This is a genomic window from Pseudomonas sp. FW305-28, assembly GCF_017351395.1.
Classification (GTDB): domain Bacteria; phylum Pseudomonadota; class Gammaproteobacteria; order Pseudomonadales; family Pseudomonadaceae; genus Aquipseudomonas; species Aquipseudomonas fluorescens_AA.
In genome coordinates this window covers 1-50,113 of record NZ_JACNDD010000032.1, presented here as the reverse complement: position 1 = coordinate 50,113, position 50,113 = coordinate 1, and the positions used below count along the sequence as shown (strand labels likewise).

The window sequence follows — 50,113 nt, the reverse complement described above, 5'->3', positions numbered from 1 at the left end:
GGCATCGGCCCCAACGAATTAAAGATCCACACGACCACCGCTACGGCCGCCAGCACCGCAACCACAATGCTGATAAACACCCATTTAAGGATTTTCAACCCTTTCGACGGCTGGGACGCAGGGAAGAGAGCCTCTTCCGAGAGCCTCATTTTTTCGGCGCAGCGCGGGCAAGCAGCGTTTTCGTCAAGAATGACGGACCTGCATTGATCACAGATTTTCATGGGGCGAGGCTCATAAGAAGGGGGGGCCATCATGGGCGGTGATGATGCGTTGAAACGACCGGGGATCGATAGGATTCATACCGGCTGGGTCCCAGGGAGGAGGGCGCAAGGGGAGCGCCGCGTATCCGGTCGCGCTGATCCTACACCAAGGTCCGGAGGCTGCTAAGGGGCGGAATGTAGACTGCGTCAACTGTCAGGCAAGTGTTTGGGTCTATGCTTACCTTGCCCCTCTTGAATCAGGCCCCCCCATGCACGAACACCGAACGGTCCACAAGGAGTACGCGTGAGACATTCGATATCGGTTGCAGCGCTGCTTTGTCTCTTGCTCGGCACGGTTGCCAGGGCCGAGCAGTATCAGATCGTCACCGAAGAATGGGCACCGTACAACTATCTGGAAAACAACCGGCTCACTGGCATGACCACCGAGATCGTCCGGGCCATCATGGCGCTGACCGGGGATGACTTCGAGGTGTTGCTGCAACCCAGCATGCGTGCCACCCAAATACTCAAGCACCGCCCCAAGACCATCATGTACTCCCTGTTTCGCACGCCGGAACGCGAGTCGTTGTACAAATGGGTCGGGCCAATCGTGGAAGAGTCCATCCACCCCTATCAACTGGCCAAGGCGCCGCCGGTGAACTCCCTGGAACAACTGCTGCACGCCCCGCAGATCACCACGCGACATGCCGGCCTGGTGCCGACGATGCTGTTGTCGCTGGGCTTTAACAACCTGGACAAAAGTGCCACCGAAAGCAAGCTGCTCTATCGCATGCTGCTTGCCGGGCGCACCGACATCATCGTCGGCGACACCGATGCGGGCGTGGTCTACTACAGCCGCCAGTTGAATATCGCGCCGGGCACGCTGCGGAAAATTCCTATCGAGCTTTATCGTTCGTCGTTGTATATCGCTTTTAGCTTGGACTCTGAAGACGAAGTGGTCGCGGCATGGACCAAGGCTTTGGAGCAGTTGCGGCGATCAGGGGAGCTGGGGCGGATTCAGCGGCGGTATGAGCAATAGAAGAGCGGAGCCGGCGCAATGCCCGCCTGACGACGGGATGCAGAAAACCGCTCCGCGATCCACTCAGCCACCACAGTCGCAACTGAGCCTGCGATGACGGATCAGCGTGTATAGGGGCCTTGCAAGTTCACCTGATTGCCAAGGAACCAGCCAAACCAACTGGCGACACCGAGCCAGGGATCGGTCCGGGCCATGATGTCCATCAGGTTGACGTTCAGTGTGCCGGTGAGGTCCGTCATCATCGCTGTCGTTGGATAGCTTTTGACGATATTGCTGTCGCTCCAGATGATCGCGAACTCGTAATACGTCCCCTCGACATAGGTGCCCTCGGGGGCTCTGGGAATGGTGAGTGTCGAGTAAGCATCATATCCACTGCCGCTGAGCGGGTCGGGGCAGGCCCAGGCGATTGCCCAGAAGAGCGGCATCAGGTTCTGGTAGGCCTGCAACATCAGCCCGTTGGCCATGGCGGTAGCGGTGGAGCTGTCGCCGTCCGAGGTCGAGGAGCCGCCGTTGTTGCCAGTGGGTATCGGCAGGTTGCCGTTGTCGGCGTAGTGGTAGAAGTTCATCAGGCGCCCGTGGTCGCTGACGATGGTCGTGTAGAAGTTGCTTAGGCTCGTGTTGCTCGCTTCGAAGGAGTCGGCGACCTGCTCCCAGTACTGGCCGATGGTGATCGAGCTGGACGTTCCGTCGAGGCTGCTGGTGATCACCCGGATGACATCGGTCACGGCAACCACCGCAAGATTGGCCCAGGGGGCGACGGCTTCGGGGAAAAACCACACCAGCGAGTAACCGAGATCCTTGAGCAGTTGGACGAAGTCCAGCAGCGTGCTGTCGTCGGTCTTGGCCTGCATGTTGGCGATCGCGGCGCTTATCAGGGTATTGGCCGTGCTCTGGGCGGTATTCAGGGTGCCTTGGGTGTAGGTGTAGAGCGATTGAAGTTGTTCGACAGCGCTCATTTCCTGCCAGACCGTATAGATGATCTGGAGCCAGTCATCGGCGGCCACACCCGTCGGCGCAGCGGGGGCGGTGGGAGAAAAGCTGTAGTTGCCACTGGCGTCGAACTGCAACCAGGTGGCGAGCTCGGTGGTGACGGTGTTCGGGGACCAGTCCGGGGACGTCGCAAGCCCACGTGGATCGAGTGGATCGTTGGAATTCGCGCCATTGATGATGTCGCCGAGTGTAACGCACAGCGCCGAGTAGGCATTGTTGAAATCAGGCCAGGCCATGGCGGGTTGATCGACGATGGATTGCAGCAAGTCCATGGTTGGCTGCTGTGGCGCGAAGCAGATGACGACGTCGTGAGTAAAAATGGTGTACCAATCGCTTTCCACGTCGTACCTGGCGGAGCAATAGCCAAAGGTGCCCGCGCCGCACACACCACCGTAGCGCATGGCCCAACGGTTGGCCGCGACGGCCAGAACACTCATGTTCGAGTCCATCAGGTTCGCGCTGTCCAAGGGTTCGAGAATGCCCGCCAGGATCTGATCCATCAGTGCCGCACGACCCGCCTTGAGTACCTGGATGCCGGGGGTGTTGCTGAAGACGTAGACGCCTCGGTAGTTCTGCCCATTCTCGACCGCCATCTCCCAGCTCGGGATGCCGGCCACGTAGGCGTTACCGTTGGCGTCGCTTTGCGTCAGGGCATAGGCATGGGCGGCAGCGGCCCAACGCCGCTCGTCAGGATCGCCGGTCTGGTTCGAAGTCAGCGTGAGGGGCGGCTGATTGCCGTAGGCGCTCGCCAACGCGGCGTTGAGTTCGTCGTCGCTGGGCTGCAGCAGCGTGACCTGGGTGCCCACCGGGAACAGAAACGCCCCGACGACGGGATTGCCGTTGTCTTCAGAGCCGGTTTCCCACGACGGGATCGCGAACGCGTAAAGCGGGTTGCCGTCATCATCCTGCTGGCTCAGCGCCCAACGAAGAATGCCGTTTGCCCAGTAGCGGTAATCGATGAAGGAGCCGGTCAGCGGAGGATTGATGTCCGAGAGCATCTGGAGCACGTCACTTTGCAGAATGTTCTGCCAGACAACCGCCACGCCGGTACTTTCGATGCCGCCATTGGTGGGTGGAACAGCGGCAAATGCAGGGGCGATGGCACGTTTCGTATGCTCGGAATCGTCGAGATTGAACATGAGAGATATCCCTATCTGCGAGGCAACGTCGTGTTTGGGTGATGCGCTTGTGCGTGCAGTGACGTGACGGTGCTATGAAGTCTAGTCCGGTATTTGTACTTGGCGAGTGAGCCGGGCGTCGGCGAAGCCCCTGTAGTCGCGCAATGTCGTTACACATGCGGCTCTGCCAGTTTTCGTACAGTCCCTGGTGTCTCGAGAAATTTGTGGCTTTAACTGGCCAGAGTGATCACACCCTGGGCCGCGAGGACGAGATCGGCTGCCCGCTCGCCAATGACCACGCAAGGCGCCATGGTATTGCCGACGGTGATTCGCGGCATGACCGAGGCATCCGCGATCCGCAATTTCTCGATGCCATACACGCGCAACTGATGGTCGACCACAGACATTTCATCTCGGCCCATTTTAGCGGTGCAGGACGGGTGCCAATAGGACACGGCAGAATTGCGGATGAACTGCTCCATGGCGCGGTGCGCTTTCGGTCCGGGCACCACCTCGCGCTTTACCAGGTCGTTGAAGGTTTCGCTGTTCCCGAGTGCCCTGCAGAGGTCGATCGATGCAAACGCCGCCGCCATGTCCTCGGGCGCGCTCAGCGAGTTCGGCTCGATGAGCGGAGCATCCGACGGCCCGGCGCCCGATAGGCGCAGGCGCCCTCGACTGACAGGCCTGGCCAGCCCTGCGAACATCGTCCAACCCTGTTGCGGTGGCTGGATACCCACTTCAGCAGGAGAGGGCACCGCAAATTCAAGCTGGCAGTGCAGCAGGTCTGGCGCGTCCAGGCGACTGTCGCTTTTCCAGTACAACGTGGTTTCACAACCGCCGCCACCCACCGCCTGGGGTTGCAGGTACTCCCAGGTACAGCCAAAGGCAACATGATCCTGAAGATTCTGACCCACACCGGGAAGGTGACTGATCGGGACGATGCCATGGGGGCGCAGTTCACTTTCCGGGCCGATGCCTGACTGCATGAGCACCTTGGGCGTGTTCACCGCGCCCATGGACAAGACGACTTCGGCTTCGGCATAGAAGCGGTACCGTTGCCCTTCGATGATCACTTCGACACCGACCGCCCTTGTGTCCCTAAGCAGGACACGGGCTACCAGCGCGCCGGTGAGGACGGTCAGGTTCGGTTGGTGCAGCCGTGGTCGGACATAGGAATCGTAAACGGATTCGCGCCTGCCCTGGTTGATGCGTAGATCGGTGATCGCGGCCCCGCCGGGGCCTTCCATCATCGCTCCGTTGGGACTGTCATATCGGGGGATACCCAAACGACTGGCCGCTTCCAGGGTTGCCCAGGCGAGGGGTTGAGGCGAGTCCGGCTGCTCGACATGCACGGGGCCACCTGAACCACGCCGTGCGGCATCCGGGCTGCCGTGCCAGTTCTCGATCCTGCGGTAGTAATCCAGCACCGAATCGTATCCCCAGGCGCAGTCGCCGGACTCGGCAGCGAAGTGATCCCAGTCCGATCGATGCCCGCGTGCCCAGACCATCACGTTGATGCTGGAGCCACCTCCAAGTCCCTTGCCCATGTTCAAGGAAAGACGACGCCCGTTGAGGTGCGGATTGGGTTGCCCTGCGAATGCCCAGTCGCGCTCTGAACCGAGGTTCAGCGGCCACTGCGCCGGCTCTGCAACTTCAGGGCCGGCGTATTCGCTGCCTGCTTCAATCAACAACACGCGTGCGTTGTCCTGTTGGGCAAGACGGGCCGCAACCACGCAGCCCGCCGTACCCGCACCACACACGATGAAGTCGTAGTTCCGATCACGCCGATGATTCATGCGTCCGTCCATATCGATGCAGCGGTTGGGCTCAGGGTTATCGGGGGTGTCGTGCCGCAGCGATCACTGCTCGCCGACGCTTTTCACGGCCTCGAGAATCACCTTGGCCACTTCGGCCGGCTGCGATTGCTGGGGCACATGGCTGGTGTGCACCTGCGCCAGGGTGGCGCCGATACGCTTGGCGGCGGAACGCTGGACATCGGGATGGATCATCCGGTCCTCGGTGGCGAGCAGATACCAGGACGGTTTGGTCTTCCAGGCGGAGACGGTCGTTTTGTCCTCGAACGCGGATGCCTTGATGGGGCCTTGCGTCGCGGTCATCACGGCGGTCTGCGCCGCTGGAAGATCCTGGGCGAAGTCCTTGGCCATGCCTTCCGGGGTCAAGTAGAGGAAACCGTTGCCGTCAGCTTTGATCTGACTGATGCCCGGGGGCGTGGGCGCGCCTTTGCCTTGTTCGCCGCTGGTTTGACCGGCATCGGGAGCGAAGGCGGCGACGTACACCAGGGCACGGACTTTCTTGTCGCTGCCGGCCTGGGTAATCACGGTGCCGCCCCAGGAATGACCGACCAGCACGACCGGGCCCGGCTGATTGTCCAGCGTTCTTTGCGTGGCAGCGACATCGTCGGCAAGCGAGGTGAGCGGGTTTTGCACGACCGAAACGGCGACCCCCTTGGCTTGCAGAAGCGGCACGACCTTGGCCCAATCGGAGCCGTCGGCGAATGCGCCGTGTACGATGACCACCGAAGGCGTTGTATCTTGGGCCTGGCTGATACCGGCGGCCAATGTGCTTGCAAGGGCGAAGGCGACGGTGACGGCTTTTGATCTGAATGTTTTCATGGGATGAACTCCTGTGTGGGAGCTCAATTCTGCTGACTGGCCTGCTTCGTGGGCATCGGTCATTTATCCGACCCCAAGGCATTTTCATGGATAGTGCGTTGCAACTGGACATTTCATTGAGCGCAGCGCTGCAGGCGATCGGCCAGGTCGGGGACCTCAGCATGGGCCAGCCACTCGGGCATTCGCGACGCGTTGCCGCACTGGCGCGCAGTCTGGCGCAGGCCTCACACGGCGATGGCGAGCACCTGAGGGTGGCGGAGCAGGTCGCCTTGCTGCGCTGGTCCGGCTGCACCGCCAACGCCGAAGGGTTTGCGGATCTGCTCGGTGATGACGTCGACGGCCGCCGTGCGATGCTCGACCTGACCCTGAGCAAAGAGGCCATGAACGCGGTGCATCAGGCGACCCCGCTGGCCGTCGTGCACTGCGAGGTCTCCGGCGAAGTCGCGAAAACCCTCGAACTGGGGGCCGCTGTCGAGGCAGGCTTGTGCCGCGTATTCGAAACCTACGATGGGACTGGCCGGCCGCTGGGCTTGACCCATGAGCACATTCCGGAGGTCGCCTATCAGGTGGTGCTTGCCGGTGATCTGGACATTCTCAGTCGAGCACATGGCTTGGACGCGGCGCTGCGCTGGATCCGCGACCAGTCGGATCGGCGCTATCCCGCTGCCCTCGCGTCGTTGCTCATGGATAACGCCAGGGCGTGGCTGGCAGACCTGGATGGTCGCTCTCAAAACCCGGTCCATGGGGAGGCCGAACGCTCCGTCTCGCTGACCTTGGTGGGGGACGTGATTGACTTGAAGCTACCCTGGCTGGCGGGGCATTCGCGGCGGGTGGCGCATGTCGCCATGGAGGCTGCACGCTTGTGGGGGCTAGGTGAACCCACCCTGACAGCGCTCGGAAAGGCGGCGCTTGTCTACGGTCTGGGTCGGGCAGCCGTTTCCAACCAACTCTGGAACACCGCCGGGGCGCTGCCTTATAGCGCCGCGGAGCGGGTGCACCTGGTTCCCTACTGGACGCAACAGGCGCTGAGGCCTATCGGTGAACTGGCCGTGCCTGCCGAGATTGCCGCCCATGCCTACGAACGGCTCAACGGCAGTGGCTACTTTCGAGGTGTGATGGGGGATGCGCTGTGTGCCGAGCATCGGCTGCTAGCCACTTCCGTAGCCTGGGTCGCACTCAGGGAAGCCAGGCCCTGGAGGGCGGCCCACGGCGAATCGGAGGCGGCCAGACTGCTGGAGCAGGATGCCGCCAGTGGTTTGTTCGACAAGGCTGTATGCGAAGCGGTTATCGCCGCTGCACGTGGCGAGCGTCGGACTCATCAGCCGAAGAGTTCGTTACTCACCGCACGGGAGTGTCATGTGCTCCTGGAAATCAGCCGTGGCGCCAGTAACAAGCAGGTGGCGCGGCTGCTGGACATCAGTCCGAGCACCGTTCGCACACACATGGAAAGCATATTTCGCAAACTGGAATGCTCGACCCGAGCTGCCGCGACCCTGAAGGCATTGACGCTGGGCTTGATCTCCTGATGCCAAGGCGCGCAGGTTGAACATTCGAAGCTCGGTAACAGGAGGTCCGGCAGGCCTTCTCCTTTGACGTTCAACCTCGTACGGGGGAGGTCCGCGACCTGCGTGTGTTCGCTTTTGGTGTTATTGAAAGTCATTATCATTTGATATATTCTCGCGACTCCTCCTCGCTTGAGTCGCTTGCGTGTCCAGGCCATCCGATCCTCATTCCACCGACGGCCAGTTCGAGAGCCATTCGAGTGAACTGCTGCGCTTCCTCACACGGCAGGTGAAGTGCGCAGAACTGGCGGCCGACCTGCGCCAGGAGACTTGGTTGCGCTTTCGCCGGCGCGAGTCCGAGCAAGAGATCGGCAATCTTCGTGCGTTCCTCTATCGCATCGCGCGCAACCTGATCATCGACTACCGCCGTCAGCAAAAATCCCGTCCCGTCGAGGAGGAGATATCCATCGAATTGGTCAGTGCCCAGCCGGGTCCGGAGCGAGCGGCAAGCGACGCCCAGCGCCTGGAACGACTGCAGCGCGTGGTCCAGGATTTGCCACCGCACCTGCGCCAGGCGTTGTTGTGGAATCGCCTGGACGGGCTGACCCAGCGTGAGATCGGCGAGCGCCTGGGGGTCTCGGAAAGCATGGCCGGACGCTATATCCTGAAGGCCCTCGAACACTGCCAGCAACAGATGGACCCGCAGCCGTGAATCATCCTTCGCTTCTCGATCAGGCCCGGCAATGGCAGGTGCTGCTGCATTCTGGCCGCGCCACCGCTGCCGATCGCGCTGCCGCGCAGGCCTGGCGTCAGGCGGCGCCCGAGCACGAGCAGGCGTTGCGTGAGGTGGAAGGGCTGTGGTCGTTGCTCGGCCAGATAGAACGTCCGGCCGAGCAGCCTCAGGTGCGCGTGCTGCGTCGTCGTCGACAGTGGGCGGCTCCACTGGCCTGCGCTGCGATGCTGTTGCTCGCCCTGTGGCTACCGCGCGGCACCTGGATTGGCCTGTATGCCGACATCAGCACCCAGCCGGGGGAGGTGCGCGAGGTGCGTCTGGCCGATGGTTCGCTGTTGACCCTCAACGGCGATTCGGCGCTGGACTGGCAGTTTGTCGATGGTCGCCGTGAGGTCAGGCTGTACCGCGGTGAGGCGGATTTCCAGGTCGCCCATGACCCGGCCCGGCCGTTCATTGTCAGGGCCGGCGAGGCGCGCATCCGCGTCACCGGCACGCGCTTTGATGTGCGTCTGGAGGAGGGCGGTGTCGACCTTGCGGTAAGCGAGGGCCGCGTGCTGGCCTCCAGCGAGGGGCGCGAGCCGCTGCCGGTGGTGGGCGGGCAGCAGGTGCAGTGGCGTGGCGGGGCGCTGCAGGCGCCGCAAGCACTGGATGCGCGTCAGCGCTTGGGCTGGCAGCGCGGCAAGCTGGTGTTCCGCGACCAGCCGCTGGAGCAAGTGTTCGCCGAGCTTGAGCGCAGCCAGTCTGCGCGGGTGCTGTTTGTCGACGAAGACGCTCGCCGGCTACAGGTGACCGGCGTGTTCGCCCTTGATGATCCACAGGCGGTGTTGAGCGCTGTGGAAACCACCTTGCCTGTGCGTCTGGTGCGCCTGCCGGGGTTGATCCTGGTCACGTCCCGCCGCTGAGGCCCGCGCCTGTCCCTCCAAAAAAAAGAAAATATTTAGGCGGCGGTGGTTCAGAAATCATCGCCGCCTTCGTCTTCCGTTCCTGCAAATGCGACTTCTTCGTATTGATAGTCAAGGACACCAGCATGCGGTCGACCCCCTTCCTCGCGGCGCTAGCCGTTCTTCCCCTGGCCATTGCCGCCGCACAGGCGCAAGCCGTCCAGCTCGACGTGCCTGCCCAGCGGCTCGACGCGGCGCTCACCGATTTCGCCGAGCAGGCCGACGTGCGATTGCTCTATGACGCTGGCCTGACCCGTGGCAGCGCCATGGTGCCGGCACTCAAGGGCGACTATTCGGTGGTCGACGGCCTGCAGCGGTTGCTGGAGGGCAGCGGCCTGACCTTCCAGGCCGGCAACGACGGCACCATCACCCTGGTGCCGCTGCCCGAGCAGGGCGTGCTGGAGCTGGGCCCGACCACCATCAGCGGGCTCGCCGAAGGTCGTGTCGACCTGCCGGCCGAGTACGCCGGCGGGGAGGCGGCGCGGGGTGCCCGCATCGGCGTGCTGGGCAACCAGGACATGCAAGATGTGCCCTTCGCCTTCTCCAGCTACACCTCCGAGCTGATCGAGAAGCGCCAGGCGCAGACTCTGGCCGATGTGCTGGCCAGCGATCCGGGCGTGCGTCAGTCGTTCGGCTTTGGCAACTTCTCCCAGGTGTTCGTCGTGCGCGGGTTCCAGCTGTTCAGCGACGACATTGCCTTCAACGGGCTGTACGGCATCCTGCCGCGCCAGATCATCTCCACCGAGTCGGTCGAGCGGGTCGAGGTGTTCAAGGGGGCCAACGCCTTTGTCAATGGCGTGTCGCCGTCGGGCAGCGGTGTCGGCGGGGCGATCAACGTGGTCTCCAAGCGCGCCGAAGACACCCCCACGCGCAGCGCCACCCTGGACTATGCCAGCGACAGCCGAGTGGGCGGGCACCTCGACCTGGGCCAGCGCTTCGGCGAGGACAACCGCTTCGGCGTGCGGGTGAACCTGGCCCAGCGCGAGGGCGAGACCGCGGTGGACGATGAGCACTCGCGCTTCAGCCTGGCCACCCTAGGCCTGGACTACCGGGGTGACCGTCTGCGCCTGTCCGCGGATCTCGGTTACCAGAAACAACGGGTCAATGAGGGGCGCTCGGTGGTCTACCTCACCACGACGGGACCTACCAGCACACTCAACGGCAAGACGCCGTCGGCACCGGACTCCGACCACAACTACGCGCAACCCTGGAGCTGGTCTCAGCTCGAAGACACCTATGGCATGTTCAGCGCCGAGTACGACCTGTCGCCCACGTGGACCGCCTACCTGAGCGCAGGCGGCAAATACACGCGGGAGAACGGTGTCTACGCCTCCAACTACGTCTACGGCGCGAATGGCGATGCCCGTATCGGCCGCCTCTATTCGCCGCTGGACCAGGAAACCCTGAGCGCCGTCACCGGGCTGCGCGGCGAACTCGCCACCGGGCCGGTCAGCCACAGCATCAACCTGGCCGCCAACGGCATCTGGCAGGAAAAGCGCAACGCGTTCGAGTCCACCGCGGCGGGCAGTCGTGGCTTCGGCAATCTGTATGAGGGCCAGCCCGTCGCCGAGCCACCGGCCACCAGCGTCTCCGGCGATATCCACGACCCGGACGCCACCGCCAAGGTGCAGAACCGTAGCCTGGCGGTCTCCGACACCCTGGGCTTGCTCGACGACCGCGTGCTGCTGACCCTGGGCGTGCGCCGCCAGTCCATCGGCGCCGACGCCTGGAGCGCGGCCAGCGGTGCCCGCACCTCCAGCTATCAGGAAAGCATCACCACGCCGGCCTATGGCCTGGTGATCAAGCCCACCGAATACCTGTCGCTCTATGCCAACCGCGTCGAGTCTCTGCAACAGGGCCCGACCGCGCCGGCCGCCGCACTCAACAACGGCGAGATGTTCGCCCCCTATCGCTCCAAGCAGACCGAGGTGGGCGCCAAGCTCGACTGGGGCACCTTCGGCGGCAGCCTCAGCCTGTTCCGCATCGAGCAGCCCCAAGGCGTGCTCGGCGGCGACGGCTACTACCGGGTGGATGCCGAGCAGCGCAATCGCGGCGTGGAACTGAGCCTGTTCGGCGAACCGCTGGACGGCCTGCGCCTGCTGAGCGGCGCCACCTGGACCAAAGCCGAACTGCGCGGCACCGCCGGCGGTCGCGACGATGGCAACCAGGCGGTAGGCGTGCCGAAATTCCAGTTCAATCTGGGCGCCGACTGGGATGTGCCCGGCTTGCCCGGGGCGAGCCTGAACGGTCTGCTATTGCGCACCGGCGGCCAGTTCGTTGACAGCGCCAACGAATACAGCATCCCCGCCTGGACCCGCGTCGACCTGGGCGCGCGCTATCGGACGAAAATGGATGGCCGCAGGGTGACTTTCAACGCGATGCTGGAGAACGTTGCCGATGAGAACTACTGGGCCTCGGCCAACGGTGGTTACCTGACCCAAGGGGCGCCGCGTACGCTGAAAGTGTCGGCTACTGTTGATTTCTGAGGTTGTTGGCGATTAAAGAGGTGCCGTTGCAAGTTGTGTGATTACGCTAAAGGCGGTTTCACTAAACGCTCCGAGAGGCTGCATTTGTGGCCTCTGTTGTTATTGCTGTGAGATTGGGGCGATTGGCGCTTTTCGCTAGGCAGGAGCCGGCCAGAAGCTGCCACTCAAAGCGACTCGATAGTTCCCACCCGACCGTGCATCATCATGCTCCCCACGATCCCGTCTTGGCAGCGAGGCCGTAGGTGCAGTACCTGCCCGCCCGCAAAAACAAGCCTTTTGAAATGGAAGTCATCTCATGTTCGTACGTAACAAACTGGTTCCGGAGTTAATGGTCACCCACCTGGATAGCAGCCTAGTTTTTTGGGTTTCTCATCTGGGGTTCAACGTAGCTTATCAACGTCCGGATGATGGATTTGCGTACCTTGATTTGAATGGTGCTCAAGTAATGCTTGAGCAGGTTGATCCAGACGCGGGTCAATGGCTGACTGCGTCGTTGACCAAGCCGTTTGGAAGAGGCATCAACCTACAGATTGATGTAGAGGCTGTCGCACCCATCATCCAGAAACTTGTTCAGGCTGGATGTCCACTCTATCGAGAATGCAAAGACACCTGGTATCGGGCTGACGACATAGAAGTAGGCCAACGCGAATTCATCGTTCAGGATCCCGACGGTTATCTCGTAAGGTTGGTAGAGCGGTTGGGTGAGCGACCGGCTTGTTCAATATGAATCTGAGCCAAGCCGACCGTCAGCAATGGGTCGATAGCAGTCGGTCGCGAGTGACCGCTATCGACCCATAGCAGTCCTTCAGTGAGGGCTGCGAACAATTTGTGAGAAGCGGAAGCTGTGACGGATGCTCTCAATTGACGTATGTTCTAGGAATACGCCGTCATCACGGCATCAGCAAATACATAATCAACACGGAAGTACATATACACCATGAAGAAATGCTTCAATGCAGAACAATATGGGCTATTAATTCAATGTTCCCAGAGAGAAGATTTCTCAGAGTGGAATGATTATGTCTCGCAAACCCAAGACATTATCGACTTTCGAGATGCAAATCTGGAAGGTATAAAGATTGTTGACGCAAAATTCATAAACTCCAATGGCAAGGGAGCGAATTTTTGTGATGCCAATCTAAAAAGTGCAAAATTAGAAGGCGTAGATATGTCCGACTGCCTATTCTTAAATGCCGACATGACCGGTATTGAGGCGGCCGGATCTATATTTCAAGGCTCTAAATTTGACAGGGCACAAATTTCTAACGCCTTTTTTGCACTGTGCCATTTCAATGAGGCAAGCTTTCAACAAAGCAATTTGATTTCGGTGAGATTTTTTAGCTCAAATTTTTACGAGTGTAGCTTCTACAAAGCAGACCTCTCGGACGCACAGTTTCAAGGCGGCGGTAGAAATCCACTCCTAAACGGAGAGTCGAGATTCAATTTATGTGGGGCAATTTTTGCAGATGCGAAGTTTACAGCTAGGACTTACTTCCATCTTGCGAATGTTTCGAGGGAAACAGATTTTAGAACAGTAACGTTTGAGAACGCCTGTTACTCTGCTGGGCTTCGCCAAACTCTTCAGTACTGTAATCGTAGGCATAACTGGATTGCATGGTATGAGAAAACCGGAAAAACAAAAAGCTTTCTAGCTAAATTGTTCTGGATGGCGTCGGATTATGGGAGATCTCCTCGGCAAGTCGCAATATCATTTTTGATCGTATGCTTGTCCTACTCACTCCTTTACTGGTTAATACCCGGATCAACATCAGGAAATGAAGGAGGCGATTTAAGTATAGTGCAGAGCTTGTATTTTTCCGTCGTCACCATGACAACTCTTGGTTATGGAGACATTGCTGCCAACAAGTCAAGCTGGCTATCCCAAGCGCTAGTCATAACGCATGTCCTATTTGGTTACGTGATACTAGGGGCTCTGCTTACCGTACTATCGAATCTGTTCACTTCTGATGGGCCACCGGAGGGGCTGATAAAACATCCTATTACGGCAGGTACCCTTACCAGGCTCCATATACCTGATACTAACAGAACTTCAGCCGAGAATGAGCCCTCTCCGGTTTAGGTGTATTGTGTAGCAGCTATTGGCATCCATCGCCACATAGCGGTCACAATATGATCAAAACATGTGATATATGATTTTTACATGCTTTGATCACTTTTCAGCCAACTAAGCCAATGCTCCGGAATTTACTCTGGGCCCAATTGCATTGGCTGTTTCAACAAACCCGATAAGAAAACGAAATCCCAAAGGTTTGCCTCTTTAGCGGTAGTCTCCGGGTCTTCACGCTGCCATGTCCAGTCATCCATATTGTTATGGCAGAGAAGCTATATCATGTGATGCCATTGCTAAAAACATATTCGCAACCCGATCTGTTGGCCCCTCGTATAGGACTTGAAAGAAAGGGAATGGTGATCCAGATGCACAGAAGTGCTCTGCCCATCACCAGATGCGCAAAGAATGACGTTCATCTCAGTCTCATCACCCGCCATCGCTGCCGGCACGAACACTAACCCGCCGTCACTCACGCCGTAGGACCGTCGCCGTTCAGGAAAACTCTTTCCATCTGGATTGGAAACGCAGAACCAGTGAATCTTGTTCATTTAGTTATTCTCGAATGGCAGTAAAGTGGAGTAAGGCAGTTCGTCGCCCTCAACCGCGGCAAGCACCTGGTCTGCCTCCCAGCCGTGTAATAGAGGATCGACGGGTTTGCCACATTTGGGACAGAAAGCAGGCTGTCCGTCGGTAAGGTAAAGCATGTAGAGAGACCTTTCGCTTAACCTGACCAAGGTTATGCCATGCTCTGGCATGCCTGGCGTATTCTCAGGCCTCCCGTTTAAGCCTGTCCCTAGCATCAGCCTCTACCTTGGTACGACATTCCGCCTGGCTTTAAACATGTACGTCAATGGGGTGCTGTAGCTGACGATCTGGCGATTTTCGTCAGCTCCTCGAGTAAAGTCCAAGCGATTGTTGGCATTTCCCCATCGAATTCCAAGGTTCTTGAGTGCACTGCTCTGGAAAAAATGCTGCAGCTCAGTATTTCGCTCCCGTTCATTTCCCGTTCCACCTCCGGTCAACTCGACATCTTGTCCTTTGACATAGCGAGTCATGAATGTCAGTCCAGGAACACCCACTTCTGCGATTGGATTTTGCATTTGCGTTTCTTTAAACGAAAATCAGAAGAATGGCGTACATCAACGTGCAGGGAATCAATAGAGTCCAACCGCTCAATAACATATAACGAAGGTTGTCATAACGCGCCATACCCATACAGGTGGCCATGTTGGCGCTTGGGAAAGGCCCGTACGAATCACCTTTCGATGAGAAAATCAGGACCATGATCCAAGCTGCCGTGCTGATTCCCATTTGGTCAGCGATACCGCCAAACATCTGATCTACGAGAACAACCACGGCAGCAGACGCTCCTGGTACGCCTGCTAGGCCGATCATCGCCACGAACAGAACGAAACTGTATGGGGAGAGCTGCATCAGGTCGTCGCGATATCCAGCTATCAGATGTTCGAACGGGCCCATTTTATCAATGACATTGAAAAGTGTCGCCAACATCCAAAACAGCAAGAACAAATTAATAACGCTACCCGCTCCACGATAAAATGCATGGATGACTTCGGTAGGAGATTTCCCAGCCGCACACCCAGTTACAAAGGCCATCAGTGGTAGAGCTAGAAGTGGCAACGTAATGCCTGCACGGGTGTAACCCGCGTATATAATCGTCAACAGCAAGCCACTGATGAATATAAACGTTGCACGTTTAACATGGGCGCAGTCTGGTGTTTCCGTCTCACTCTCTGTACCTGAGTAGTAATCGTTTGCAGTGGCTGCACGCTTCTGATGATAGAATATTACTGGGATGCCAACAATTATTGACATAATTGCTAATGGTCCAGCTCCAAAAGTTAGGTACTGCAAATAACTCACATCCGCTACTTGCATAATGGCAATGTTGGAGCCTGCAAAAGGCGCCAAGGCTAAGCCTGCACAGCCTCCATATAGGAATGCTACAGCGGTTGCTCTGCGGGTGATCTTATATTCAGCTGCAAAAGCGATAAGGACTGGCCCAGCGACAGCTAGAGCACCGGCAAGCGTGCCCAGCATGAATACTATCAGCATACTAGCTAGCATGATTCCAATCATGGCGGTGTATTTAGATCGTATGCCTACACCGTTCAATACAACCTGAACAATATTGTGTGCAACGCCCGTTGACCGTAGAACCTCACCGAGTCCAGCACCCATAACAGCGATTAAACCGATGATAGTAACGTTGTTATTTAAGGCTCCTCCTAAGAGCGTTCCAATTTCGAGGGGTTGGGGTTGGAGGATTGCGAAAGCTGCTACTAGCGCTAGACAAGTAGCTAATAAAATGTCCAACCCCCAAAGGCAGAAGCCAGCATAGATTAGGATAGGCAGAAGCCCCCATGCCGTGTCTGCTGCCCCATAAAAACCGACAAAAACACAGCTTATGACTCCGAGCAACGCGGTGGCTAGCATTGCCGACTGCTTGCCTGGTTTATAGGTCAGGTTTTTTGGTAGAAATCTGCTAATTGTTATGCTCACGATAATTCACCTAGTCCAGCACCGTAGTTGATTACGATGTCCTCGAAATGAGCTATGGTCGAGCGCATCTGCACCCGACCGTTCAGGTCTTGCCAGAGGGTAAGCCTTGTCATGACAGCCAAACTCTGGACTCATGTAGAGCACAGGAATGCTGGCTCGCGGGCTTCCTTGGCGAAACTGAGGATATGCGGGAATAATTTACGCGAGGAGGGAAGGCTTCATTAAAAAAAGAATGCGCAACCTCCATTTCAGCCAAGACGAAAAGTGAATGATTCATATTATCTCCTGCTATATTTTTAATTATGGCAGCGACATCAAACAAGCGAGTATCGACTTTTATTTTTATTGTATTTCTAGTTTTTAATTTAAGGAATTATTCTAGCTCACCAGGTCCCCAGAAAATATGTGTCATGATTTTCAGACCCTCTTTCACAGTCTGTTCCAGAATATGCTCGCTGAGTTACGTTTCGTGCGCTTGAGGCACTTCGGATTCCCTATTAGTCCCATTTTGGAACCGGCGCCCGGATGGTCGTCGATTACAAGACGCAAAGGGAACCGGAAGTGAGCAACACATTGTAAAACCTCGATCAAGTTAACGAAGGTGGCTCACATCAATGGCAAGGTGTAGGAGAGGATCAACCGGTTCTGATCCACATCTCTCTGGAAGTCGCTTCGGTAGGTAGCGTTACGCAGGCGAACGCTGAGGTTCTTCAGTACCGAACCCTTCTGGAACACGTAGGCAATGTCCGTATTTCGCTCCCACTCCGTGGAGCCGCCAGATCCATTGCGGACCTCAGCATCATGTCCTGTGAGGTATCGGGTCATGAAGCTCAGCCCAGGCACGCCAAGTACTGCGAAGTCGTAGTCGAAGCGTGCGAAGGTGGTTTTCTCTTCAGCTTCACTGAAGTTACTGACCTGGACTTCGGTGAACAGCGTTGTGTTGGTGCCGTCGATGAAGGCGAAGGCTGTATCACCGGAGAGGCTCTGGTAACCCAGCGAAAACTTCGCACCGCCGAGTGTGTAATCCAGCTTGCCGGCTAGAGCCTTGTTGTCGATATCGCCGGCATAGCGAGCACCCGAGTCACCGGTAAGGAAGTAGCGTGCTTCAGCACCCAGCTTCCCAGGGCCGAATGGGATGCTGTATCGCAAACCCAGGTAGTGCTGGGTATAAAAGTCCTGAAGCTCTCCGTAAAAGTAACTGGCTGTCAGAGATGGCGTCAGGCTGTACTGAGCTCCACCGAAATAAAAACGGTCGCTTTCGCCAGTAACCACAAAGCGACTGTTGCGCGAGTCCACAGTCATCGGCTCGTAATCTTGCGAGTTGCGATCCTGTGCTCGATTGATCACACCGCCGGTCAACTTCAAATCAGCAATGTCACTCGACGTGATCTGAGCACCTTGGTAGGTGGTAGGAAACAGGCGGCTCGTGTTGGCATTGATCACCGGAAGCTCCGGTATCAACGTGCCTAGCCTGAGCTCCGTCTCAGCGATCTTCGCCTTCCCCGTCAACGCCAACCGGGAATAGCTGTCCTGTGCACGCTTGGCATAGCTGGGTTTACCAGGTTCGGCTTCCGCGTCTTGCTGCAACAAACCCGTATTGGAGCGCTCTGGCCCGGAGTCGAGTTTGAGGCCCAACATCCCAATGGCGTCGACACCGAACGCTACCGGCCCCTCGGTGTAACCAGAATCGAAGCGCAAGGTGAAACCCTGGGCCCACTCCGCACGCTTGGACTGCTGGTTAGCACTGCTGCTGACCTCGTCGCGATAGTCGCTATTGAAGTAATAGTTAGTGATGTCGAGGGAGGCCTTGCTGTCCTGAACGAATGCTGCGGAGGCATGCGTACCCCAAATCATGGAGCCGGCCAGAGCCATCCTGGAAGTGTTGACGGCGGTGAATCTCATCATGCGATAGCCCCTGCAGATATTTATCTTTATGGATTGGTGCCAATAGAACTGGCGCCCATTTAGTTCACGCTAACTCGCTGAGCTGAAAAACAACTCTGACAACGTGCTAGAGCAATCTGCATTGGATAAAAATCCATATACAGCTTGCTCATGCTTAAGCTCTAGTTCTTCGTAATTGGCCACTTGGGTAACATGGCTTTATGATAGGTAAGCTGATCATACCTTGGGGTCGCTGAGCCTGGTGCACCCACGTATATAACCCTCTCCGAGAGCTTTGAAAAGGATGCATGAAAATGTTGAGCGGACTTGACTACGACAATTCGTTTCCCAATCAAATCACACCCTAGCTTGGTAAACACGTCCGAGTTGAGGGCTTGGTTCCGATTGGAAATTATCAGACACTCAATTCCTTGTATTTCGACTAGAGCCGAATCGCCAATAGACATGATTTCGCCGGCTTGTCCGGTCATGGTATGGTCGCGCTGCAGGGCCTTCACCGAGAATTCCCCATCCACCGGCTCGCCAGACATTTTGCTAACTTTTCCGCCCAGTCTTAAACTCAGCCGAGCGTTTACCCCCGCCTCAAAAGCAAACTGCACCAGTATTGGGTCCCAGATAGGTCCAATTGCGACATCCCGAATACCGAGCTCTAGTAGTCTCTGCAGGATGAAGGTTGAATCGCCGGCAGCACCGCTGCCTGGATTATCTGCCCGGTCAGCTAGTATGACTGGCGTTGTGCTTCCCACCAGCGCCTGGTCAATAGCCTCATCAATCGAAAGATAATGGATTTGCAACTTATCGCGAATAGAGATGAGCTTGTCAGCCAATTCCTTGGCCAGCTTCTCTGCTGTACTTGGATCATTGTCGGTATAAACCAAGAGCTTTGTTCCCATGGAGGGGACATCGCCTGTAGCAAACCCCTGGATAGCTGAAATCGTTAAAATGGAGCCTTGTCCTTCTAGTTTCATCAGACTATCTATGAATGATCGACCAGGTTCCCTAGTGGTATGGATAGGCACCACCATGTGCGTATCCACCACGGCAGCGACAGGCCTTACTTCGCCAGTAAAGGTTTTTACACATATATCTACTAGCTCTTCTGCGCGTTCCCTGATATCGGTATGCGGGTATTCTTTATAAGCAATGAGCACGTCAGCGTTCATGACCATCGATGGGCTGAGATGAGCATGGGGGTCCAGTTCGCAGCCTATTACTGCCTTGGTGCCTGCAATTTTCCGGACATGCTCAATGAGATCGCCTTCGCAATCGTCATAACCATCAGCCACCATTGCTCCATGCAACCCCAACAGCACCACATCTACCGGCAATGCATTGCGCAAATCCGTGAGTAGTTCATCTCGTAAGGCCTCGTAGGCTGCCCTGGTTACCAATCCTGAGGGTTGTGCTTGGGCATACAGGCCTTCTAGCACCGTCCAGCCTTCTTTGCGACCTCTCTCACGAGCAACGATGAGCGGCGCTGAGTATCTGGTACTGTGTTGCGGGTGTTGTCCTGCGGGATAGTATCCCCCAAGGCGAAATGCTTCGAGACCGGTTGGCAGTGGCGAGAACGTATTAGTCTCAGTTCCAATACCAGCACTGAATACACGCATTTTATGACCTCCTGCTAAATTTCTAATGTCCCACGATGCTCGCGTTATCGTCCTATGCGTTTTAAACTTCGGGGCGGAGTACCAAGAACTGGCAAATAAATTTGCGGGTGTTTTATCTTGGATATCGCCTGTAATTCCATTTTCTATGATGGCCGTGGGTATGGCGGTGGTGGCTATAAAAAAACGATACAGTGTGCAAAACTTCTACCGCATCACTGACATAATCGGATCTGGGCTGTGGCGTTGCCAGCGTTGGACTGCGGAGCATCACACCATGTCAGGGCAATAAGAAGGGCGACACCGGATGACGCGACCAGCATGCCAAAGGCTGCAAAATACGATCCATTGAACTGTACGATTAACGCGCCCATCGCCATAGGCCCCACAGAACCTGCCAGCTGACCGCCGAAGTTCATCAGCCCTGTTGCACTACCAATCAAGTCCGGGCGGAAACGTTTCAAAGGAATTGCAAAGCAGGTAGCGTAGATGAAGTTGTAGGAAAGCATGCAAAGCGTCCAATAGATGATCAGCAGTGACATGGACTTGGTGTTCATCATCAAGGTCATGAGTGCTATGCAACCAAATGCGCCAAACATCATGAAATATTTTTCGCGGCCATTCCCGAATTTATCAAGCATCCAGCCCACTGCATTTGTTCCGGCGAATCCAAGAAGGTAAGGAACTGCCGATGCGAGGCCGACATGAAGCAGGTCGATGTTATATGTTGTTGAAAGATAGGATGGCATCCAGGAGTTCAGGCCGATACTCAGCATGCTCGCGCAGAACCAAATCGCAGTTAGCTTTAATGCAGCGGGATCTTTGAGGAGCTCTTTGAACTGGTTAGTCTTGGCAGGCTGCGACGATGCTCGAAGGCGCTGTGCCGCCATCCCTCCCTTGAGGGCAAACCACAATATGATCGAGGTTATAACACCCAGGGCCATCAGGATATGAAACGACCCACGCCAACCCAGGTACACCATAGTCAAACCGAGTAGGCCGGAACCTGCAGCCTTCCCTAGGTACGCAGTGGATATCAAAAAGGATTTTGCACGTGCGCGCTCATTTTTGGGAAAAGTTTCGGCGACAGTCACAGAACTGGCGGGTGAAAAGCATCCTTCGCCCATGCCGAATAAAAACCGAATAACCAACAATGACGCAAATGACCAAGCCAGTGCAGTTGCTCCGGTGAAAATAGACCAGGCGACAACACAAAGAACTATGACGATTCGCGATCCATACCGGTCAGAGACCCATCCACCAAAGAGCTGCATAATCGCATAGCTGAGATAAAATGCACTAAGTACCATGCCGGCTTGCTGAGCGTCCAAGGCAAATTCCTTGCTAACCGGAATGATTGCAAGGCTCATCACAATTCGATCTGCGTAGCCAACCGCCCATGCCAAAAACAATGCGGCGAGTACAATTGTTTTTTTCGCCCTACTAGTTTCGTTTCCAAAACTGTTCATATCAATCTCTCTATAATAAATATTGTTGAGAGGCAGTGAATCTAATTTTTTGAAGTTGCCAATTATTTTGTTAGATGGCTAATTACGCTTACTGGACCGCCGCTACCACCGTGATCTCGACTAAAACTTCTGGCCGTGCCAGTTCCGCTTGCATCGTGGTCCGTGTCGGGGCTTTCCCGCTTGTCAGCCAGGTTTCCCATACATCATTCATTGCCGCAAAATCTCGCCCAATATCTTTGAGATAGATGGTGGCACTTAAAATCAAATCTTTGTGAGAACCTACCTCTGCTAACAGGGCGTCGATTTTATCAAGCACCTGGAGTGTCTGCGAACTGGCTGTTACACCATCCCCCGGCACCTGGCCGGACAGAAATACCAGATTGCCATACGTAGCGGCTGCGCTCAGACGAGGGCCAGAGTTGAGACGATTGATGGTCATGATTGATCTCCGGTAAATCAAGCTGTTCGATATGAATAAAGCTGAGGGTTTAGCGGTGCTTTCCGCTCGCTAATCAGGTTGGCCAGTAGGTCAGCACTTCCGCAGGCTAAAGTGAAGCCGAGTGCACCGTGACCGACGTTGAGCCAGAGATTTTTGTAATGAGGCGTAGCGCCAATTATCGGCACTCCTGTAGGAGTAGCTGGACGCATCCCGGCCCACTCCACCGCTTCACGATAATTTCCACCATTGGGAAACAATTCCTGAGCAGCTGATCTAATTGCATTGATTCGACCAGGATCTACTTCTGGGTTAAATCCGACGATATCTACCATTGCAGCGACTCGCAGTTTATCGTCCAAACGTGCATACACAATCTTTCTATCGTAATCAGTTATGCTAACTTCTGGAGCCATATTTCCTTTCGAGATCGGCACAGTGAGGCTATAACCCTTAAGGGGATAAATCGGTATCGACAGCAGCGGCAATTTCAACACTGATGTTTTATAACCGGTGCACAGAACCAAATTCTGTACGTCAAGTTCATCATTGCCGAAACGAAGTTTCTCGATCACCCCACTTCTATGGACTACGTCTGTAACAGGCTTCCCCAGGACGAAATTGCACAAATTGGAACTAGCCAGCTCTTTGACGAGAGACTGGCAAAATTTGTAGCAATCACCTACCTCTTCATCAGGTGTGAAAATCCCCCCAACGAATGGAGTGTTGGAGAGACACGAATCGAGGGTTGCAAGCCCAGCGCGTGTCACTACCCGCTGGTTCTGAGGGTCGGACAAATGCTTACTGTGGTGTTTAAAACTTGCTTCATCGCGGAAGGCAACCAGCTTGCCATTGCGTCTCCAAGCGAAATCATCAATAGCGGCTGCTGATAGCCAATTGTGAAGCGTGTCCCGGCTATGCAACGCAAGCTCCAGCAGCTTCTGAGCATTTGCCTGGTTAACAGAGCTACGGCAAGCGAGCAGAAATTCCGCCATCCATTTCCATTGCTGCATGTCCAATCGCGGGCGTAGCTTTAAGGGAGAATTGCTTTTTAGCAGCCAGCCAATTGCCTGCATTGGCACACCTGCATCTGCAAGGGGAGCAACGTAGCGATAGGAGAGTTGCCCGCCGTTTGCAAAGCTCGTTTCGCTCGCCAGTTCGGATCGAGCATCAATCAGGTCAACGGCGACTCCTTGACGTACCAAGGCATATGCCGTTGTAAGACCTACAACCCCACCACCGATGATGCTTACCCGCATTGCAGTCGCCTTATACGAAAATTGTTACGCTTTGGCGCAACTTAGCAGGGGGTGACAGGCTTCGGATAATGAATAAGAATCGACTGGGTATAGACAAAGGTTATGGTGTCGCATGCGGTTACGTCACATCGAAATTTTTCAAGCCATCAGGCAGGCAGGCTCAATCAGCGGAGCTGCTGAACTCCTCCACGTTAGCCAGCCTTCCGTCACCAAGGTCCTTCAACATGCTGAGGCTCAGCTCGGCTTTGCCCTGTTTCGACGTGTGAAGGGAAAGCTTCTGATCACGCCCGAAGCCCAGGCCTTGGAAATGGAAGTGAGAAAGGTCACCACCAGCCTTGACGGGGTACGTCGACTGGCCGAAAGCTTGCGCCAAATGCCGTCCGAAACGCTAAGAATCGGCGCCACACCTGCGCTTGCCTCCTCCCTTCTCCCGAGAGTTGTCGCAAGCTGGCAGCAACGGCATGAGAGCTCAAGATTCGAACTGTCCAGCCTGCATAGCCAGGAGCTGGTACAGAACCTATTCATGCAGGAAATCGACCTGGCATTGACCTTTCGACATCCGGAACATCCGGGTTTGGACGTCATACCTGTCATCACCGGCGATCTGTTGTTATTGAGCCCTCTCGGCCACAAATTCAACTCTGCATCGAAACCGGTAGGCATCAGTGAGCTTGCAGGTGAGCAACTGATCGGGGTTTCATCTATCGATCCGATGTTCAGCCAGTTAGGTAGCTACCTGGCGAACGTTGAACCATCACCTCAAACTGCCGTTCGTGTTCAAACTTATTCTCTTGCCCGATCACTGGTCGAGTCAGGTGTCGGAGTCGCTATAGTCGATCCATTCACGGCCTATGAATCAAACTCAAGCCGATCAAAAATTGCGAAGCTCAGTCCTCCTTGCAGCGTTACCCTGTACGCCATGAAGCGTGCTAACGAGCCTGAGTCCCACTCATTCAAAGCGCTTCTACAGATACTGAACGACCAAGCGACCGCCATTTTGAACGCCTTGAACGAAGATCCTTCTGAGCGAGCCCCATGAAAGACAGGGCACAGTTTCTCCCTTACGATAAGTGATAGGCAAACGGTTACCCGACCGCCTCATCAGTTGCCCAAGGTACTAACGCTCATCGCGTAAGCTTCGCGCCGCCGTCCATTTGCAGCATCACAAAGCGTTGCAGCTCGCTGGAGCCATGCCAGCGGAATTGGTTTTTCCACTGATCCGGGATCTTGCCAGGGCTGATATCCGAGACCACCCGTGCGCCCATCAGCGCGGAGAAAAACCGGGTAGCGGTGTCGATGTCCGGTACATTGATGCCGACATGGTCGATGGCTGAAACCTGAAGCGGTGCGGCTGAGTTCATACCGGGGTGGCTTTGAGGGGGCGTGGTCGCCGCCTGAGTAGCGGCAGTCAGGGTCACGCTGGCGGCCAGCAATATCGATTGCAATGGGTTCACTGCCTGTTCCTCTTGAGATGGGTTGGCGGGCGACCGTGGCAGTCGCCCGCTGGGTGGTCAGATTTGCGCCTGGCCGCCGTCAACAAACAACTCGATACCGTTGACGAAGCTGGCGTCATCCGAGGCCAGGAACAACGCGGCGCTGGCAATTTCGTCAGCTTCACCGACACGCCCCATGGGGATCAGCGACGCCATGTAGTCGAGCAAGCCCTGCTGCTGAGCGGCATCGGGGCCGGCCAATTCAACCAGGCCAGGAGTGCGGGTGGCGCCAGGGCTAATGGTGTTGATGCGCACCTGGCGGTCTTTCAAATCCAGAATCCAGTTGCGTGCAAATGAGCGCACGGCGGCCTTGGACGCGGCGTACACACTAAAGGCGGCGGTGCCCGAGCTGCCCGCCGTGGAGCCGGTGAGAATCACCGAGGCTTTTTGGGCCAGCAGTGGCAGCGCCTTTTGCACAGTGAACAGCACGCCTTTTACGTTGCGATTGAAGGTGTCGTCGTACTGCTGTTCTGTGATGTCACCAAGTGGCAGCATGGAGCCGCCACCCGCATTGGCGAACAGCACATCGATTCGGCCGTGGGTCGCGCCAATCTGGCGATACAACGCGTCCAACTGATCGAGGTCGGCTGAGTCCACCCGCACGCCGGTGGCGTTGCCAACAGCGGCGACAGCGGCGTCCAGTTCGGCTTGGCGACGGCCCGTGATATAGACGTGGGCGCCTTCCTGAGCGAAGCGTTTGGCTGTGGCCAGACCGATGCCTGTACTGCCGCCGGTCACCAATGCAATTTTGCCTTCGAGTTTGTTAGTCATGGTGTTTCTCCCGTATTTCGATTGAGTGAGTTGCGGTGTGGGAGAAGCTTATCGACGGGGCAAAACTTTCAAAATAGAATTGTCTGAAACCTATCGTTGCAGAAATGAAATGAGCAATCTTCCAGATTTCGAAGGGTTGGCGATGTTTGCCAAGGTGGCCGAAGAAGGGTCGTTCGCCGGCGCGGCGCGCGTCATGAGCGTGTCGGTGCCAACGGTATCGCGGGCGGTCGCGCGCCTGGAGGAGCGCCTGGGCGGGCGCTTGTTCAACCGCACTTCGCGGCAACTGGCACTCACCGAATTCGGCGCGAGCATGGCGGCCAAGGCTGGGGAGATTTATCGGCAGGCTGAAGAGGTGGAAAGCGAGGCTCAGGAGTTATCGGTCCAGCCCCGCGGCCAAGTACGCCTTGCGATCCCCATGTCGTTTGGCCTGCGTTGGGTGGCACCGCTGATGCCGCAGTTGATCCGGCAGTATCCCGAGCTGTCGATTGACCTGCACCTTTCAGACGCCTCGGTAGACCTGATCGCCGAGGGCTTTGATGCGGCGTTACGCATTGCCGTATTGCCGGATTCCTCGCTGGTTGCGCGGCGTCTCTGCGCTGTCACCCAATACCTGGTCGCCTCACCGGCTTATCTGGATGCCCATGGCCACCCTGGCCATCCCCGCGAACTGGCGGCCCGCACATGCCTGAGTTATGCCTACCGAGCCCGCAGCCAAGTATGGCGGTTCACTCATAAGGACGGCACCGAAGAAGACGTGGTGCCCAGCGGCCCGTTAAGAGTGACCAACTCGGATGCGTTATTGCCGGTGTTGCTTGAAGGCCTGGCCATCGCCGAACTGCCGGAGTTTATTGCCAGCGAATACTTGGCAGATGGGCGCTTGGTCGTGGTGCTACCGGAATGGAGCATGACCCGTGGTGGCCTGTATTTCGTCACCCCCTCGGCCCGTACACGGCCGGTAAAAATCAAAGCGCTGTCGGACTTCTTCGCCGAGCATTTAAGCGAGCCCGTATGGCGATGGCCGTTATGAGACGATGGGGGCAGCTCTTTCAATTATGAAATGATGACTTTCATTAACTGCTATTTTTGAAACCTGGTGGATACCTTAACGTGGTTTGGTCGGCACAACACAGCGTGCCATCCAATTATTCGTTTCGGGAGAAAGTCGTCATGAAGAATGCCGTGGAATTACTTCAACAGTACTTGGATGCCATCCAGACGCCTTACTTGGCAGCGGCCCTGTTCGCCGAGGACGGCGTGCTGGAGCTGCCCTACCTGGAGTCGCTCGGCATTCCACACAGCGTGAAGGGGCCTGCAGCGATCGAGGGTTTTATCGGCTCATTGCTCGGTAAAGTGCCGGATTTCAAATTCCACAATGTGCGCTTTTTGATCGACACCCCCGATCAAGTGTTTGCCGAATACAGCGTAGAGGCGCTGGTGCCTGCCACAGGCCGCATCTACCGGCAGATGTACGCAGGCCGCCTAGTGGCCAAAGACGGCAAAATTCAGCTGCTGCGCGAATTCATGGATACCGTGGCCGCTGCCAAAGCGTTCGCGCCGGTTGAGCCGGCGTAAGGCTATTGAATCGCGACACTAAAACTCGTGGCTGGAATCGCGTCTACTGAAAACCAAATGTCTTGTGGGAAAGGCTTTAGCCTCGATCCTTTCGTTCTTGGCTGAGTGGCAGCCAAAAGTCGCCATTCATGAGCGGGGCCTATCGACCCAAAGCTGCCATCGACGACTCAGCTTATGGCATGTGTAGAATAGCGGTTTCCCTCATATTCAAAGGAATGATCCAGTGATCACTTGCCACGTCAGGTATGTAATCGATCCCTACCAGATCCCGGCTTTCGAAAACTATTCTCGCCATTGGATTCGTGTGGTGAACCGTATGGGAGGGAGCCACCACGGCTACTTTCTGCCAGCTGAAGGCGCCAACAACATCGCTTACTGTCTATTCAGCTTCTCCAGCCTGGCAGATTATGAGCAGTACCGTAGGGAGGCCGGAGTAGATCCTGAGTGCGTTCAATTAGTGACGCAGGCTACCGAGCAAAAATTCATCTTGAGCTACGAGCGCAGTTTCCTTCGTCCAATTCTTGAGTGAAATGACTGTTTTCAGCCGCGCTCGGGCGCGCCAAAGAGGCTGCTTTTGGCAGATTGCTGCTTGTCACGAACGGTAGAAACCGGCCAAAAGCGGACACTATTGAACGACCGAAAACAGGTGGTCATTGCCAGGTTATTTCGAAGCGTGCTGGTCGCGCGCTACGGCTTGCGAACGATCCAAACGAATCCGGCACCCATTACTTTGTTCCCCGTTAGCCTTTTCGTATGATGAGCGTACATGCTATTTGGAATATCTCGCGTGAATACGCCACCTAACATCGGTTCATCACGCCAAGCAGTGCAAAAGGGGGACAGATCGGATTTCAGTGATGCTGTAGCCCAGCTCTCATGGGACGACTTGCGCATTATCAAAGCGCTCAGTGAATGCGCAAATCGCACTGATGCCGCCAAAAAACTAGGGATCAACATATCCACGGTATCGCGCCGAGTGGCCCAGCTTGAGAAAACACTTGGAGTTGCACTCTTCGATCACCGCCGCTCGGGATACATGCTCACAGCGGAAGGCGTAGAGCTGCGAGAGCTCGCCGAGCGTGTCGAACTGGATATCGTTAGTGTTGCACGGCGCGTTTCACGGACGGGGCAGGGGCCACTCGGAAAACTCCGCATCACAACGAGCGATTCGCTGCTGCTGTACTTCCTCACACCTATCATTGCGGAATTCAAAGCTCTGAATGAAGGGATAGCGATTGAAGTACTGGTAGGCAATCAGACATTGAGTCTTGCCCGCGATGAGTCGGATATTGCGGTGAGGGCGACCAATAAACCAGCTGAAAGCCTGGTTGGGCGCAAACTCGCGACAATTGCCTGGGCACCATACGGCAGTGTTAAAAACGCACCGACCTCGACACCTTTCGCAGAAGGCCAAGCGTGGGTGTCTTACTCGGCAGCTTTATGCGGCCTCAAAGCAACGAGCTACGTTGATAACAGAGTTCGCCCAGATTGCATTTCGTATCGTACCGACTCCGTCGCCGCTGCAAGCGCTGCGATTGTGGCGGGTCTTGGTTTTGGGTTCCTTCCCTGCATGCTGGGTGACATCACGCCGGGATTGGTGCGTGTCGGCCCGGTTGTGCCTGAACTTCAGGATGGGCTATGGCTGCTGACTCACCAGGACATTCGAAAGTCATGGCGAGTCAAGGCGTTCATGACGTTTTGCGCAGCGGCGGTTGCCGAACTCAAGCCATTGGTCGAAGGTCAGCGAGCTCTCCCGGTTTCCTAGAGGAAACCGGGAGCATGTCTTAGCGGGTGCCGGAGCCAATGACTGCCTTGCAGACAATTTCGATCAACTGCGATCGCTGCGCGAGCCTCGATACGCCGATGATGTTGCTCGCGCACTGGGGCCGCTCGGTGCCAAACGCAGCCTTGCGAACATTGCCTACCACCGCAAACGCCGCGTCCATGTCCAGCACATAAAGCGTCTCTTCAACCACGTCTTCAAGTGTTGCGCCATACAGGGCAAGCAACTTGGAGATGTTGTCGTAGGACGCGCGCATTTGCTCTCCCATTGAAGAGAAATCACTGGGCTTGCCTTCGCTATCGAGTGGGGCAGGAGCTACCAGGTTGCCGTCCTCATCATGGTTGAATTGGCCGGAGATATAGATCTCGTTTCCGACTTGTCTGGCCTGCGGGTAGCCGTAGCTTTCTTCCCATGCGACACCCCAGTAAGCGGTTTTCTTTCCGAACGGTTGCGAAGCTGACATTGCATTCTCCTGGCGTAGAAAAGACTGCTCGCACCGCGGCAGTCCGAGTTGTGGGAAGCCAGAGACTAGCACCGCAAATGATTTTTCAAGGGCGCATTAATGCGCCTTTGGAGACGCATTAATGCGCCCCTAAAGTTGCGAATGATCGGTTACCTTGAACTCGAATTCGGCGCCGCAGCTACCGCCAACAACCTTCCGCGATTTTCAGCAGACAGAAGATTGGCCCGGCCCGCAAAGAGATTTGAAGACCATCATTTCACTAAAGGGAACCACCATGAACAATCCAAAAACCGAAGTACTGACCCCTCAAAACAGCCAACTGATTTTCATTGATCAGCAGCCGCAGATGGCCTTTGGCGTGCAAAGCATTGACCGCCAGACGCTGAAGAACAACACGGTCGCTCTGGCAAAGGCCGCAAAAATTTTCAACGTGCCAACCACTATCACCACGGTCGAAACCAATAGCTTCTCCGGCCACACATACCCCGAATTACTCGCTGTGTTTCCTGACGCCCCTCTGCTGGAGCGCACCTCGATGAACTCGTGGGACGATCAGAAAGTCCGTGACGCGCTGAAAACCAATGGCCGTAACAAAATCATCGTATCTGGCCTTTGGACGGAAGTGTGTAATACCACATTTGCACTTTCCGCCATGCACGATGCCGGCTACGAGATCTACATGGTCGCCGATGCTTCCGGGGGCACAACGAAGGAGGCTCACGATTACGCCATGCAGCGCATGATTCAGGCCGGCGTGGTGCCGGTCACTTGGCAGCAGGTGCTGCTGGAGTGGCAGCGTGACTGGAACAACCGCGCCACCTACGACGCCGTCATGAATCTGGTGAAGGAGCACTCCGGTGCTTACGGCATGGGCGTCGACTATGCCTACACCATGGTGCACAAGGCTCCCGAGCGTGTAGACCACGGCCCGACCTTGGCACCTGTGGCCGCCTCTATCTGAGACTCACTGGCCCTCATTAAGTGGGGGCCAGTCCCCATTGCTATCCATTTGAACCGGAACGGCGACAGAGGCTATGTCAGTGTCGTCCGTACGCCTGCGACGTCACGCAATCCGATCCGCCTACTGTCCCTGGGCGATGTCCCGCACCGAACTTTACCGAGTCTTCCGGTCGTTCATGTTGAAAAAAGGAATCACCATGAAAGGTGTCGAAGCACTGCGCTTATCAATGTCGTATTTCTGCCCACGGGAAAACTCAAACGGTGGCAGGAGACAGTTGCAAAACAATTGATGCTGGAAAGCCTAGAGACCGGAGTTACCGTGTCGACGCTTGCGCAGGCCTGCGCACTCTCGCGCAGTCATTTCACCCGAAAATTCAAAGTAAGCACACGTTTGTCCCCTACAGAATGCAAACAGCTGCTTGAGTCCTCAGTAATGACGCTAACCCGGATCGCTATGGCATGCGGATTCTGCGACCAAGCACACTTTTGCAGAGTTTTCTCAAGGAATGAAGGTATGACGCCTCTGGCCTGGAGACGGAGTGCTCGCTCTGCCGCCTGATAACCTTTTTTAGATGTATTTTGAATCCGAAGGACTGCTAATCGCCAATAGCAGCTGCTCATGAGCGACCGCTAGCGGCCATGGGCCGGCGTAGATGACAGGTCAGCTTCCGGCCAGAAGCTGCCCTTCAGGAAGGCCAGCAATCGTCCAGAAGCAGGCTTTCACCTGCATTGACAAAGCAGCGGCCGATCCAATTGGCTATCGATTTAGAACATGTGGCTGTTTGTGGTCGAAAGCCGGTCGTGGGGAAGCAGCGAATGTACCGGGAATGTGCGTGAAACGTTGTCATCTTTCTTCCTTCAGATGTCCCGCGCACAGTCTCCTCTGTTATTCTGATTCAAAAATCATGCGTGTGGATGAGACGCGATGTTGCATTCAATACAGTTATCAAGCGGCAGATATGTCGGCTAATTAATAGTTGGGGAAGCTGAGTATGCACCGCTTAATAGCAAATGGACTTGTTTTCATCAGTATTGCGATATTATGTTCTGGCTGCACATCCTATTCGTCCCAGCCGACAATCAACGAACACGTTGAACCCGAAGAAAAAGAAAATATCTTCAGCTTCAGTTACGAAATAAACTCTCCATGGAAAGATAGTCGCTTTGCCAGGGACGCATACGCAGCGACACTAAAATTTATTCCAGGCGCGCAAAATACTAGCTCAAACCTTACAGCTTTGCCCCTTCCTACCTTAGAAATAAAAATCTCGGAATTTTCATCTGGCGGCGCTTGCGCACAAGAATATTTAACGGGCTTGAGTCTTGGTTTAATTCCTAGTTGGTGTTCAAGGCCAAACCTTTTCAAGTTTGATTTCATACTGAATAAAGACCACAGCTTTTGCAGGCAAAGAACTTATTCAATAAGTTCCACGTCCTTCTCACATCTCACGATGATTCCCTTCGCCCTGTTCAATGCGGAAAATCAACCATTAACGCTCTATAAGGCCGCGCTAAAAGATTTCCTTCAAAGAGGTCAATGTACAACGTCCTAACAGGTACGTTCACATGCTTCGCCCGCCGCTACGGAGGCCCCATGTCAAGCATGGGGGGCCGTTTGAGGTGGAAACTTATCTTAGGTGACCGTCTGCTTCTGGCCGAGGCTGTGTAAAAACATTTTTGAGCGCGACAGGTACTCAAAACCGGACTTAAAATCGCGCTTCTACGCGAAATCCACATCTGCTCACGTGCCGATAAATTTCAGATTTAACGTAGACGCGCGCACTTCAATCTTGGCGAAGCGTTTTTACACACTCTGGGCCGATAGCGGTCGGTCTGTAAGCATCGGCCGAAGGACCATGCTTTACCCCTGGGTGTCTTCGCGAAGCGGTTTCGCCTTTGTTGAACCCGCAACGCGGAAGGAGCCCAGGGGGGGGGCTGTTGGTCGATGGCTGCCTTTGGCAAAGGGCTGCTATCGACCCAGGTTGTGTGAACACGAGCTGGAAGCAGTTAACTAAACGTGATGCAGACTGGTTCCATCTCTACCAACGAATTTTCACAGGCCCCTACGAGATCTCGCACACAGTAAAGCCTCCATCCCTTACCTGATCCCCACTTTGCCGCGACAGGTTCAAGCGAAGACTCTTCCTCCTGCGTTGCGCGAGCCCAATCATCGTGCCCGATCTCAGCGATCAATTGAGCCTGGTAGACCTGTAAGAATGGAAGCAAGCTTTTCGCTTGTTCAACCTCTATGAGGACAAATTCTGCTGTATCGAGTTGCTGTTTAACATTTTCGACCAGTTCGTGCGCCTGCAACGGGAGTGCCTCTAACACAGCCTCCAAGGCTGATCCGGATTTGTCAGCACTTTGGAAGGTGCCACAGATGATGTTCCCTCCTGCCATATCTTTCCCCTATCGTGGCTTCGAAGCTTGGATTAGGCAGCTCGCGATTACGTGTCTAACGTCGATTTTTTGCTGGTCTACGCCCGTTGCGAGCGGCCAATTAATCCAAGGCTTGATGAAAAATCTGCGATTCTCTGACCTTCTGGTGGTCGAGATCGTGACGGGACCTTTCAATCATTTCTTACCTGTTTGAGCCAGTTCCAGAAAGGATCACTGGATTCATGCGCGTCCATGCTTGTTGTGCTTGAGATGAGATCTGATGCGCGCGCCGGGACGCTGAGGCCAAGCGTGCATTCCACGTACGCCCGCAATGCCCTAGGTGGCGCTGGGTAGTCATCATCTGCGTATTGCTGCTCCCGCAGTTCGGCCGGTGTTCTCGTAAACTCCTCTGGCCAGCAGTGCTCGTTGTAACCGATGGCCAGTAAGCGAATCAGGTCTTGCGTACTATTGGTCAAGACGCAGAGCATGTCTGATCCCGAGCCCGAGCCAAGATGGACGATTCGCTGCTGATCGTGGTCGTCCAGCCACAACCCTGCCCACGATCCATCGCCACCAGTCCTGAGGAATATTGATAGCCGCTCGTTTACTCTGGGATCTTCGCAGGCCGTCCATCGAGCAGTATCGGCGGAGTCAGGAACGTGAAAGGCGGTGATAGCGCTGTTGTTGTATTCAGGTTCGGGATGCAAAGTCATGTAGCGGCCCCCGGTCCTATAGTGCCGGACGCAGCCTAGTGCTTCCAGGAATTCCATGGTCTGTCGTAATACTGGAGGTACCGGATTGCTTGCCGGGAAGGCGGCCACTAATTCGTTGGTGAAGCTCATGTCTTTCCTGACCATTGTCTTTAGCGAGTATCGTGAATAAAGGTGGATAGCTATGCCCGGAATATATCGCCATGTGCGACCCAATGCCCGCTTCTGGCCGGTAGCTGCCTGTGGTGAAAGCGGCAACCGACCAAAAGTTGTCATTTTTTAGTCAGAGCTTGTCGCAGTTTAATCTGACGAACTGTTTCTATTGGTTCCAGGGACAAGCCGATCGTCGCTCCCGCAGGCACCTTCAAACTGGGATCCGACGACTGGCTCGCGCTTGTCACCGCACGCTGAGAAATGACTCCTATAGCCTCTCCAGCCTCGTTGACTATTGGTCCACCACTCGCGCCACTATTAACACCATTGTCCATATAGAACAAACTAAAATCGGCGGATATATTTTGTTCTGAGTTACTTGCATGAATTCGTACATGGTTGCCGACTATCGCACATTTTGTCATGGGGCCCATCATGTCAGCGATGTATCCGGATTGCATCGCACCAAGGAACTCCTGCATTCCCGGAAAGTCTTTTTTGGAAATTCTATTCAGATTAAATGGTAGCGATAGGTCGTCGGAAAAACCGGATAGAAAAACCTTATCACCCAATTTGGGAGGTGTAAGGCTAGCTGGAAGATAGTTAAAGACGCCAGATTGCTTCTCTTTCGGAGCAAGGGCTGCAATGTCGAGCTGTATAGTCTCAGAAAATGCATCGACGTTAATGCCCACGGAGCAAAAAATCACGAAATACTCTATCACTGGGCGACCGGGAAATTTTACGAAAATTTTTGCATTTGGATCCGTATAGTCTTCCAAGCGTATTGGCATTCGCCCAGTTACAACATGTGCCGCGGTGATTACTTCTCCATCTTGCGTATAGGCAAAGCATGTACCTTGACTTATTGTCTCGCCGTCCAGGACAACAGTAACATAGCCACAGCTATTTTTTATATTCTCATATACCTTACTGTACATTTGATTTAACTCTTATTTAGTTTTCCATTGATTGGAGTTCTCCAAAATTTTCTGATGCACCATAAAAATCCTGACTCGTAAATATTAGTTATATTCTACTTGAAGTCTCGCTAAAACGTCTTTCTCTGGCCGTTTTTGCCCTTCGTGACCGTCTGCTTACGGCCGATTTTCGCATGTTAGAAAGGGTAGAAATCGACCCATTGCGATGAGAGAGATCACCGCTGCCCGTCGTTGCTAGACATCGGTAAGTCAATCAATCTGTTTTAACGACTTTGCATGAGCAGCTTTGGCTCTCAACTTACTTCCTCCCCAGATAGCGAATGCAGCTAACAAAAGGGTGACTAATCCCATTACGAAATGCTTCCCGGGGCCGGGCATTGCTCCCATAGCTGCGGCGATAACTCTCATGATTCCCGAGAAGGCCCATACGCAGCCAAGTATTGTCAGTATCCATCCAATGATACGCATAGCTGTCTCTTCCTGAATGATTTTGGAGGATCGGTGGACTGTAACATTGAATCACCCCTATTTTTGTCGAAGCTGAATGACAGCTCTTGGCCGTTAGCGGTCTAGTCTGATCGGCTCCTATCGACCCTTGCAGCCGTTCGAGGTGTCTACGAAACCAGGAGCGATTCAGATCAGCAACCCCAGCCCTGGGAATTCTCTGCTCATTCGTGACAATCTAAAGCCAGTCACCTTCCAAGACTCAAGAGAACACTGAATGTCGCTACCGACCAAAACGCCCCTTCGCAACGTTCACATGCGAGCATTAGCGAGCGTCAACGACCAATTGTGCCTCACCCTGTTTATGCACGAAGATGTCGCTGCGCGATGGCAGGAGTTAGCGACGTTGCGTCCGACTGAATTCACGAGCGAAGTGTTCCCTGACAACGAGTTCGCCGAGCGAATACACGTTCCTATGACACGCCTGTTGTCGTTTCGTGATGCTCAACTCAATACATCGCTGGGAGTGAGCTTCGCTTTCGCTGTCGAGCAATTGCTTCTCTTCATCGAGGCTGCTTTACGGCACTGGGGAGATATGGCTGAAACCCCCATTACACTGGCTGATCCCATTGATGAGACCTTGAATCAGCATTTGGTGACGCATACTGTGCCAATAGAGTCCTCATTGTTGAGGACGGTTAAATACCTGAGATTAAGACGAAACCACGTAATCCACGGGGCCACTGAGCTTTCGAGCGAGTACTCGAAGCTCCTGAAGCACGACGCACCAAGTCTTCAGAGATTCTGGGAGGCACGCTCATCCAACCCCGGCATGATTTTCGGAGACAAATCTCCAACAACCTTTTCTCCCAGTGAGACGATTACGTTGGTCAAGCTCGTCAGGATATGCCTTGAAGAGATTGATACTAGCGTTGCAGGTCAGCTGCGGCCAAATTGGATCTTCAGATCAATCAATGCGGGGCTTTTGAAGGATCGTCATGAACTACGCGTGAGAAATCCGGTGTTGGTGGGGCGAAGAATCCGAAAGATCAAACATCTTTCGGGCTCGATGTACGGTCTGCACGTTCAAGCTTCAGATATTGCGAGCGCTCTGGGAGAGTCTCTCCAATAGATAAGTCAATTCGATACAAAGGTCTGTCATATCGATTCCGCTGACAGACCGCTTTTGGCCGAAAGCAGTCTTTGCCGAATGCCTGCACAATTACTATCCATCAGCCACAACCTGTAAATGCCAGCATCAAAACGGGCGCCTTAAGCGCCCGTAATCCCTTAACGTTCAACCTGCGCCTGAAGCCGCCGACCAATCACCTCCAGCAAATCACACCCATCCCGCAGCGGAATCACCAAAAGCTGTGCAAAATCCGACAGCACCACGGTGTCGCTGGCGATCTCGGAGCGAAACGCAATGTTTTCCAAGACCTGGGTAACCACGCGAATACGGTAGTCAGCGGTTGCATGCAAGACGTCAAGCGGTGCTTGGGTATCGATGAGTAGGGACGCAGGGGTACAGTCGATGCCGGTGATAGGAACGTATCTTTCCATGTTTGAAACTCCGATCTAGTGAGGTTTTAACCACTCAATCGTCGCCAAACAATTGGGTGGCAGTTGCACGCAGGTTGGCGAACCGGGATCGGAACCGGCAGACCCGAAGGTCTCCCGCGCACAACTGCCATAACGGACAGCCGCGCAAGTGTGCCAAAGCCATCGCAAAAAACGCAGCACTTTTGCACGTGATCCCAGGTCGCCAAACCTGATCGCCATTTGGGCGACGTGAGGGACTATAGATTTGCGCACCCAAGACGAACAAGGTGAGAGATTCCGAAGCCTTCGTAGGAATCATGAGAACTCTCCAAGGAAACGAACCGACTTTATCCATTTCTGTAGGAATAGTTGCTCACACTGCAGAAACCCCACCCCAACCCCGAGGCCGCGACATCCGGTATCCTGCGCCTCTGGAACACCATCCCGGCCCGAGGCGTTCCAATCGTCATCCCGGCCCCTCGAACAGTCTGCAAAGCAACGCAACAGGAGGCATGCATGTTGATAGGACATCGGTTCGAGCGCACCGCGCAGGGTGACCTGTACATCCATTCGCGCAACGTGGTGCAGAGCTTGGTCGTATGGGTGATAGGGGCGGTGGCCTTTCTCTTGCCCATGGCGTTCGCTGTGTTCGTGATGGTTGATGGGGCCTCGTTGATGGCGGAGGTGGATCCACTGTCCGCTCTATTGATGATGTTGCTGTGGCTGCTGATTCCTGCCCTTGGTCTGCTGCTGGTGGTGTACACCGGCGTCCACGAAACGTTGGTGTTGTCGCGGGTCGACGGCGAAGGCAAGCGCCTGACTCGTAACCTTTTCGGGCGCCGCGAGCGTGTGCAATCGGCCTTCCGGATCGAGGCTGCCAAATCCCTCGAACTGCGCCGCCTCCCGCAGGCTGGGCGAGCTCGCACCCAGCTGTGGCTGATACTGCGCGATGGCACCGCGCAGCGCCTGACGACCGACAACGTTCCGGTGGTGCCGGGCAGTCAACGCACGGACGTGTGGCTGCGGGAGCTGGCCGATTACCTGGGCGTGGCGTTGCCCACTGAGGTCGTCGAGGGGGCGGCGCCGGTTGTGACGGTGCCCTATAGGCCAACTCCGGCCCCTAGCAGCGGCAAGGCAGTAAGGGCAGCCCGTCAGCGCCGGGAACAGGGTGACGCTGCTGCGCCTGAGCCGACCGAGAAACTGGGCGTGCCCGCACGTGCCTTGCTCACGCTATTGGGCGCCTTCTTTGCGGTGCTGGAACTGACTAACGTCATGAGCTTGGTGCCGGCCATTTTTACCGGACGGCTGCGCGTCAGTGGCTTTCGAACGGGCTCGACGACGTTCTATTGGGCCGAGCAGCCGCTGAGCTTTTCCTTCAACTTGCTGGTGGGTGTCGCCGAGGGCGTGATCGTCGGCTTTATTGCCTGGGGTTGCCTGCGCGTGGCGATCCAGGGGCGCATGAGCTCCAAGACCTGAAAGCGGTCGATTCGGTCGTCGTTGGGTTGGAAGGTTGAGAGGGCGCGGCGCAACTGAATGCGATTTTTAAACAGCTACAGAGGAGATGAGCATGGAACGCGACAACGACAGCAGCGCCTACATCACCACCACCCAGGCGCTGGAAAGCCTCTACGGCCCCGTCGCGACACCCTCGATGCTCAAGGAAGTCGACCATATCCATCCGGTTTACCAGCCCTTCATCGAGGCGGCATCCTTTGTGATCCTCGCTTCCTCAGGCCCCGGAGGGCTGGATGCGTCTCCGAGGGGTGACGCGCCGGGGTTCGTTCATGTCCATGACAGCAAGACGCTGTATCTGCCCGATCGCCGTGGCAACAACCGTATCGATTCGCTGCGAAATATCGTCGAGGATCCCCGGGTCGCGCTGCTTTTCCTCGTGCCGGGCGTGGGGGAAACCTTGCGCGTGAATGGCACGGCTAGGATATCCGTCGAGCCAGCCCTGTTGTCCCGCTTCGCAGTAAAAGGGCAACTCCCTCGAACCGTTCTGGAAGTCACCGTAACCAGTGTTTATTTCCAGTGCAGCAGGGCAGTGGTCAGGGCGGGGTTGTGGGACGTGAAGCGGCAGATCGAGCGCAGTGCATTGCCCACGGCAGGCGAGGTGTTCAAACGCATCTGCCCATCACAGGTCGATGGCGACGCTTATGACAAGGCACTGCCGGAGCGTGTTGCCAATACGCTTTACTGACGGTTTTATAAAACACTTCAATACCCAGGCCCGAGAAGCCCTGGGTATTGCCTGTTGTTATCGATAAGCCGAGATGGCAGTTCCCCGTAAGATCATTTGTTTGAAATGACCTCACTCATGTATTGATGCAGATCGCGCAGGTCGTTGACGCTCCAAGGGTGCGGCGGGATCTTCACGCCATTCTCTTTCAAGGTCCTTGGAATCAGGTTTCCATTGGGGCGAAGTATGATCGAAGAGACAATCACACCCGGGTAATCGGCCAGTCGTTTCTTGAAGGCGGGTGTCGTAAGGTCGGGGGTTGGAGGGTTGCTTTTCTTGGCCAATGGCCCTGTTCCCTTGATATCCGCGCCATGGCACACGGCGCATCGCTGAAGATAGAGCGTTTTCCCATTGGCGTTGTCCGCGAAGGAGGCTGACGCTTGGATGAATGACAGGATTCCGAGTAGCGCGACGAATGATGTTTTGATGTTCATGTGACCTATTCATGGCCGAGCGTTTATCGGTGGTAGCACCGAACGCGTACAGCTGTGCATGTAATTGGGCGTGACTGCGGGATAGGACAGCTTGGCCGTTAAACCACGTTAGATCTAAGGTTAACAAACGCGATGATTTGGGGTGGGGCATGAGGATAGGCGAACTGGCGAGAATCAGTGGGTTGGCGCCTTCGCGCATCCGTTTTTACGAAGCGAGCGGCCTGATCAAGTCTGTCGAACGCAAGGCCAATGGTTATCGGGACTACGCCCCCGAGACGGAGTGGATCCTGGAGATCATCACCGGCGCACAGGCAGCGGGGTTTTCATTGGAAGAAATCCGACAATTGCTGCCGGTCGATGCCAGCGGCTGGCAGCATGAAGAGTTGCTCAGTGGGCTCAGGCGCAAAGTTGCGGAGATCGAAATCATCCAGCAACGACTGGCCCAGAATAAAGCTCAGCTTTTGTTGGTCATTGATGGTATCGAGGGTAAGCCCGAAGGCTTGGGGTGTGCGGACAACACGCAGCTGTTGTTGCACCGATTGCGCGAAGAGAGTGTGGCGCCTGCCAAGAAAAAAGCGGCTCGCCAGGCTTCAGAACACAACCCCAGAAATCACCAGGCCTCGTTGCGGGAGCTGAAAAAAGGGGGTTGACCTTAAAGTTCACTTCAAGCTTAAGGTGGCCCTACGTCAAATGAGGACCGCCCCATGAATGTGTTCGATGCCCTGATGCTTCCCAATGGTTCGACGCTCAAGAACCGAATCGCCAAGGCCGCCATGGAGGAAAACATGGCGGATGCCGAGCAGGCACCCTCCGAAGAACTGATGCGTCTCTACCAGGCCTGGGCCGACGGTGGGGCCGGCCTGATCATCACGGGCAACGTGATGGTCGATGGCCGTGCCATGACCGGTCCGGGCGGCGTGGTGCTGCAGGATGACCAGCAATTGGACAAGTTCAAACGCTGGGCGCGTATTGGTCGATCCGCAGGTGCTCAATTCTGGCTGCAGATCAATCACCCCGGTCGTCAGATGCAGGCAAACCTTGGGCAGAAGGCCTGGGCACCGTCAGCCATACCGCTGGAATTGGGCACATTGTCCAAGCACTTCGCCACGCCGCACGCGATGACTCAAGAGGTGATCGAAGAGGTTATCCAGCGCTTTGCGCGCACCGCACGCCTGGGTGAACAGGCCGGTTTCAACGGCGTGGAAATCCATGCCGCCCATGGCTATCTGTTGAGCCAGTTTCTTTCGCCGCTGAGCAATCGCAGGACGGACCAGTGGGGCGGTTCCCTGGAGAATCGGGCGCGTCTGTTGCTTGAGATCGTCAAGGCGGTGAGGGCAGTGGTTTCTGTGGACTTTGCAGTGGCGGTCAAACTGAATTCTGCCGATTTCCAACGGGGAGGATTCACGGCCGATGACGCCAGGGAGGTGGTCGAACGGCTCAATGACCTGGGTGTGGACCTGGTGGAATTATCCGGCGGCAGCTACGAAGCACCCGCCATGCAGGGTGAGGCCCGCGATGGTCGCACCCTGGCGCGCGAGGCCTATTTCGTTGAGTTTGCCCGTGATATCCAGGCTGTCGCCAAGATGCCCGTCATGGTCACCGGTGGCATACGTCGACGTCCGGTGGCCGAAAGTGTCGTCCAGAGTGGGGTGGACATGGTGGGCATCGGAACGGCCTTGGCCATCGATCCGCACTTGCCTCGCGATTGGCTCCAAGGCAAGGACAATGCCCCTCAGTTGCCACCGATCACTTGGAAGAACAAAGCCGTCGCGTCCCTGGCCAACATGGCTGTCGTGAAATTCCAGCTGCGCAGGCTCAGTCGACAGGGAAAGACCGATCCTGATGTATCGCCGTTACGCGCGCTGATCTTGCAGCAGCTTGGCATGGCATGCCGCACTCGCCAGTACCGGCGCTGGATAGAAAAACGTTCAGCGTGACGCGACGCCGTGGCTGCTCAAGCCCCGGCCACGGCCTCGCGCACGAAGTCTTCATAGGTGCGTAGTGGGTGGATTCGTCAGGAACAGTCGAACCTCACCGGCTTCTGCAGATGTTTCTCTTGAAGCACTCAAGACAAATCGTGCAGATCCTTGCCAAGCGCTGGCCCAAGCGTCCAGTCCGAAAACAGCACTTTCAATCCACCTCGCTTGGGGCTGCAAGCCATCGGGCCGACCCGGTAATTCGGTGCGACAGGGAAGGGGCATAACCGCACCAACGGCCAGTGGCTGCCGTCGGACGAAACCTGCAGCCGAAGCACGCCGTCGGCCACCGTGGCGCGCATCCAGAAGTCGGTGGGGTCTGCGGTATAAGGGCTGGTCGCCCAGTCGGACTTTCCATCCGTGAGCACGCTGCTGAGCATGGCGTGTCCGTCGCTCAGCTCGATACCTGCCTTGACCCATTGCCGCTCGTTGATCCGGACCATGATGCCGGCTTGATCGTACAGCGCCTCGAAGGTGCCGCGGATACGGAATTGGCAGGTGAAGCGGGAGGGGGCTTCAAGGCCCAGGAAGTGACCGCTGTCGTGGGTAAAGCCGTAGTAGGTCTCGCGCCAGAAGTCCGTTTCTTTGTCTGTCAGCAGTTCCAGCGTGGTTTCTGTGGGCGTATAGATCTTCGGTTCATTCAGCCATGAGCCGTTGAGCAGTGCTAATTCCAAAGCAGACTCCTGTCGTAGTGCGGTTAGGACCGATCCCTCAACTATGTAACATTTTTCATCCGTGCGCTGACAGGTGAGTTGATGAAAACCTGTGGCGAGGGAGCTTGCTCCCGCTGGCCGCGAAGCGGCCTTCTAACAAGCGCTGGGAGTTGACTGGATACACCGTGTTGGCGGGTTTCGGGACTGCTTTGCAGTCCAGCGGGAGCAAGCTCCCTCGCCTCGGGGTTTTGTGTTGGTCGGTGGACTGAGTTGTCAGCTTTAGGGTCGCTTCGCGCCCCAACGGGGATAAATCCCCTCGCCACAAGAAGGGTCAGCGGGATGCCGCTCAGCGCAGTCCGATGGCTTTTGTGGGGAGGGTGTTGCGACTACCCTTCGAACTCCGTCTTCAACATCGTCAAAAACGCTTCCCTGGCAGGATGCCGGCCAGCGTTTTCATGCCAGTAGAACAGGTTATCGATGCCCGTCAGCTCAGGGAATTCATACCCTGTCCAGCCAGCCCCCTGGCGGTATTGCTCGTAGATCCCGCGAGGCACCAGCGAGACGCCGGCACCGGCACTGACGCAGCCGACGATGGCGCCATAGCTGGCGATGCTGATGATCGGTTGCGCTTGGTCATGGCGCAGCAACCACTGCTCCAGGGCGAAGCGGTACGGGCAGCCCGGGGGCCACATGAAAATGGCCTTGCCTTGCAGGTCTGCGGCGTTGCGCAACGGGCCGTGGGATTCGGAGGCGATGAGCATCAGGTCTTCGCGGTACATCACCACGCGCTTGAGCCCCGGCCGTTCTACATCGACCGCCACGATCACACCGTCGAGCCGGTGGTGCTGGGTATCGTCCAGCAACTGTGCCCAAGTCCCCGTGCTCAGCTCCAGCGACACCTGAGGATACTGCGCGTGGTATTTGGCCAATAACTGAGGCAGGCGCCCCGTGGCGCTGGATTCGATGGCGCCTATGCGCAGCGGTCCGCTTGGCGTGTGGCTGGGGTTTACCGCGCGGCGGGCTTCTTCCGTCAGGCTGAGGATTTTTGTCGCGTACCCCAGGAACACCTCGCCCGCCGGGCTGACCCGCAAGCCGCGACCTTCACGAAAAAACAACGGTGTACCCAGCTCCCGCTCCAGGGATTTGAGCCGTGCCGTGATGTTGGACGGTACGCAGTGCAGCACTTCGGCGGCGCGGGCGATGCTGCCGGTGTCGCAGACGGTCTTGAGCATGCGCAGTTGGGACAGTTCCATGGCTCACCCAAAGTGAATGGTTGGCTGAGTTTAAGTCACTTGTATTGAGGGTTGGTGGTTTTGATACTGCGGCGTAAATAGACCAGACGCTCAGTGCGCAGGAACTCTGAATGGAAACCCGATGTGTGCCGTTTGACGGCTTGAAGAATCCCGGCAGACCCCGCGTGAAAGTGATTCTGGCGACGCTGTTCGTGATTCTTTGCTGGGCCTATTCGCCGATTGGTATTCGCATCGGCCTGCAGGCCTACGAACCGGGTCAGCTGGCGTTGATGCGGTTTCTCATCGCCTCGGTGTTCATGGCCGTCGTCGCGATGGCGAAGGGTATTGCCTGGCCGCGTCTCGGGGATTTGCCGTTGCTGGCGGTGTTGGGTTTCTTTGCCGTGAGTCTGCACCACATCGCCCTCAATTACGGTCAGCGGGGCGTCAGCGCAGGGGCGGCCAGCGTCCTGGCCCAGTCCACGCCGTTGTTCAGCACGTTGTTGGCGCATTTTGTCTTCAAGGACAGAGTCGGCGCTTGGCAATGGGGTTGTGTACTGTGCGGCTTGCTTGGCGCTGCCGTGGTCGTCACGGGGGATCGAGGCTTGGGTGATATGGACGCCCGTGGGCTATTGATCCTCCTGGCGGCGCTGTCCTGGAGTGTGTATTTCGCTTTGCAGAAGCACCATACCCATCGCTACGACGGCTTGACCCTGGTCTGCTACACCGTCTGGTCGGGCACGCTCCTGTTGTTCATTTTCGCGCCGGGCATGTTGAGCGCGGCGCGACAGGCTTCGGCTTCGGTGAACCTGGCGGTGTTGGTTCTCGGTATTTTTCCCAGCGCGCTGGCGTACCTTGCTTGGGCTTACGTGCTGGCCCACAGCAACGTGAGCCGCGCTTCCATGGTGCTTTACCTGATACCGCCCACGGCGATGTTGATGGCTGGTCTAGTCCTGGCCGAACGCCCAGCGGCGATGGTGATGGTTGGGGCGGTTATCGTGTTGGCGAGTGTGCTTGCGTTGAATGTCGGGCCGGCGAGTGTGGCGAAAGCCGGCTGATTCAGTAGTAGATGCAGGCAATGATGTTCGATGCTGTCCTGTTTAGGGCTGCTGCGCAGCCCAGCGGGAGCAAGCTCCCTCGCCACGGTTGTGTTTCGAGCCAACAACTTTCGATCGCTCCCGTGCGTGGGAATGCCACTTGGGACAATCAACGTACCGCCACCTTATTTTTTAACCTGATAATCCTGGCCCCACACGCGTACGGTGTTGATTTTCTCGTTCAACCCTTCAAACACAAACTTCTGCCGCACGGCCGTCTTCGGCGGAATGGTGACTTCATCCGGGTTTTCAAACCCTGCGAGCTTGTTGGCGTAACCGGCCTGGTCGATGGCGAGCAGGGCGCCCGTCTGGCCAAGGTTGATCAGGCGCAGTTGGGTGTCGGTGCTGTTCTTGAAGCCGAGGGTGACGCTGAAGGTGTCGTCAACGGGCTCCAGCTTCAGGACTTCGATGGTGACGCGGTCTTTCAGTTGCTCATTGGAAGAAATGATCGCGGCGCCATCGGCGCCCTGGGCCGATTCGCGGCCATCGAGCACGCCTTCGCTGACGCCGCCCAACAGGTTCTTGCCCGCGGTAATGAAGCTTGAGACGGCTGCCTTGGTCGAGTCCTTGATGAGGCTGCCGTCGGTTGGCTCGCCTTCGGCGAAGCACAGCGAGCTGAGCAAAAGGCTGGAGACGAAGAGGGTGGAGCGTGACGGCAGAAGGTTCATACCTGAGTCCTTGAGGGGGGCAGCGACATCGCCCGTCAACAGGGCGAACGGCAATGATAGCCGTGATCATGGGCCGCTAGCGATCTGCTTCCTTGAGTTTTTCCGACATCTTCACCAGCGTTGCCAACGAGTCCGCATTCATCTTGCGCATCAACGACCCGCGGCGCACTTTCACGGTTACCTCGCTCAAGCCCAGTTGGGCGGCCACCTGCTTGTTCAACAGCCCTGACACGACCAGGTCCATCACTTCGCGCTCGCCGTCAGTCAACGCGTCATGCCGACGTTTCAGCGCGTCGACACTCGCCGCGGCCTTGCGCCGTTCCTGGTCGCGGTTCAGGCCCAGGGTGATTGCATCGAGCAGGTCCTGTTCGCGGAACGGCTTGGTCAGGAACTCCAGCGCCCCGGCCTTCATGGCTTTGACGGACATGGGAATGTCGCCATGGGCGGTGATGAACACCACCGGGACCTGGATATTCAAACGCGCCATTTCCTGCTGGAAATCCAGCCCGCTCAGGCCCGGCATGCGCACGTCGAGGATCAGGCACGCCGGGACGTCCGGCCGTTCGGCGTCCATGAATTCACGGGCCGAGCCGAAGGCCATGCTCGCCAGGCCCACGGAGGCCAGCAGGTCTTGTAGGGAGGCCCGCACCGAAGGGTCGTCGTCGACGATGAAGACCCTCGAGTCGGTCTGGTCATGCATGTCAGTCTGGCTCATCGGATTCCCTTGTGACGGCGGGCAGGGTGAAGTGAAAGGTCGAACCTGAGGGCGAATGGCTGGTGGCCCAGAGTCGTCCGTCATGGGCCTCGATGATCGAGCGGCTGATGGCCAACCCCATCCCCATGCCGTCCTGCTTGGTGCTGTAGAAGGCGTCGAACACCCGTTCGCGGTCGCTGGCCGGCAAGCCATTGCCTTGGTCGGACACTGAAAAGAGCAGCTGCCCAGGCGACTCGAGCGTCACCTGAAACTGCAGAATCCGCTGGTCGACGTCAACCTGACGCATGGCGTCGAGCGCGTTCATCGCCAGGTTCAGGATCACTTGCTGGATCTGCACTTCGTCCGCCAGCATCGGCGGCAGTCCGTCCTGGACCTGCACCTGCACAGTGATGTTCTGCTCGTTCAGCTCGCCCGTCATCAGGCGCAACGCGGCATGGACCGTGTCGGCCACGTTCAGCCACTGCTTCGTCGGTGCTTGATGCCGGGCCATGCCGCGCAACCGAGCGATGATGTCGCTGGCCCGGTGGGTGTCGGCGATGATCCGCTCCACTGCCTGGCGGGCCTTGGGCAGGTTGGGCGGCTCGGTCGCCATCCAGCGCAGGCAGGCACCGCCGCTGGCGGCCACGGCAGCCAGCGGCTGGTTGACTTCGTGGGCGATCGAGGCGGCGAGTTCGCCGAGCATGTTGATGCGGGCGATGTGTGCCAGGTGGGCACGGGTCTGGTGCACCGTGCGCACGGCGGCCGAGAGCCGCAGCGCCAGGTACGTGGTGCCGGCGATGGCCGCGAGGCTGATCAGCACGTTGATCAGCCCGGCCTCCGTGTCGCCAAAACGCGTCAGCCGATAGCTCAGGATCGTCAGGACCATGCAGAGGATCGCGACCCCTGCCACGGCGCGTGCCGGCAGGATTCTCACCGCGATCAGCACCACCACGATCTGGAAGACCCCGACGGCGATTTCCAGGTCGGTGACCGTATCGATCGCCGCGATGCCGAGCGCCAACCCCAGCAGGAGCAGCAGGCGCAGGGTCAGCTGGGTCCTTCTCATTGAATGTCCATCGCGCATTGCTCCAATGACCGATCCAAGCAGTTTATACCGCAGCACCTCAGGATGGATTGTCCAGGCTGAACTGATCGGCCACTTCGTCATAGGCGAACAACTCGGCGTAGCGCCCCCATTGCGTGACACAGTCCAGCGTAATAGCGGCATCGTGCTCGGACATGAAATCTTCCAGTTGGTCTCGGAAACGCCTGGCCGGTGCGGTGCGGGTGGGGCGGTCGTCCAGCACCCGGCGCACATGCCCCACCAACGGCACATACTTAAGCAGGTGCCGGGCAAACAGGTGCTTGCGCTCATCCACCGCTGACTCGGCGTAGCGCAGCCCGGCCGGCAGGAGAGTGATGTGGCCGTCCTGCAGGTCGGCCAGGCGCAGGAGCTGCAACACCTCGGCGACCGGCAAAAGATCACTGGCGGTGTAGCGCAATGCGTCGGCGAGCTCGCGCAGATCCGCTTGGCCGGCAAACGGCTGATCCTGCACCGCTTCGATCAGCCCGGCCAGGGCATTGCTGGAAATCGACGGCAGGACCATGCCTACGCCGCTGCCTGCAAAGGTCTCCTGGCGTGCGGAGCCGATATTCGCGCCGCCGGCCATCTGCACGTAAATGTGTTCGACCAAGGCTTGGAACGCCGGGTCGGCGCGATTGCGCGGCTGGCTGAGGTCCACGACGATCTCACTCATGACTCGCCCCGGATTGGAGGAAAAAATCAGTATCCGGTCACACATCAGCACGGCTTCTTCGATGTTATGGGTGACCATCAGGATCGACCTGATCGGCATGCGCCCCTCACGCCACAACTCCAGCAGATCGGTGCGCAGCGTTTCGGCGGTCAATACGTCCAGGGCGGAAAACGGTTCGTCCATCAACAACACATCCGGATTGACCACCAGTGCGCGGGCCAGGCCGACGCGCTGGCGCATGCCGCCCGACAGCTCCTTGGGGAAGGCGCTTTCGAAGCCGTCGAGGCCGATCATATCGATGGCGGCCAGCGCGCGCCGACGTCGCTCGGGCGCCGCCACGCCTAAGGCTTCGAGGCCGACCTCGACGTTCTGCAGCACCGTCAGCCAGGGGAACAGGGCGAAGCTCTGGAACACCATGCGCACCGAACTCGCCAGCCCTTGGGCATTGGGCGGAAAATCCACCACCCCCGTGGTGGGCGAAATCAGGCCGGCGATGGAGCGCAGCAAGGTCGATTTGCCGGAGCCCGAACGCCCCAGCAGGCCGACGATTTCGCCCTCGTCCAGGCGCATGCAGACATTGTCCAGGACCCGGCGCTCGGCACCGCCGGCCGTGCCGTAGACATGGCCGATTTGCTGCACATCCACCAGGCAGCGTTTGTCTATCACTTGCATGGGATTGCCCTCAATCAATTCGAAGCCGACGTTCGGCGAAACCGTACAACGGGCGCCACAGCAACCGGTTGAAACCCACCACGAAAATCGACATGACCACGACGCCCAGCGCCACCCGATGCAGATCACCGGCCGTGGTGGCCTGGGCGATAAAGGCCCCCAAGCCGGACGCATACAGATGCTGGTCGCCCCAGGACACTGCCTCGGCGACGATGCTGGCGTTCCATGAGCCACCCGCAGCCGTGAGGGCGCCGGTGATGTAGTAAGGGAAGACGCCCGGCAGCGCGACCTGGCGCCACCACTGCCAGCCGCGCACGTGGAAGCTGCGCGACGCCTCGCGCAAATCCGTTGGCAGGGCGCTGGCACCGGCAATCACGTTGAACAGGATGTACCACTGGGTGCCCAGGATCATCAGCGGCGAGAGCCAGACATCGGGGTTGAGTTTCAGGGCGACGATGGCGATCACCGCAAACGGAAACAGCACGTTGGCGGGGAAGGCCGCCAGCAATTGCGCGACGGGTTGCAGGCGTTCGGCCCAGCGCGGGTTCAAGCCGATCCAGACGCCGATGGGCACCCACACTACGCTGGCCAGCACGATGAGCACGCTGACTCGCAACAGGGTGGCCAGGCCCAGGCCGAAGGTACTGGCGACGTCGTCCCAGCCCAGCGTGCTGCCAATGAAGCGCGACAAGTGCAGGATGCCGGCGATGCAGGCCGCGGCAACCAGGACGAGCCAGGCCAGGTCGGTGGCGCGGCTGACGCGGGCGCTGGTCTTGAAGCGGATGGACGGCAGCCGAGGGATCTTTTCCAGAAACATCGACGCCTTGAGGCTGCCCAGCGTCAGCAGCACCAGGGGCACCAGGCGAGTCGAGCGCAGCAGGTCATAGACCCTGGACCGTGGGCGTTTCTGGGAGGCGGTCTGTTCAAAGCGGAATTTGTCCGCCCAGGCGACAATCGGCCGGAAGAACAGCAAGTCATAGGCAATGATCACCCCAACCATGGCCAGCACCGCCCAAGCGATCGCGGTGATGTTTTGCTGCTCGATCGCCAGCGCCAGCCATGAACCGATGCCCGGCAGGCTGACGGTGGTGTCGCCGACGGTAATGGCTTCGGACGCGACGACGAAAAACCAGCCGCCGGACATCGACATCATCATATTCCACACCAGGCCTGGCGTGGCGAAGGGCAACTCCAGCCTGACGAAACGTTGCCATGGCGAAAACGAGAACTGTCGGCTGACGTCGTAGAGATCGTTGGGCACGGTTCTCAGCGATTGATAGAAACTGAAGGTCATGTTCCAGACTTGGCTGGTGAAGATGGCGAAGATGGCCGCGCACTCCACGCCGGTTTCCTTGCCCGGGAACAGTCCCATGAAGAACACAACGGTAAAAGTGAGAAAGCCCAGGACTGGCACGGATTGGAGAATATCCAACGCCGGCAGGATCACCATTGCCGCCTTGCGGCTTTTGGCTGCCAAGGTGGCAATGACCAAGGAAAAAACCAATGAAACAAACAAGGCGATGAACATGCGCAACGTGGTGCGCAAGGCATATTCCGGCAGGTGCACCAGATCCAGGGACAGTGGCGAAGCGTCCAGCACGCCGAGGGGCTGGTTCATCTGGTCCAGGCCATGGAATACAAAGGCAGCCAAGAGCACCAGGAGGCCCAATGACGCTATGTCGGCGCGCCAGGAATGGGCAGGGAGTTGTTCTCTGTTTTTGAAGGGCGTCAATGCAGGTGCAAGGAATGAAGGGCGCATGGATCACCTCTATTACGCTTTGAAAACCAGGGCTGCGACCACACTTGCGATCAATGGACGTGATGAAGTTGAAGCGCACTTGAGCGGGGGGGCGTTAAGTGCCCGGCAAGATTAAGTGTTGCCCGGGGCGATGACCACGCTGACTTGGGACATGAAAATATACGTTGGTATATCCGTTCCCTTCGGTGAGGGCTCGGTTGTGCGAGGAGGGTAGAAGGGCGTGCGTCTGATCCGTAGTTTTCTGCGCCAGGTGCCTCTGTAATGAACCCGGGCCCGGCCCCAGAATAACCATGCGGTTAGCCTAGTGAGCTGCCCGTGTACTGCAATTTTTTGGTCCAGGAGTACTCATGGCGAAGATGGCGATTTTTCTAGGTGGGTTTTTGGCACTGACTCTTCTGATCGGCGTACTGGCGACGATTTCGCCCGTATAGGCGCAGGCTGTTGAAGCTTCTGTGACGAGGGATTGCACCTCGCCACAACTCCACTGTGGTTTTGATTGCTTTTGTGGCGAGGGAGCTTGCTCCCGCTGGGGCGCGCAGCGGCCCTGACGCCCGCACCTCGGTCTAGCATTTTGGGGCTGCTGCGCAGCCCAGCGGGAGCAAGCTCCCTCGCCACAGGGCGGCTCCTGTTGCAATTTTTTGGTCCAGGAGTACTCATGGCGAAGATGGTGATTTTTCTAGGTGGGTTTTTGGCACTGACTCTTCTGATCGGCGTGCTGGCGACGATTTCGCCCGTATAGGCACAGGCTGTTGAAGCTTCTGTGACGAGGGATTGCTCCTCGCCCCAACTCCACTGTGGTTTTGATTGCCTTTGTG

47 protein-coding genes and 1 pseudogene are annotated in these 50,113 nt (G+C 56.8%); 21 read left to right on the top strand and 27 right to left on the bottom strand.

The window, feature by feature from the left end; all coding sequences use genetic code 11:
* Positions 1–221: pseudogene (locus J4E53_RS10285) on the bottom strand (hypothetical protein); the annotation flags it as partial.
* Between the two features lie 283 nt (positions 222–504).
* On the opposite strand from J4E53_RS10285, the gene J4E53_RS10280 reads away from it, so the two are divergent.
* Positions 505–1,239 carry an ABC transporter substrate-binding protein gene (locus J4E53_RS10280; RefSeq protein WP_060741606.1) on the top strand — a complete coding sequence of 245 codons (735 nt, stop codon included), beginning with the start codon at positions 505–507 and terminating at the stop codon, positions 1,237–1,239.
* Positions 1,240–1,340: 101 nt separating this feature from the next.
* Here J4E53_RS10280 and J4E53_RS10275 read toward each other — a convergent pair whose 3' ends face one another.
* The 3 genes from J4E53_RS10275 to J4E53_RS10265 all read right to left on the bottom strand — a co-directional run bounded on the left by J4E53_RS10275 (position 1,341) and on the right by J4E53_RS10265 (position 5,980).
* On the bottom strand, positions 1,341–3,368 hold the full coding sequence (locus J4E53_RS10275; protein WP_103308675.1) for a hypothetical protein: 2,028 nt from the start codon (positions 3,366–3,368) through the stop codon (positions 1,341–1,343).
* A gap of 209 nt (positions 3,369–3,577) precedes the next feature.
* Entirely contained in the window at positions 3,578–5,143 is a 1,566-nt protein-coding gene (locus tag J4E53_RS10270; RefSeq protein WP_103308674.1) for a GMC family oxidoreductase, read from the bottom strand.
* Between the two features lie 63 nt (positions 5,144–5,206).
* A complete protein-coding gene (locus J4E53_RS10265) occupies positions 5,207–5,980 on the bottom strand; it encodes an alpha/beta hydrolase (protein WP_060741621.1) in 774 nt (257 codons plus the stop codon).
* A gap of 86 nt (positions 5,981–6,066) precedes the next feature.
* On the opposite strand from J4E53_RS10265, the gene J4E53_RS10260 reads away from it, so the two are divergent.
* The 6 genes from J4E53_RS10260 (at position 6,067) to J4E53_RS10235 (ending at position 13,722) form a co-directional block, all read left to right on the top strand.
* A complete protein-coding gene (locus J4E53_RS10260; RefSeq protein WP_103308673.1) occupies positions 6,067–7,506 on the top strand; it encodes an HD domain-containing phosphohydrolase in 1,440 nt (479 codons plus the stop codon).
* 181 nt (positions 7,507–7,687) lie between these two features.
* Positions 7,688–8,194, top strand: coding sequence for an RNA polymerase sigma factor (locus J4E53_RS10255; protein WP_060741623.1), 507 nt, complete (start codon positions 7,688–7,690; stop codon positions 8,192–8,194).
* Complete coding sequence (locus tag J4E53_RS10250; protein ID WP_103308672.1) at positions 8,191–9,117, top strand: FecR family protein; 927 nt, start codon at positions 8,191–8,193, stop codon at positions 9,115–9,117. The genes J4E53_RS10255 and J4E53_RS10250 overlap by 4 nt, the downstream gene beginning before the upstream one ends.
* Before the next feature lie 125 nt (positions 9,118–9,242).
* The gene (locus J4E53_RS10245; RefSeq protein ID WP_103308671.1) at positions 9,243–11,642 is read left to right on the top strand and encodes a TonB-dependent receptor; all 2,400 of its coding nucleotides are present in this window, start codon (positions 9,243–9,245) and stop codon (positions 11,640–11,642) included.
* Positions 11,643–11,937: 295 nt separating this feature from the next.
* Positions 11,938–12,369 (top strand): VOC family protein, encoded by a 432-nt coding sequence (locus tag J4E53_RS10240; protein WP_103308670.1) that lies wholly within the window; start codon positions 11,938–11,940, stop codon positions 12,367–12,369.
* 210 nt (positions 12,370–12,579) lie between these two features.
* Positions 12,580–13,722 (top strand): pentapeptide repeat-containing protein, encoded by a 1,143-nt coding sequence (locus J4E53_RS10235; protein WP_103308669.1) that lies wholly within the window; start codon positions 12,580–12,582, stop codon positions 13,720–13,722.
* A 284-nt stretch (positions 13,723–14,006) separates the two neighbouring features.
* On the opposite strand, the gene J4E53_RS10230 is transcribed toward J4E53_RS10235, so the two are convergent.
* From J4E53_RS10230 to J4E53_RS10195, 8 genes are all read right to left on the bottom strand, one after another.
* The gene (locus tag J4E53_RS10230) at positions 14,007–14,261 is read right to left on the bottom strand and encodes a hypothetical protein (RefSeq protein WP_103308668.1); all 255 of its coding nucleotides are present in this window, start codon (positions 14,259–14,261) and stop codon (positions 14,007–14,009) included.
* A 258-nt stretch (positions 14,262–14,519) separates the two neighbouring features.
* Positions 14,520–14,813: an OprD family outer membrane porin gene (locus J4E53_RS10225; RefSeq protein ID WP_103308666.1), complete on the bottom strand. Its 294-nt coding sequence runs from the start codon at positions 14,811–14,813 to the stop codon at positions 14,520–14,522.
* Between the two features lie 10 nt (positions 14,814–14,823).
* Entirely contained in the window at positions 14,824–16,236 is a 1,413-nt protein-coding gene (locus J4E53_RS10220; protein ID WP_146042616.1) for a Na+/H+ antiporter NhaC family protein, read from the bottom strand.
* Positions 16,237–16,842: 606 nt separating this feature from the next.
* Positions 16,843–18,141 (bottom strand): OprD family porin, encoded by a 1,299-nt coding sequence (locus tag J4E53_RS10215; protein ID WP_103308664.1) that lies wholly within the window; start codon positions 18,139–18,141, stop codon positions 16,843–16,845.
* Positions 18,142–18,302: 161 nt separating this feature from the next.
* On the bottom strand, positions 18,303–19,751 hold the full coding sequence (locus tag J4E53_RS10210) for a M81 family metallopeptidase (RefSeq protein ID WP_103308663.1): 1,449 nt from the start codon (positions 19,749–19,751) through the stop codon (positions 18,303–18,305).
* A 212-nt stretch (positions 19,752–19,963) separates the two neighbouring features.
* Positions 19,964–21,217 (bottom strand): MFS transporter, encoded by a 1,254-nt coding sequence (locus J4E53_RS10205; protein ID WP_103308662.1) that lies wholly within the window; start codon positions 21,215–21,217, stop codon positions 19,964–19,966.
* An 88-nt stretch (positions 21,218–21,305) separates the two neighbouring features.
* Positions 21,306–21,656 carry a RidA family protein gene (locus J4E53_RS10200; RefSeq protein WP_103308661.1) on the bottom strand — a complete coding sequence of 117 codons (351 nt, stop codon included), beginning with the start codon at positions 21,654–21,656 and terminating at the stop codon, positions 21,306–21,308.
* A 17-nt stretch (positions 21,657–21,673) separates the two neighbouring features.
* Positions 21,674–22,912, bottom strand: coding sequence for a D-amino acid dehydrogenase (locus tag J4E53_RS10195; RefSeq protein ID WP_103308660.1), 1,239 nt, complete (start codon positions 22,910–22,912; stop codon positions 21,674–21,676).
* A 112-nt stretch (positions 22,913–23,024) separates the two neighbouring features.
* On the opposite strand from J4E53_RS10195, the gene J4E53_RS10190 reads away from it, so the two are divergent.
* Positions 23,025–23,951, top strand: coding sequence for a LysR family transcriptional regulator (locus tag J4E53_RS10190; protein ID WP_207268132.1), 927 nt, complete (start codon positions 23,025–23,027; stop codon positions 23,949–23,951).
* Positions 23,952–24,036: 85 nt separating this feature from the next.
* Here J4E53_RS10190 and J4E53_RS10185 read toward each other — a convergent pair whose 3' ends face one another.
* Together J4E53_RS10185 and J4E53_RS10180 are read right to left on the bottom strand one after the other, a co-directional pair.
* Positions 24,037–24,366, bottom strand: a complete 330-nt coding sequence (locus tag J4E53_RS10185; RefSeq protein ID WP_177431700.1) for a VOC family protein — start codon at positions 24,364–24,366, stop codon at positions 24,037–24,039.
* A 57-nt stretch (positions 24,367–24,423) separates the two neighbouring features.
* Positions 24,424–25,176: an SDR family NAD(P)-dependent oxidoreductase gene (locus tag J4E53_RS10180; protein WP_060741629.1), complete on the bottom strand. Its 753-nt coding sequence runs from the start codon at positions 25,174–25,176 to the stop codon at positions 24,424–24,426.
* Positions 25,177–25,285: 109 nt separating this feature from the next.
* Between J4E53_RS10180 and J4E53_RS10175 the strand changes: the two genes are divergently transcribed.
* From J4E53_RS10175 to J4E53_RS10160, 4 genes are all read left to right on the top strand, one after another.
* Positions 25,286–26,203, top strand: coding sequence for a LysR family transcriptional regulator (locus tag J4E53_RS10175; RefSeq protein ID WP_060741630.1), 918 nt, complete (start codon positions 25,286–25,288; stop codon positions 26,201–26,203).
* 140 nt (positions 26,204–26,343) lie between these two features.
* Positions 26,344–26,748, top strand: coding sequence for a nuclear transport factor 2 family protein (locus J4E53_RS10170; protein ID WP_060741631.1), 405 nt, complete (start codon positions 26,344–26,346; stop codon positions 26,746–26,748).
* 223 nt (positions 26,749–26,971) lie between these two features.
* Positions 26,972–27,277 carry an NIPSNAP family protein gene (locus J4E53_RS10165; RefSeq protein WP_103308658.1) on the top strand — a complete coding sequence of 102 codons (306 nt, stop codon included), beginning with the start codon at positions 26,972–26,974 and terminating at the stop codon, positions 27,275–27,277.
* Positions 27,278–27,553: 276 nt separating this feature from the next.
* Positions 27,554–28,513 carry a LysR family transcriptional regulator gene (locus J4E53_RS10160; RefSeq protein WP_371919213.1) on the top strand — a complete coding sequence of 320 codons (960 nt, stop codon included), beginning with the start codon at positions 27,554–27,556 and terminating at the stop codon, positions 28,511–28,513.
* Between the two features lie 19 nt (positions 28,514–28,532).
* Here J4E53_RS10160 and J4E53_RS10155 read toward each other — a convergent pair whose 3' ends face one another.
* Entirely contained in the window at positions 28,533–28,994 is a 462-nt protein-coding gene (locus J4E53_RS10155) for a RidA family protein (RefSeq protein ID WP_060741633.1), read from the bottom strand.
* 274 nt (positions 28,995–29,268) lie between these two features.
* Here J4E53_RS10155 and J4E53_RS10150 point away from each other — a divergent pair, with 274 nt between their 5' ends.
* The 3 genes from J4E53_RS10150 to J4E53_RS10140 all read left to right on the top strand — a co-directional run bounded on the left by J4E53_RS10150 (position 29,269) and on the right by J4E53_RS10140 (position 31,507).
* A complete protein-coding gene (locus J4E53_RS10150) occupies positions 29,269–29,955 on the top strand; it encodes a hydrolase (protein ID WP_060741634.1) in 687 nt (228 codons plus the stop codon).
* Positions 29,956–30,243: 288 nt separating this feature from the next.
* Positions 30,244–30,513 (top strand): AraC family transcriptional regulator, encoded by a 270-nt coding sequence (locus J4E53_RS10145; RefSeq protein ID WP_081015401.1) that lies wholly within the window; start codon positions 30,244–30,246, stop codon positions 30,511–30,513.
* A gap of 433 nt (positions 30,514–30,946) precedes the next feature.
* Positions 30,947–31,507, top strand: coding sequence for a hypothetical protein (locus J4E53_RS10140; RefSeq protein WP_103308657.1), 561 nt, complete (start codon positions 30,947–30,949; stop codon positions 31,505–31,507).
* Between the two features lie 454 nt (positions 31,508–31,961).
* Here J4E53_RS10140 and J4E53_RS10135 read toward each other — a convergent pair whose 3' ends face one another.
* The 3 genes from J4E53_RS10135 to J4E53_RS10125 all read right to left on the bottom strand — a co-directional run bounded on the left by J4E53_RS10135 (position 31,962) and on the right by J4E53_RS10125 (position 34,134).
* Entirely contained in the window at positions 31,962–32,354 is a 393-nt protein-coding gene (locus tag J4E53_RS10135; protein ID WP_103308656.1) for a hypothetical protein, read from the bottom strand.
* A gap of 170 nt (positions 32,355–32,524) precedes the next feature.
* Positions 32,525–33,175, bottom strand: a complete 651-nt coding sequence (locus J4E53_RS10130) for a hypothetical protein (protein ID WP_103308655.1) — start codon at positions 33,173–33,175, stop codon at positions 32,525–32,527.
* 140 nt (positions 33,176–33,315) lie between these two features.
* Positions 33,316–34,134: a serine protease gene (locus J4E53_RS10125; RefSeq protein WP_103308654.1), complete on the bottom strand. Its 819-nt coding sequence runs from the start codon at positions 34,132–34,134 to the stop codon at positions 33,316–33,318.
* Between the two features lie 721 nt (positions 34,135–34,855).
* Between J4E53_RS10125 and J4E53_RS10120 the strand changes: the two genes are divergently transcribed.
* Positions 34,856–35,710 (top strand): hypothetical protein, encoded by an 855-nt coding sequence (locus tag J4E53_RS10120; RefSeq protein WP_103308652.1) that lies wholly within the window; start codon positions 34,856–34,858, stop codon positions 35,708–35,710.
* A gap of 158 nt (positions 35,711–35,868) precedes the next feature.
* Here J4E53_RS10120 and J4E53_RS10115 read toward each other — a convergent pair whose 3' ends face one another.
* Positions 35,869–36,141: a hypothetical protein gene (locus J4E53_RS10115; RefSeq protein WP_103308651.1), complete on the bottom strand. Its 273-nt coding sequence runs from the start codon at positions 36,139–36,141 to the stop codon at positions 35,869–35,871.
* Between the two features lie 495 nt (positions 36,142–36,636).
* Here J4E53_RS10115 and J4E53_RS10110 point away from each other — a divergent pair, with 495 nt between their 5' ends.
* Both J4E53_RS10110 and J4E53_RS10105 read left to right on the top strand, forming a co-directional pair.
* Complete coding sequence (locus tag J4E53_RS10110; protein WP_103308649.1) at positions 36,637–37,596, top strand: hypothetical protein; 960 nt, start codon at positions 36,637–36,639, stop codon at positions 37,594–37,596.
* Positions 37,597–37,687: 91 nt separating this feature from the next.
* Positions 37,688–38,320: a pyridoxamine 5'-phosphate oxidase family protein gene (locus tag J4E53_RS10105; protein WP_103308648.1), complete on the top strand. Its 633-nt coding sequence runs from the start codon at positions 37,688–37,690 to the stop codon at positions 38,318–38,320.
* Between the two features lie 92 nt (positions 38,321–38,412).
* On the opposite strand, the gene J4E53_RS10100 is transcribed toward J4E53_RS10105, so the two are convergent.
* On the bottom strand, positions 38,413–38,793 hold the full coding sequence (locus J4E53_RS10100) for a cytochrome c (RefSeq protein ID WP_177431699.1): 381 nt from the start codon (positions 38,791–38,793) through the stop codon (positions 38,413–38,415).
* A gap of 149 nt (positions 38,794–38,942) precedes the next feature.
* Between J4E53_RS10100 and J4E53_RS10095 the strand changes: the two genes are divergently transcribed.
* Both J4E53_RS10095 and J4E53_RS10090 read left to right on the top strand, forming a co-directional pair.
* Positions 38,943–39,443: a MerR family transcriptional regulator gene (locus J4E53_RS10095; protein ID WP_103308647.1), complete on the top strand. Its 501-nt coding sequence runs from the start codon at positions 38,943–38,945 to the stop codon at positions 39,441–39,443.
* Between the two features lie 54 nt (positions 39,444–39,497).
* On the top strand, positions 39,498–40,730 hold the full coding sequence (locus J4E53_RS10090) for an NADH:flavin oxidoreductase/NADH oxidase family protein (protein ID WP_103308646.1): 1,233 nt from the start codon (positions 39,498–39,500) through the stop codon (positions 40,728–40,730).
* A gap of 128 nt (positions 40,731–40,858) precedes the next feature.
* On the opposite strand, the gene J4E53_RS10085 is transcribed toward J4E53_RS10090, so the two are convergent.
* Together J4E53_RS10085 and J4E53_RS10080 are read right to left on the bottom strand one after the other, a co-directional pair.
* A complete protein-coding gene (locus tag J4E53_RS10085; RefSeq protein ID WP_060741641.1) occupies positions 40,859–41,443 on the bottom strand; it encodes a DUF1349 domain-containing protein in 585 nt (194 codons plus the stop codon).
* 365 nt (positions 41,444–41,808) lie between these two features.
* Complete coding sequence (locus J4E53_RS10080; protein ID WP_103308644.1) at positions 41,809–42,675, bottom strand: LysR family transcriptional regulator; 867 nt, start codon at positions 42,673–42,675, stop codon at positions 41,809–41,811.
* Positions 42,676–42,785: 110 nt separating this feature from the next.
* Between J4E53_RS10080 and J4E53_RS10075 the strand changes: the two genes are divergently transcribed.
* Positions 42,786–43,709 carry a DMT family transporter gene (locus tag J4E53_RS10075; RefSeq protein WP_103308643.1) on the top strand — a complete coding sequence of 308 codons (924 nt, stop codon included), beginning with the start codon at positions 42,786–42,788 and terminating at the stop codon, positions 43,707–43,709.
* A gap of 164 nt (positions 43,710–43,873) precedes the next feature.
* On the opposite strand, the gene J4E53_RS10070 is transcribed toward J4E53_RS10075, so the two are convergent.
* From J4E53_RS10070 to J4E53_RS10050, 5 genes are all read right to left on the bottom strand, one after another.
* On the bottom strand, positions 43,874–44,416 hold the full coding sequence (locus J4E53_RS10070; protein ID WP_103308642.1) for a hypothetical protein: 543 nt from the start codon (positions 44,414–44,416) through the stop codon (positions 43,874–43,876).
* A 76-nt stretch (positions 44,417–44,492) separates the two neighbouring features.
* Positions 44,493–45,131 (bottom strand): response regulator transcription factor, encoded by a 639-nt coding sequence (locus J4E53_RS10065; protein WP_103308641.1) that lies wholly within the window; start codon positions 45,129–45,131, stop codon positions 44,493–44,495.
* Positions 45,118–46,176, bottom strand: coding sequence for a sensor histidine kinase (locus tag J4E53_RS10060; protein WP_103308640.1), 1,059 nt, complete (start codon positions 46,174–46,176; stop codon positions 45,118–45,120). The genes J4E53_RS10065 and J4E53_RS10060 overlap by 14 nt, the downstream gene beginning before the upstream one ends.
* A gap of 58 nt (positions 46,177–46,234) precedes the next feature.
* Positions 46,235–47,539: an AAA-associated domain-containing protein gene (locus tag J4E53_RS10055; RefSeq protein ID WP_103308639.1), complete on the bottom strand. Its 1,305-nt coding sequence runs from the start codon at positions 47,537–47,539 to the stop codon at positions 46,235–46,237.
* A 10-nt stretch (positions 47,540–47,549) separates the two neighbouring features.
* On the bottom strand, positions 47,550–49,298 hold the full coding sequence (locus J4E53_RS10050; RefSeq protein WP_103308638.1) for an ABC transporter permease subunit: 1,749 nt from the start codon (positions 49,296–49,298) through the stop codon (positions 47,550–47,552).
* Positions 49,299–50,113: the final 815 nt, after the last annotated feature.

Coding starts and splice junctions, on each gene's coding strand:
- J4E53_RS10275 (WP_103308675.1), bottom strand. CDS start 3,368: ATGTTCAATCTCGACGATTCCGAGCATACGAAACGTGCCATCGCCCCT.
- J4E53_RS10270 (WP_103308674.1), bottom strand. CDS start 5,143: ATGAATCATCGGCGTGATCGGAACTACGACTTCATCGTGTGTGGTGCG.
- J4E53_RS10265 (WP_060741621.1), bottom strand. CDS start 5,980: ATGAAAACATTCAGATCAAAAGCCGTCACCGTCGCCTTCGCCCTTGCA.
- J4E53_RS10260 (WP_103308673.1), top strand. CDS start 6,067: ATGGATAGTGCGTTGCAACTGGACATTTCATTGAGCGCAGCGCTGCAG.
- J4E53_RS10245 (WP_103308671.1), top strand. CDS start 9,243: ATGCGGTCGACCCCCTTCCTCGCGGCGCTAGCCGTTCTTCCCCTGGCC.
- J4E53_RS10240 (WP_103308670.1), top strand. CDS start 11,938: ATGTTCGTACGTAACAAACTGGTTCCGGAGTTAATGGTCACCCACCTG.
- J4E53_RS10235 (WP_103308669.1), top strand. CDS start 12,580: ATGAAGAAATGCTTCAATGCAGAACAATATGGGCTATTAATTCAATGT.
- J4E53_RS10230 (WP_103308668.1), bottom strand. CDS start 14,261: ATGAACAAGATTCACTGGTTCTGCGTTTCCAATCCAGATGGAAAGAGT.
- J4E53_RS10225 (WP_103308666.1), bottom strand. CDS start 14,813: ATGCAAAATCCAATCGCAGAAGTGGGTGTTCCTGGACTGACATTCATG.
- J4E53_RS10215 (WP_103308664.1), bottom strand. CDS start 18,141: ATGATGAGATTCACCGCCGTCAACACTTCCAGGATGGCTCTGGCCGGC.
- J4E53_RS10210 (WP_103308663.1), bottom strand. CDS start 19,751: ATGCGTGTATTCAGTGCTGGTATTGGAACTGAGACTAATACGTTCTCG.
- J4E53_RS10205 (WP_103308662.1), bottom strand. CDS start 21,217: ATGAACAGTTTTGGAAACGAAACTAGTAGGGCGAAAAAAACAATTGTA.
- J4E53_RS10200 (WP_103308661.1), bottom strand. CDS start 21,656: ATGACCATCAATCGTCTCAACTCTGGCCCTCGTCTGAGCGCAGCCGCT.
- J4E53_RS10195 (WP_103308660.1), bottom strand. CDS start 22,912: ATGCGGGTAAGCATCATCGGTGGTGGGGTTGTAGGTCTTACAACGGCA.
- J4E53_RS10190 (WP_207268132.1), top strand. CDS start 23,025: ATGCGGTTACGTCACATCGAAATTTTTCAAGCCATCAGGCAGGCAGGC.
- J4E53_RS10180 (WP_060741629.1), bottom strand. CDS start 25,176: ATGACTAACAAACTCGAAGGCAAAATTGCATTGGTGACCGGCGGCAGT.
- J4E53_RS10175 (WP_060741630.1), top strand. CDS start 25,286: ATGAGCAATCTTCCAGATTTCGAAGGGTTGGCGATGTTTGCCAAGGTG.
- J4E53_RS10170 (WP_060741631.1), top strand. CDS start 26,344: ATGAAGAATGCCGTGGAATTACTTCAACAGTACTTGGATGCCATCCAG.
- J4E53_RS10155 (WP_060741633.1), bottom strand. CDS start 28,994: ATGTCAGCTTCGCAACCGTTCGGAAAGAAAACCGCTTACTGGGGTGTC.
- J4E53_RS10150 (WP_060741634.1), top strand. CDS start 29,269: ATGAACAATCCAAAAACCGAAGTACTGACCCCTCAAAACAGCCAACTG.
- J4E53_RS10145 (WP_081015401.1), top strand. CDS start 30,244: ATGCTGGAAAGCCTAGAGACCGGAGTTACCGTGTCGACGCTTGCGCAG.
- J4E53_RS10140 (WP_103308657.1), top strand. CDS start 30,947: ATGCACCGCTTAATAGCAAATGGACTTGTTTTCATCAGTATTGCGATA.
- J4E53_RS10135 (WP_103308656.1), bottom strand. CDS start 32,354: ATGGCAGGAGGGAACATCATCTGTGGCACCTTCCAAAGTGCTGACAAA.
- J4E53_RS10130 (WP_103308655.1), bottom strand. CDS start 33,175: ATGAGCTTCACCAACGAATTAGTGGCCGCCTTCCCGGCAAGCAATCCG.
- J4E53_RS10125 (WP_103308654.1), bottom strand. CDS start 34,134: ATGTACAGTAAGGTATATGAGAATATAAAAAATAGCTGTGGCTATGTT.
- J4E53_RS10120 (WP_103308652.1), top strand. CDS start 34,856: ATGTCGCTACCGACCAAAACGCCCCTTCGCAACGTTCACATGCGAGCA.
- J4E53_RS10115 (WP_103308651.1), bottom strand. CDS start 36,141: ATGGAAAGATACGTTCCTATCACCGGCATCGACTGTACCCCTGCGTCC.
- J4E53_RS10110 (WP_103308649.1), top strand. CDS start 36,637: ATGTTGATAGGACATCGGTTCGAGCGCACCGCGCAGGGTGACCTGTAC.
- J4E53_RS10105 (WP_103308648.1), top strand. CDS start 37,688: ATGGAACGCGACAACGACAGCAGCGCCTACATCACCACCACCCAGGCG.
- J4E53_RS10100 (WP_177431699.1), bottom strand. CDS start 38,793: ATGAACATCAAAACATCATTCGTCGCGCTACTCGGAATCCTGTCATTC.
- J4E53_RS10095 (WP_103308647.1), top strand. CDS start 38,943: ATGAGGATAGGCGAACTGGCGAGAATCAGTGGGTTGGCGCCTTCGCGC.
- J4E53_RS10090 (WP_103308646.1), top strand. CDS start 39,498: ATGAATGTGTTCGATGCCCTGATGCTTCCCAATGGTTCGACGCTCAAG.
- J4E53_RS10080 (WP_103308644.1), bottom strand. CDS start 42,675: ATGGAACTGTCCCAACTGCGCATGCTCAAGACCGTCTGCGACACCGGC.
- J4E53_RS10075 (WP_103308643.1), top strand. CDS start 42,786: ATGGAAACCCGATGTGTGCCGTTTGACGGCTTGAAGAATCCCGGCAGA.
- J4E53_RS10070 (WP_103308642.1), bottom strand. CDS start 44,416: ATGAACCTTCTGCCGTCACGCTCCACCCTCTTCGTCTCCAGCCTTTTG.
- J4E53_RS10065 (WP_103308641.1), bottom strand. CDS start 45,131: ATGAGCCAGACTGACATGCATGACCAGACCGACTCGAGGGTCTTCATC.
- J4E53_RS10060 (WP_103308640.1), bottom strand. CDS start 46,176: ATGAGAAGGACCCAGCTGACCCTGCGCCTGCTGCTCCTGCTGGGGTTG.
- J4E53_RS10055 (WP_103308639.1), bottom strand. CDS start 47,539: ATGCAAGTGATAGACAAACGCTGCCTGGTGGATGTGCAGCAAATCGGC.
- J4E53_RS10050 (WP_103308638.1), bottom strand. CDS start 49,298: ATGCGCCCTTCATTCCTTGCACCTGCATTGACGCCCTTCAAAAACAGA.